Raw genomic sequence first — 56,186 nt, 5'->3', positions numbered from 1 at the left:
TGCCCGGTCGCGGGGTCGTAGAGGCGCACGGCGCCGTTGTACGTGTCGGCGACGGCGACCTGCCCGCCCGGGAGGGCGGCAACGCCGAGCGGGTGCTGGAGCAGCGCGTCGGCGGCACCACCGTCGCGGTGACCGAAGTCGAACAGGCCCTGCCCGATGGCGGTGCGCACCTTGCCGGCGGGCACGTCGACGTAGCGCAGGGCGGAGGTCTCGGCGTCGGCGAGCCAGAGGCGGCCGTCCGAGCCGACCGACAGGCCCGAGGGCTGGGCGAACCAGGCCTGGCGCAGCTCGCCGTCGACGAGGCCCTCGTTCATCGTCCCGCCCAGCCGCGCGAGGAAGCCGGCGGCGGGGTCGAAGGTCCACAGCGTGTGGTGCCCCGCCATCGCGACGACGACGGCGTTCGCGGCCGCCGACCAGGTGACGTCCCAGGGGGAGGAGAGCCGGATGCGGCGTCCCGGCCCGTAGTCCTCGGTGGCCGGCTCCTCGCCCGGTTCGACGTTGTCCGGGGCGCCGACCATGAACTGCTCACCGGTGCCGGCGAGCGTCCTCACGTGCCCGTCGGACAGCCGCACACCGCGCAGGAGGTGGTTGACGGTGTCGGCGACGACGACGTCGTAGCCCACCTGCTCCGCGACCTCACCAGGGAGGAGGCACAGGCCGTTGGGCTCGTTGAGATCGGCGACGTCGGCGGGGCCGTCGGTGCGTCCGCGGGAGCCGGAGCCGATGGCGCGCACGAGCGTCTCGCCGTCTGGCTCGAGCTCGACGAGGCGGTGGTGGCCGGCGTCGGCGACGAGGAGGTTGCCGCCGGGCAGGGTGATGGCCTTGGCAGGGAACTTGAGCAGGCCGGCCGTGGGCTCCGGCGGCACGTAGGGCCCGGACCCGCGGTGGAGGGTTCCCTTGGCCTCGTGCTCGGCGACGAGCTGGTCGATGGCGGCGGCGATGTTCGGGGTGTGCCCCTCACCGGCCATGTGCCCGACGATGTAGCCCTCGGGGTCGATGAGGACGAGCGTGGGCCACGCACGGGCGGTGTAGGCCTTCCACGTGACGAGCTCGGGGTCGTCGAGGACGGGGTGGGCGACGTCGTAGCGCTCGACGGCGGCGCCGAGCGCGTCCGGGTCGGCCTCGTGAGCGAACTTGGGGGAGTGGACGCCGATCGTCACGAGGACGTCGTGGTACTTCTCCTCGAGCTCGCGCAGCTCGTCGATGACGTGGAGGCAGTTGATGCAGCAGAAGGTCCAGAAGTCGAGCAGGACGATCTTGCCGCGCAGCTCCTGCAGGCCCAGCTCGCGGCCACCTGTGTTGAGCCAGCCGCGCCCGACGAGCTCGGAGGCGCGGACACGGGGCTGGGTGCGAGCGGCGGTCATGCCCCCATTGTCCCCGGGGCGGCTGCGACCCCGAGCACGAGGACACCGGCCGTCTCGTGGGATGGGACACGGAGCCCGGCGGTTGCACCCACCTCCTGTCGCTGCGCGTCGCCGTCGGTGAGGAGCCGGCCGGTGAGGACGTGCATGGCGACGAGGACGGCGAGCGTCAGGACGACGAGCGCGGCGCCGATGACGATGGCGCCGGCGAGCTCGGGAAGCGGGGTACGGGACCGGTCTGTGCTCACAGGACGATCCTCGCCGGCCCGGGTACCGGCCCGCGTCGGCCTCGCGGCTGACCTTGGCGGCCCAGGATCCACCCGTGGTCGGACCCTAGGGCAGGCGCAGCCCGCCGGCGTGGTGGACGTGGAACCAGCGGTAGCCGTACCCGGCGAGGGCCAGCTCGCTCGCGCCGTCGTCGTCCAGGACGAGGCGTTCGTCGCTGAGCAGGCTCTCGAGGGTGGACCCGCCAGGGGCGTCGACCCGCAGCGGGACGGTGCGCGCCTCCCCGCCGAGGTTGTGCACCGCCACGACCATCCGCCCCTCCCACGCGACGCAGTGGGCCAGGACCTCCGGGTGGGGCTGGTCGAGCACGTGGAAGGTGCCGCGCCCGAGCTCCGGGTGGGAGCGGTAGGTGTGGACGAGCCGGCGCACAAAGCTCCACAGCGAGTCCGGGTCACGCATCTGGTCCCACGCGTTGACGAACTCGGGACCGTAGCCGTCCGGCACCGGACGCGCCACGAGCTTGGCGGGCGCAGCGGTGGAGAAGGCACCGCCCGGCTCCGGTGCCCACTGCATGGGGGTGCGCACCGCCATGCGGCCGTCGGCGGCGAGGTCCTCACCCATGCCGATCTCCTCGCCGTAGAACAGCGACGGCGTGCCGGGCAGGGAGAACAGCAGGGAGTAGACGAGCCGGATGCGCCGCGGGTCCCCGTCCATCATCGGCGGCACCCGACGCTTGAGGCCGCGCCCGTAGATCTGCATCTCCTCCTCCGGCCCGAAGGCGGCGAAGACCTCCGCACGCTCGTCCTCGGAGAGCTTGTCGAGGGTGAGCTCGTCGTGGTTGCGCACGAAGGTGGCCCACTGGCAGTCCTCGGGGATCTCCGGGCGGGTGAGGAGCGCCTCGGTGAGCGGTCCGGCGTCGCCCCGGGCGAGTGAGAGGTAGAGCTTCTGCATCGTGATGAAGTCGAACATCATGTGCAGCTGGTGGCCGTCGCCGAAGTACGTCGCCTGTTCCTCGTGCGGCACGTTGACCTCGCCGAGGAGGATCGCGTCGCCCCGGCGGCGGGAGAGGAAGGCCCGGATGTCCTTGAGGTGGTCGTGCGGGTGGGCCATCGCGTCGGCGTCCGCGCCGGTCATGCCGATGTCCTCGAGGAAGAAGGGCACGGCGTCGACCCGGAAGCCGTCGATGCCGAGCTCCAGCCAGAAGCCGATGACCTTCATGATCTCGTCGCGCACCTTGGGGTTGGCGACGTTGAGATCGGGCTGGTGGGAGTAGAAGTGGTGGAGGTACCACTCCTCGGTCTTCTCGTCGAGGGTCCAGATGCCCTCCTCCCGGTCGGGGAAGACCGCCATGGCGGACGTGTCCGGCGGGGTGTCGGCGCGCCACACGTAGTAGTCCCGAAACGGGTTGTCGGTCGACCGGCGGGCGGCCTTGAACCAGGGGTGCTGGTCGGAGGTGTGGTTGATGAGGAGGTCGACGATGACCCGCATGCCGCGGTCCTTGGCGGTGCGGACGAGCTCGACGACGTCGCCCAGGCTGCCCAGGCGCGGGTCGACGCCGTAGAAGTCGGTGACGTCGTAGCCGTCGTCGCGGTCGGGGGTGGGGTAGAAGGGCATGAGCCACAGGCAGGTGACACCGAGCTGGGCGAGGTAGTCGATGCGCTCGACGAGCCCGGCGACGTCCCCCACGCCGTCGCCGTCGGAGTCGAAGAAGGTCTCGACGTCGAGGCAGTAGATGACGGCCGTCTTCCACCACTGGTCGGACGTCTCGGTGATGCGGGTCATCGGGGCGGTCTCCCTGGAGATGGGGGGCGGGTGCGCTCCTGTGTACCGGTGAGGGAGCGCCGCGGCATCCCGGGGAGTCGCGGCGGGCGCGGCTACGGCGCGCCGGGGGAGGACGTACCCGGCCGCCCCGGCGAGGAGGGCGACGGCGGCGACGAGCGCCGGGAGCGGCTCGCGGGAGGACGGGACGTGGCGCGCCAGCACGTCCCGCGGGTCGTGCGGGCCGGGCCGGTTCAGCCGCGCAGGGCCGCCAGCGCCTCGCGGCGCTGCTGCTGCTCGACCGGGTCGGGGACCGGGACCGAGGCGAGCAGCTTCTGCGTGTAGGGGTGCTGCGGCGTCTGCAGCACCTGCTCACCGGTGCCGAGCTCGACGAGGTCACCGCGGTAGAGCACCGCGATCCGGTCGGCGAGCATGCCGACCACCGCGAGGTCGTGGCTGATGAAGAGCGTGGCGAAGCCGAGACGCTCCTGGAGCTCGCTGAACACCTCGAGCACCTTCGCCTGCACCGACACGTCCAGCGCCGAGGTCGGCTCGTCCGCCACGAGCAGGTCCGGGTCCAGCGCGAGCCCGCGAGCCAGGCTGGCCCGCTGGCGCTGCCCGCCGGAGAGCTCGTGGGGGTAGCGCTCCGCGTAGTGCGTGGGCAGGTGGACGGCGTCGAGCAGCTCGTTGACCCGGGACTGCGCCGCCGCGACGTCCTTTGCCCGCCCGTGGATGAGCAGCGGCTCGGCGACCGCCTCCCCGATGGTGAGGAGCGGGTTGAAGCTCGTCGCCGGGTCCTGGAAGACGAAGCCGACCCGGGCGCGCAGCGGCCGGAACGCCTTCTCCTTGAAGCCGACCATCTCGTGGCCGAGCACCTGGAGCGAACCGCCGGTGGCGCGGGTGAGACCGGCGATGGCCCGGCCGATCGTCGTCTTGCCCGAGCCGGACTCACCGACGAGGCCGAGCACCTCACCGGGGGCGATGTCGAAGCTCACCCGGTTGACGGCCCGGAAGTCGGGCTGACGCAGCCGGCCCGGGTACACGATCTCCAGGTCGCGGGCGCGCACCACCGGCTCGGTGGCGGCCGGTGCGGTGGCCGGGGTGCCGATCGCGGCGCCGAGCCTGGGCACCGCCCGGAGCAGCTGGCGGGTGTACTCGTGCTGCGGGGCGGCGAAGAGCTCGCGCGCCGGCGCCTGCTCGACGACCTTCCCGCGGTACATGACCGCGACGCGGTCGGCGAGGTCGGCGACCACGCCCATGTTGTGAGTGATGAGGATGATCGCGCGGCCGAACTCGTCACGCACCGCTCGGAGCAGGTCGAGGATCTCGGCCTGGACGGTGACGTCCAGCGCCGTCGTCGGCTCGTCGGCAACGATGACCTTCGGGTCCAGCGCAAGGGCCATCGCGATGACGATGCGCTGCTTCTGCCCGCCGGAGAACTGGTGGGGGTAGTGGTCCACCCGCGTCGAGGGGTCGGGGATGCCGACCTTGCCGAGCATCTCCACCGCTCGCGCCCGGGCCTCCTTCTTCGAGTACTCCCCGTGGGCGCGCAGCCCTTCGGCCAGCTGCCAGCCCACCGTGTACACGGGGTTGAGCGCCGTCGAGGGCTCCTGGAACACCATGGCGACGTCGCGCCCGCGGGCCTTGCGCAGCTCGCCGGGCTTGAGCTGGACGAGGTCGCTGCCCGCGAGGACGACGGCGCCCTCGACGCTCGCGTTGTCGGGCAGCAGCCCGAGGACGCTCTTGGCCGTCACGGTCTTGCCCGAGCCGGACTCCCCGACGACGGCGAGCACCTCCCCGGGGTTGACGTGCAGGGAGACGCCGTCGACGGCGCGGACCGGCTCCCCGTCCGTGGCGAAGGTGATGTGCAGGTCCCGGATGTCGACGACGGGGCCGCCGTCGGCGTCGTGCGTGGTCATCACGCCGCTCCCTTCATGGCGGTGGCGACGCGGCGCGGCGGCCGCGGCGGCCGACGACGGATCCGCAGGCGCGGGTCGGACAGGTCGTTGAGGCTCTCTCCGACGAGGGTGATCCCCAGGACGAGCATGACGATGGCGACGCCGGGGAAGACACCGGTCCACCAGATGCCGCTCGCGACGTCGGAGATTGCCCGGTTGAGGTCGTAGCCCCACTCGGCGGCCGCGGTCGGGTTGATGCCGAAGCCGAGGAAACCGAGCCCGGCGAGGGTGAGGATCGCCTCCGAGGCGTTGAGCGTGACGATGAGCGGCAGCGAGCGGGTCGCGTTGCGCAGCACGTGTCGCGAGAGGATCCGCGAGGTCGAGGCGCCCAGCACGCGGGCAGACTCCACGAAGGCCTCGGCCTTGAGCCGCACCGTCTCGGCGCGCACCACCCGGAAGTACTGCGGCACAAAGACCACCGTGATCGAGATGGCCGCGGCGGCGATCCCGCCCAAGAAGCTCGACTGCCCGCCGGAGATGATGATCGACACGACGATCGCCAGCAGCAGGGAGGGGAAGGCGTAGATCGCGTCGGCGACCGTCACGAGGACCCGGTCCAGCCAGCCGCCGAGGTAGCCGGAGACCAGGCCCAGGGCGATGCCGAGGAAGATCGAGGCCACGACGGCGAGGACCACCGTGAGCAGCGCCGTCTGGGTGCCCCACACGACGCGCGAGAAGACGTCGTAGCCGCCCACCGTCGTGCCCCACCAGAACTCGCCCGACGGCGGTGCCTGCCGGGGGAAGGACCCGTCGGGTCCGCTGAGCTGGTTGAAGGAGTAGGGCGCGATCAGCGGTGCAAGGACAGCCAGGAGGACGAAGACGGCGCAGATGACGAGGCCGGCGATGAGCATGCCGCGCTGCAGGCCCACGCTGCGGCGCAGCTGCCACACGAGCGGAAGCTTCTTCCACCGGGCCACGTGCGCGGCGGCTCCGTGCTCGATCGGGTCGGGTGCGGTGCTCATCGTCAGTACCTCACTCTCGGGTCGATGAGGGCGGCGATGACGTCGACGACGAAGTTCGTCACCGCGACGACTACCGCGAGGAGCGCGACGATGCCCTGGACGGCGACGAAGTCGCGCGCCCCGAGGTACTGGGCCAGCTGGAAGCCCAGCCCTCGCCACTCGAAGGTCGTCTCGGTGAGGATCGCCCCGCCGAGCATGAGGGCGATCTGCATGCCCATGACCGTGATGATGGGGATGAGGGCCGGCTTGTAGGCGTGCTTGCGCAGGAGGCGCCCCTCGGGCACGCCGCGCGAGCGGGCGGCGTCGACGTAGTCCATGCCGAGGGTGCCGATGAGATTGGTGCGGACCAGGCGCAGGAAGACACCGGCAGTAAGCAGTCCCAGGGCGACGGCGGGCAGGACGGCGTGGGACAGGACGTCAACGATGAGGTCCCAGCGGCCGGTGCGCAGCGCGTCGATGATGTTGATGCCGCTGGACCCGGAGATCCGGTCCAGCGTGAGCTGGGTGCCCGGCGTGGCGCGCCCGCCCAGCGGGAACCAGCCCAGCCACACCGAGAAGACGAGCTTGAGGAGCAGTCCGGCGAAGAAGACCGGGGTGGCATAGCAGAGGATCGCGAAGACGCGGAGCACGGCGTCGGGCAGCTGATCGCGGCGGTAGGCCGCGATGCGGCCCAGCGGGATGCCGACAAGGAGCGCGACGATGAGCGAGAAGACGACGAGCTCGAGCGTCGCGGTGCCGTAGGTGAGGAGGATCTCGCTGATCGCCCGGTTGTCGGTCACCGTGCGGCCGAAGTCACCGGTGAAGATCTGGCCCAGGTACTCGACGTACTGGACGAGCACGGGCCGGTCGTAGCCCGCCGCGGCGAGCCGCTCGGCGAGCTGGTCGGGCGTGAGGCGCCCACCCACCGACGCGGAGATCGGGTCACCGACCACCCGCATGAGGAAGAACACGAGGGTGACCAGGATGAACACCGTGGGGATGATGAGCAGGAACCGCACGAGGATGTAGCGGCCCAGCCCCGATCCGCCGGACTTGTCGGCGGCGGTGGTGCTCACCACCTGTTCGTCAGCGATCGTCACGAAGAACTCCTCTCACGGACGGGACGGGGCGCCGCTGGTGCGGCACCCCGTCCCGTCGTCGTGGATGTGGCGCTGGGGCTAGCGGCCGAGCGGGGCGTAGCGGAACTTGAAGGAGGCGTCGAGGGTGACGCCGGTGATGTCGTTCTGGGCCACGGCCACCTGGGCGCCCTGGAGGTAGGGCAGGGTGGAGAGGTCCTCGGCGACGAGCTGCTGGACCTGAGCGATCTTCTCCTCACGCGCGGCCGGGTCCGGCTCGGTGGCCTGGTCCAGGATGAGGTCGTTGACCTCGGCGTTCTCGTACCCGTTGGCGAGGAAGTTCTCCGTGAGGAAGAACGGGGAGAGGTAGTTGTCCGCGTCGGAGTAGTCCGGGAACCAGCCGAGCTGGTAGGCCGGGTACGCGCTCTCGACACGCTCGGTGTTGTAGGTGTCCCACAGCGTCGACTGGAGGGTCACGTCGAACACGCCGCCGGCCTCGAGCTGGCTCTCGATCATCGCGTACTCCTCGTCGGAGGAGTTGCCGTAGTGGTCGGGGCTGTACTGGAGGTTGAGCGCGACCGGCGTCGGGACACCGGCCTCCTCAAGGGCCGCAGCGGCGGCCTCGGCGTCGGGGCCGCCCTGGCCGTCACCGTACATCTCGAGCAGCGGCTCCGCGGCGCCGCTCAGGCCCTCGGGCACGTAGGAGTACAGCGGGGTGTAGGTCCCCTGGTAGATCTCCTGGCTCAGCGCCTCGCGGTCGAGCAGGTGCGCGGCGGCCTGGCGCACGGCCAGGGCCTTGGCGGGGTCGGCGTCCGGGGTGGCCTCGCCAAAGGGCTGGGCGTTGAAGTCCCAGGTGATGTAGCGGATCTCGCCGCCAGGCCCGTCGTGGATCGTCACGCCGTCGTCGCCCTCGAGGTCGGCGAGGTCGGTGGGGGAGAGGTTGCGGAACGCGACGTCGACGTCACCCTGCTGGACGGCCAGCTTGAGGGAGGTCTCCTCGGTGAAGTACTGCGCGGTGACGACGTCCGTCTCCGGCGCGCCGAGCATGCCGCCGTAGTCGGCGAAGGCCTCGTAGCGGACGAGCTCGTTCTGGGTGTAGTCGGTGATCGCGTACTGGCCGGCGAAGGCCTTGCCCTCGACGATCTCCTCGGCGGGGGTCAGCTCGGTGGCCGAGAAGACGTCCTCGTCGACGATCGGGCCGACGGGCGAGGAGAGCACCTGCGGGAAGGTCTGGTCGTCCTCGCCCGTGAGGTGGAAGACGACGGTGAGGTCGTCCGGCGCCTCGACACTCTCGAGGTTGTACAGCAGCGAGGACGGGCCGTTCGGGTCCGCGATCGCGAGCTGGCGGTCGAAGCTGAACTTCACGTCCGAGGAGGTCAGCTCGTTGCCGTTGGCGAAGGTCAGGCCCTCCTTGAGGGTGACCGTGTACTCCGTGGGCGCGGTGAACTCCGCCGACTCGGCGATGTCCGGCTCGACGTCCGGGCTGCCGTACGGGGTGTTGAGCAGGAAGGGGAAGACCTGGTTCTGGACGAGGAAGGAGCCGTTGTCGTAGGAGCCGGCCGGGTCCAGGGAGAAGATGACGTCGGTGGTGCCGACGGTGATGCCGTCGCCGCCGGAGCCCGTGGCGTCGTCGCCGGAGCCCCCGCCGCCGCCGTCGTCGGTCTCCGCGCAGGCCGCGAGGACGAGGATGAGGGCGGTCGAGGCACCAACCAGTACCCGGCGCCGCTGGTGAGCGAGGGCCATAGTTCACTTCCTTAGGAGAAGGGGGGCCACCTGCCCCGTGCAGAGCGGACGAGCGGCAGCTGCTCTCTCGCTCCGACCGGCCGGCCGGAGCGCGGGTATGGAAACTAACACACCGCGTCTCACTCTCTGAGCAGATCGGCCCGAGATCCGGTTCGGCCACCGGGCGCGCCGGGTGCCGTGTCGGCGAGTGCTCCTCACCCGTCCGTGAGTCTGAAGGTGGCTATCCGATGTAGAGCTCGACGACGTCGTTGCGGCGGGCGGCCACCTCCTGCACCAACGCGGCGAGGAGCCCGGCGCGAACGCGGACGTGCTCCAGGTCAGGCCGGCCGGCCAGGTCCGCCCGGAGGCGGGCGAGCTCGGCACCCAGGACCGCGTCCTGGGCCCTGTCGACGACCAGCCCGTCAGCGAAGCGGGGCACGATCTCCAGTCCCGCGGCCTCGGCGAGCGGGAGCCACGTCCGGCGGAACGCGTCCTCCGTGGCGACGGGCAGGTAGGACGTGCCCTCCGACCCGGGACGGTAGGTGACGACGGCGGCGACCGACATGGCTCAGGGTCCCACGGGCTGACGGTCGCGCTCGGCGTCGGGCAGCGGAGGAAGGCGGACGCGCACCCCGAACTCGGCCGTGAAGGTCCAATCGGGGAAGGTGGAGCGGAGCGTGGCGAGCTCGGCGTGCACCGCGGCGCGGAGCGCGGGGGAGTCACCGTCGAGACGGAACAGCAGCTGGCGGATCTGCTGGATCCGAGACAGCTCGGGCACGGTCGAGGAGCCTCCGGACGTGGGCCGGGTGGCGACCGCGGTGGCCAGCGCCTGGATCCGCTTCGTCGTCTTGACGGTGATCTGCTTGTTCGCCCACTGCGCCTCTGTCTGGGCGCGCTGCCCCGTTCGCGGGTTGACGCGCTCCAGACCGGACACCGACTTGCTCTCGACGAACCGCCCTCTCCCGAGGTCGACGCCGTCGAACTCCCCGATGGGGCTCCTTCCGGCGTTGACGAGCTCGACCCCCCGGTAGTACTGGAGGGCCTCGCGGGGACCCGGGAGCGCCGCCTCGCCCGCCTGGACCCGGCGCACGCGCTCGGTCAGCCAGGTGCTGGACCGGCTCTCCCCGAAGGCGCGCCCGAGCTGCGACCCCCGGAACGCACGCAGCCCGGCGCCCAGGCCCAGGGACGCGGCGTACATGACGAGCGCCTCCAGGAGCTTGCCGAGGAGCAGGCCGACGGCCTCGGCGAGCTCACGTCCGGCGCGGTCCAGAACCTCGCGGTCACCCCGCGCGCCCCACACCGTGGCGAGGAACGTCCCGAACGCGGCACCGACGGCGGCGAGGGACTGGGCCACCCACACGATGAGCAGGCCGAGACCCAACCACTTGAGGAGCACCATGCCGACCTCGAAGCCCGCGGCCGCGCCGGGGACGGCGCCGGCCCCGCCTGCCAGGGCGCCCAGCCCGGCGCCGATCGCGGTCGACACGGCGAGGATCCCCGCGGCGCCGACGAGGGTGATGCCCAGGGAGACGAGGGCCTCGACGAACGAGTCGCCGAGGTGCCGCATGATGGCCTCACCCATGTACTGGCCGGACAGCCCGAACGCGGTGGAGAAGTCGTCGAGCAGCTCTCCGGCGCGGTCGAGCATCCCTGCCACACCGACCGCGTCCGCGATGTCGTAGGACACCGAGCCGGAGCCGACGACGCCCTTGAGGCCGCGGGCGAAGGCCACGCCCGGGACCCAAATGAGGCGTCCGGCCTCGAAGTGGACCGCTCGCCAGCCGTCGGTCGTGTCGGGCACCGTGATGCCGTTGGCCCACGCGAGCACGTTGACGTAGAAGCGCAGGTCCTGGCCCCAGTCGTCGGAGACGGCGCTGTAGTACTGCTCCGCGACGGCGATGGCCGTCCCCGCGACCCCGCTCGCGACGCGGTGCAGGTGCGCCTGGGGGTCAGGGAGCTGGGTCCACACGTACACGCGGGCCACGTAGCCGAGGTCGCCGTCGGGTGTGGCGACGAAGTACCAGTCCCCGGGGAACTGCTTGACCACCTGCACGTGGGTGTCGAAGGGCAGGCCGCGGACGACGTTGTCCGCCTCCGTGTCCGGCGTGGCCCGCAACCGGACCTCCGGCGCCTCGTCCCGGTTGACCACCCCGACCGCCCCGACGGCCTCGCCGCCGTCGGGGATGGTCGTCGGCGGGGGGATCGGGCCCGTCTCGCTCGTGGCGAGCCCGCGGCGCGCCTCCTCGTCGTGCAGGACCTGCAGGTTCGGACGGAGCAGCTGCGCGTCCGCGGGGGAGGCGGCGAGCTCGAGCTCGGCGTCCTCGATCTCTGCCCGCAGGGCCTCGTCGGTGAGGCCGCGGGCGAAGTCCGGGGTGATGCTGCTGTCGGTGGCACTGCGCTGAGCGACCAGCTGCGTCACGGCGCGGTTGCCTGCCTGCCGCTGCAGACGCAGGAGCTCCAGGCCTCCCGAGGCGGCCGCCGCGGGGGCCGGCCCCCTGCCGCGCACCTCGCCAGGTGCGCGGACAGTCCCTGTCACCTGCGCGGGAGCGGCTGCCGTCGGCCGCGCTGGCACGGTCATCCTCGGAGTGTGCGGTCCCAGCGGGGGCTGGGGAAAGCGCCTCGTGCTCGTCTCGAGGGCACGACGGACGGCCCTTTCGGGCAGCTGACCCGCGGCGCCCCGGTGGACCCACACGCGCCCGACCGGCCCACTGTGGCGCCGTGTGGCGGGCGCACAGCAGGGCCGGGCGGCGCGTGTGGCGGTGCCTCAGGACGCCGGCGCGTCCATCGGCCTGCCGGTCTCGACGAAGGTCTTGAGCCCGGACAGCGACCACGGCCAGCCGCCACCACCGCCCTCCGGGTCACCGCCGCCGTTGAGCTCCTCGGCCTGGTCGGGCGCGGCGCTCACGTCGTGGGTGAGGACGACCTTGGTCTGGCCGTTGGGGTACTCGGTCAGCTCCCAGGTGAGGCGGGTCGCCGGCGCACCCTCCCGCCACGTGGGGCTCCAGGACAGCACGAGGAGCCGGGGCGGGTCGATCTCCAGCACCTCGCCCTCGACGGCCACCGGTCCCATGCCGAAGGCGACCATGTCCGGGGTGGAGAGGTTGCGGTAGGTGCCGCCGGGGCGCGGGTCGATCTCGACCTCCCCGCCGTAGCCCCACTGCGACGTGCCCTCGGAGGTGGTGATGGCGTCCCAGATCCGCTGGGCCGGGGCGTTGATGTAGATGGTGTGGATGACGTCGGTGCTCATGACGGGTCCTTGTCCTCGAGTCGTTCCTTGAGATCGATGAGGGCGTCAGCGGTGCGCGCCCTGTCGGTGTACTTGCCGATCCAGCGGCGGTGGATCTGCTGGACCGGGACCGGGTTGAGGTAGTGCTCCTTGACCCGGCCGACCTTGCGGGTGGTCACCAGGCCTGCGGCCTCGAGGAGGCGCAGGTGCTTGGCGACGCCGAAGCGCGTCATCTCGACGTGCTCGGCGACGACGGCTTCGAGCTCCCCGAGCGCACGCCCGTCGCGCTCGAAGAGGGCGTCCAGCAGCAGCCGGCGCACAGGGTCCGCCAGTGCCTTGAACACGAGGTCCTCGTCCACACGGTCAAGCATAGGTGACTGAACAGTCACCTATCAAGACCCGACTTCTCACTGTGCGCCCGGTGGTCCACCGCGCGCCGCTTACCGGCAGCACAGTGGGATCAGGAGGCGCACAGTGCGGAGGGGCGGACGGCCAGCCGGGCGGTCAGCCGGCATCCGCGCCGAAAGTCTCGGCTGCGTACCGGTGGAGCAGTGCGGCCACCTGCTCCGGGTGGCTGAGAGCGGCGAGGTGGCCGCCGTCGACGTCGTCGGGGACGATCTCGAGGCGCTCACGGGCAAGGCGGTGCTGGAAGTCGCGGGGGAAGAGACGGTCGTCGCGGCCGGCGATGACGCGGGTGGGCACGTCGGGCCACCGGGTGAGCGGCCACGGGTCGGCGAAGGGTCGGCCGGACTGCTCGCTGTCCCGCTCGCCCTCCTCCGCGAAGAGCGCCGGCGGGACGTCGTGGCCGTAGAGCACCGCCTCGTCCTGCAGGTCCGCCTCGCTGAGCCCGATACCCAGCGCGTGCTCGACCATCGCCGCGTGCTGCCCCGTCACCTGCCACCAGTCCCCGCCGGTCTCACCCGGCGTCGGGACCATCGCGTTGTGCAGCACGAGGAGGCGGACGGGGACGCGCTCGCAGACGAGCGGCGCGGTGAGCGCGCCCATCGACAGCGCGACGACGGCGAGGTCCTCCGCGCCGGTCGGTATCGCAGCGACGCCGGCGTCGACGTACTCACCCAGCCCGGCGTCGTCGTCGCCGGAGGGGAGGTCGACGGGGACGGCTCGGTGGCCGCGAGCCGCGAGCTCGCGGGCGACAAGGTGCCAGACCCAGCCGGAGCCGCCGGCCCCGGGGAGCAGCATGAAGGTGGCCATGGAGGGACAGACCGGCGCCCGGCCCGGAAGTCGTCGGCAGCCGCGCCCTCAGGCGCGCAGGGCCGGCAGCAGCTCGTGCTCGGCGAGCTCGAGGAAGGGTGCCTGGTCCTGGCCGACGTGGTGGAGGTACACCTCGTCGAAGCCGAGCGCCTCGTACTCGCGCAGCTGCTCCACCAGCCCGGCCACGGAGTCGGTGACGATGACGGCGCCGGCGATGACGTCGTCGGGCACGTACCGGCCGATCGTGTCGAAGTCCTCGGGCGTGGCGGTGTCGTGGGCGATCGGCTCGGGGAAGGTGTTGTTCTGCCACTGGTCGCGGGCGATGTCACGTGCCTCGCTCAGCGTCGGGGCGATCGAGACGTGCATCTGGAGGGCCAGCGTGCCGTTCCCACCGGCCTGCCGGTAGGCGCCGACGATCTCGCGCACCGACTCGATGTCGGTGTTGATCGTGATGAGGCCGTCGGCCCAGTGCGCGGCGCGCGCGGCGGTGCCGGGGGACAGGGCCGGGCCGATGAGCGCCGGTGCCTCCTGCGGCAGGTCGTAGAGGCGGGCGCGCTCCACGGTCACGTGCCGTCCCCGGTAGGTGACCTCCTCGCCGGCGTGGAGGCGGCGGATGACCTCGACGCACTCCTCGAGCCGCTCCTGGCGCAGGTCCTTGCCGATCCACTTGGCACCCGTGATGTGCTCGTTCATGTTCTGCCCGCTCCCCAGCGCCACCCAGAAGCGGCCGGGGAACATCTCGGCGAGGGTGGCCGTGGCCTGCGCGACGATCGCCGGGTGGTAGCGCTGACCGGGTGCGTTGACCGTGCCCAGGCGCAGGTCCGTCGTCGCGAGCGCGGCACCGAGCCAGGACCACGTGAAGCCGGAGTGGCCCTGTCGCGCGGACCACGGGGAGAAGTGGTCGGAGCACATCGCCATGTCGAAGCCGGCGCGCTCGGCCTGCTGGACGTCACGCAGGAGCTGGGAGGGAGCGATCTGCTCTTGCGAGGCATGGAATCCGTAGCGAGGCATACGTCCTTGTGTAACGTGCGCCGCGTCGTGCGGCACCCGGAGCCTTGCCGCTCGTGGGCGCCGCCGGGAATACTCGCCCGGGTGATCCGCCGCCTCGCGCCCCTCTGTGCCCTCGCGCTGCTCCTCACCGCCTGCTCGGGACCCGAGGACGACGGCCTGGACGACGCCGCCTCCGCCCTCGCCTCCGCACTGGCCGGGCAGAGCCTCGACGGCGTGACCCTCACCGACCCGGTGGCCGCCGGGTCCTTCGCCGAGCTCGTCGAGCCGCTCGCCGAGTACGAGGTCACGGTGGAGGCGCAGGAGGTGACGCGCGCGGAGGACGACGGCGCCGCGAGCGTCGACCTCGCGTGGTCGTGGACGATCGAGGACCACGAGTGGGCCTACACGACGACGGCGGAGCTCGTCGAGCAGGAGGACGACGGCGGCTGGGCGCTCACCTGGCGCCCCGACGTCCTCGCGCCCGGCCTCACCGAGGGGGAGCGCCTGGAGGTGAGCCGCACCCTGCCCGAGCGCGCCGACGTCCTCGGCGCCGACGGCGAGGTCATCGTCACCGAGCGTCCCGTGGGCCGCTACGGCCTGGACAAGACCCTCGTCGCGGCCGAGGAGGTGGGGGAGCGCGCCGGGGAGGTGGCCGAAGCCCTCGGCATCGACCCCGCCGCCTTCCGTGAGCGCGCCGAGGCGATGGGGCCGCGGGCCTTCGTCGAGGCGCTCGTCCTGCGCCCGGAGGACGCCGAGGACGTCGACGAGGACTTCGCCGACATCCCCGGTGCTCGCGTCGTCGAGGACACCATCCCGCTGGCGCCCACCCGCGAGTTCGCCCGTGCGCTCCTCGGGAGGGTCGGCCCGGCGACGGCGGAGGTCGTCGAGGCCTCCGAGGGCCGGGTCCGGGCGGGGGACGAGGTGGGCCTGTCGGGCCTCCAGGCCGCCTTCGAAAACCAGCTGCGCGGCACGCCCGACATCGAGGTGGCCGCCGTCGACGCCGCGGACACGCGCCGCCCGCTCTTCGAGGGGGAGGGCACCGAGCCGGAGGACCTGCGCCTCACCCTGGACGTCGATGTCCAGCAAGCCGCGGAGGAGATCCTCTACGCCGGCGAGGACACCCAGGACTCCGCCAGCGCGATCGTCACGCTGCGGCCCTCCACCGGCGAGGTGCTCGCCGCCGCGAACGGGCCCGGCAACGAGGGCCTCAACGCCGCGACCGCCGGCCAGTACGCGCCCGGCTCCACCTTCAAGGTCGTCACCTCCCTCGCGCTGCTGCGCGCCGGCCTCGCGCTCGACGACGCCGTCACCTGCTTCGAGACCCTCACGGTCGACGGCCGCGAGTTCACCAACTACGACGACTACCCGGCTTCCGCGCTCGGCGAGGTGCCCTTCCGCACCGCCCTCGCGCACTCGTGCAACACCGCCCTCATGGACCAGCGCGACCTTCTCGAGGACGGCGACCTCGCCGCGGCCGCCGAGGCGCTGGGCATCGGGGTCGAGCGGGACCTCGGCTTCCCCGCCTACCTCGGTCAGGTCCCTGCGCCGGAGAGCGAGACGGAGCGTGCCGCCTCGCTCATCGGGCAGGGGCGCGTGCTCGCCAGCCCCCTGGCGATGGCGACGGTCGCCGCGTCGGTGCAGGCCGGCCACGCCGTCCTCCCGCAGCTCGTCGCCGACACCGCTCCGGAGGTCGCCGAGCCGGCCCAGCCGCTCACCGAGAAGGAGGCCGAGCAGCTGCGCGAGCTCATGCGCGGCGTCGTCACCGAGGGCTCCGGCATCGCCCTCAGCGACGTGCCCGGCGAGCCCGTCCTCGCGAAGACCGGCACCGCGGAGTACGGCAACCCGGACGGCGACGGCGCCCACGAGACGCACACGTGGATGATCGCCGCCCAGGGCGACCTCGCCGTGGCCGTCCTCGTCGAGACCGGTGTCTCCGGTGCGCAGACCGCCGGCCCGATCCTCGAGGAGCTGCTCACCGCCCTCGCGGACTGATCACACCCGCGAGCGCTCCTCCAGCGCGGCCACGAGGTCCACGCCGGCGTACCCGGCGTGGAGGAGGACGTGGAGGAGCAGCCGTGCTTTGCGCCCGGAGAGCTCACCGGCCATGAGCACCCCCGCCTCGATGAGCTGCGCCTCGGAGCCGATGTACCCGTAGGTGGCCCGGCCCGTGCCCCCGCGGGAGGTGCGCGAGGCGACCACGACGACGACACCGTCGCCCACCGCCGTCGCTAGGACCTGCGAGGTGGCTGCCGAGACGTGCCCGAGCCCGCTGCCGTCGATGACGAGGGCGCGGAAGCCCGCGGTGAGGAGGGCGCGGACGACGCGGCCGTCGTCAGCGAGCGGTGCCTCGACGAGGGCGACGTCGACCGGGCCGGCCTCGGGCGGGGGCAGCGGAGCGGGCCGCGCGGCGGGTGGTGAGGTGAAGCGGGCGTGGCGCTCCTGCACCCGCCCCACGGGGCCGAAGCCCGGTGAGGCGAAGGTGTCGAGCGCCGTCGAGCTCTCCTTGGTCACCCGCGCGGCGAGGTGGATCTCGTCGTTGAGAACGACGAGCACGCCCCGTTCCCGCGCCTCGGGGGTGAGCGCGACGCGGGCGGCGGCGAGGAGGTTGGCGGGCGCGTCGGTGCCGGTGAGGTCGGTCTGGCGCATGGCGCCGGTGACGACGAGCGGCTCGGGCCGGTCCCACAGGAGGTCGAGGAGGTAGGCCGTCTCCTCGAGGGTGTCGGTGCCGTGGGTGACGACGACGCCGCTCGCGCCGTCGTCGACCTGCGTGCGCCCCCAGGTGAGTGCCTCGAGGACGTCGCCGACTTCGACGGAGGCCGAGGGCTTGGTGCACACGGAGGTGGCGAGCACGGCGGCGAGGTCGGCCAGCTCCGGGACGCCGCGGACGAGGTCGACGGCGTCGAGGCGGGGCTGGGCGGCGGCCCCGGGGGCGGGGGCGGTCATCGCGATGGTCCCGCCCATCGCGGCCACGGCGAGGATCGGCTGCATGTGGCCAGGATGCCACCCGCGGGACCTTGGCCCCGTGACACCGCCCGGTTCGCTGCCCGACACTGGACATATGGCACGAACCTCACGCGTGGCCGCTGCGGCCGCCACCCTGCTGCTCGCCCTGTCCGCCTGCTCCGGCGCCGCTGAGGACACCGTGGCCACGCCCGAGCCCGAGGCCGCGCCGCTCCTCGAGGAGCACGGGCTCGACGGCATGAGCGGCAGGGAGATCGTCGACCACCTCGACCGGCTCGGTGGCGCCGAGCGGCCCGCCGACCTCATGGCCTCCGTCCGCCCCGCGGAGCTCATCGTGTCCGACGGCACCGAGGAGCTCGCCGTCGCACTGCCGGAGGACGAGTTCTACCTGTCCGTCGCGCCCTACGTGGACAGCAGCCACGAGTGTTTCTTCCACTCCTTGACGACGTGCCAGGGCGAGCTCGCCGAGGCAGACATCGAGGTCACCTTCACGACGGCGGACGGCGAGGTGCTGCTGGAGGAGACGACGACCACCTTTGCCAACGGCTTCGCGGGCTTCTGGCTCCCGCGCGACGTCGAGGGCGTCCTGGAGGTCACCCACGACGGCCGCAGCGGGCAGGTCCTCGTCGCCACCGGCGAGGAGGACCCCACCTGCCTCACCACGCTGCAGCTCAGCTGACTCCGCTCGCCGGGCGTCCGGCACCGTCCTAGCGTGAGCGCATGAGCGATCAGCCCAGCGACACCATCAAGGACCCCGAGGACTGGACCACCGGCGAGGAGCCCGCCACCGGCGCCCAGCTCAGCTACCTCAGCACCCTGGCCCGTGAGGCCGGGCGCGAGGTGCCCGAGAACCTCACCAAGGCACAGGCGTCCAGCCTCATCGACGAGCTGCAGCAGGGCAGCGACCGCGTCACCGGGGACTGACGGGCTCCGGCTCCGGCGCCGCGTCCAGCCCGCCGAGCACCCAGCGCAGGCTGCGCGTGGCCGCGTGGCCGGCGGCGGCGCCGAGGGTCGCGTCGCGGCGCGGGTGGTCCGGCAGGCGCAGCGGCTCGCGCGCCCACCGCGGCAGGGTCGCGACCGCCGCCCGCCCGATGAGGGCGTAGCCGGCCCGTGCCGGGCCGGTGACCGGGGGACGGTGGAGGAGGAACTGCGCCGCCTCCAGCGCCTCGGGCGTCGAGCGCAGCTCGGGGCGGTAGCGCTCGAGGGCGGCGCGGAGCTCTGCGTGCGTCGTCGGCACCGCCTCCCCTCCCAGGCGCCGCGCCACGCCCGCCGCCTGCGCGACGTAGGTGTCGGTCTCTGCCGCCGTCAGCGGCCGGGCGCCGAAGCGCTGGTGGGTGGTGAGGAAGCTGTCGATCTCGGCGATGTGCACCCACGTGATGAGGTGGGGGTCGTCGGCCCGGTAGGGGACGCCGTCGGTCGTCGTGCCGGAGATGTGCCGGTGGACGGCGCGGACGATCGCGATCGCCCGCTCCGCGTCCTCCACCTTCGCGTAGGTGGTCTCCGCGATGAAGGTGCTCGTGCGGGCCAGCCGCCCCCACGGGTCGTTGCGGTAGTCGGAGTGCTGGGCGACGGCGGCCATGGCCAGCGGGTGCAGCGACTGCAGGAGCAGGGCGCGCAGGCCGCCGACGTACATCGACGCGTCACCGTGGACGCGCTGGACGGGGTCCTGTGGGCCGAACCACCGCTCGCCCGGCTCACCGTGGATCCGGTGGCGCGCGTCGTGCGCGTCAGGTCCCGCGACTCGGGCCAGCAGGAGGTCACTCAGCCGCCTGCGGGCGGCGTGTACGGGTGTCACCTCCCCAGTCTGCGTGATTCCCGACGGCGGTGCGCACCGGGCGGCACGGGCTCAGGTGCTCGCGGTGGCGCCTGCGCCGGTGCCGGTCTCACGGATCTGGACGACGTCACCGAGGCGTGTGACGTCGAGGAGGAAGCGGACGAGGTCGGGCGGGTCGACGAAGACGGCGGTGCGGTGCCCGACCGCGAGGCGGGCGAGGCTCGTCAGTGCGAGGGAGTCCATGAAGGTGACGGAACGGGTGTCCACCTCCACCGGGAGGCCCCCTGTCCGGGCCTCGGTCACCGCATGCTCGAGGGCCTGCTCCAGGAGGGCGTCGACCTCCCCGCCCAGCTCGAGCCGGACCAGGCCGTCGCTGCGCCACAGGCGCACCCAGCCCTGGTTGTTCGCCGGTCCTCTTCTCTCCATGACGTCCCCCACGTCGTGATCGTGGGGTGATCATGGCACGGTGCGGCCCGCGCCGGAACGGTTTGCCGCCCACAGGCGGGCCTTGCCGCCCACGTGGCGGCGCTCGAGGACCGCGCCCAGCGGCACGCGCGGCTCCTCGCCCAGCGCCCAGTGTCACCCTCCCCGCGCACGACGCATGCGGCGACGCTACCCGGCGCGGCCGTGACGCGTTCATGCACAACTGGTGGACAAGGCTGTGGACAGTCGTGGCCGCCGCGCGTCGGGCCGCTGCCGCGCCTACCGTGGGCCGCACCCACCAGTACCCGGGAGGACCCATGTCAGGTACCCAGTCCGACCACCCCCTCGCCGTTGTGACCGGCGCCTCGAGCGGGATCGGCCGCGAGGTCGCCATCCTGCTGGACGAGCAGGGCTACGACCTCGTCATCTGCGCCGACGAGCCCGAGATCCACACCGTGCTGCCGGAGTCCCGGGGACTCACCGTCGAGCCGGTCCAGGCGGACCTGTCCACCTACGACGGCGTGGAGGACCTCCTCGACGCCGTGGGGGACCGCGCCGTCGATGCCCTCGTCCTCAACGCGGGCGTCGCCGTCGGCGGGGAGTTCGTCGAGACGTCCCTCGACGACGACCTCGCCCTCATCGGTCTCAACATCAGCGCCAACGTCCACCTCGCCAAGCGCCTCCTTCCCCGGATGGTCGCCGCCGGACGCGGGCGCGTCCTGCTCACCGGCTCGGTGACGAGCATGATGCCGGGGCCCTACTACGCCACTTACAGCGCCTCCAAGGCCTTCCTCCTCAACTTCGCGCAGTCGGTGAGGTATGAGCTGAAGGACACCGGCGTCACCCTCACGACGATGATGCCCGGCCCCACCGACACCGAGTTCTTCGAGCGTGCCGGCATGGAGGACACGCGGGTGGGACGGAGCGACAGCAAGGACGATCCCGTGGAGGTCGCCCGCGACGGCATCGCCGCGATGCTCGAGGGCAAGGATGACGCCGTCGTCGGCGCGACGGTGCGCAACACGCTCATGTCCCGCGCCGCCAAGCCGCTGCCCGAGCGGACCAAGGCGGCCACCCAGGCCCGGCTCACCAAGCCGCTGGAGGACGGGGAGTGAGCCCCGGGCGGGCGGGGGCTCCGCCGTCGTCCTAGCGTGAGCAGATGAGAGTCATCGGAGTCACCACGCCCGGCGGACCTGAGCAGCTTGAGGTCCTCGACCGGCCCCTTCCCCAGCCCGGGCCCGACGAGCTGCGCATCGCCGTCGTCGCCGCCGCCGTCAACCCCACCGACACCGTGCTGCGCGAGCGGGGCGGACCCGACGGCCTCGAGCCGCCGTGGGTCCCGGGCATGGACGCGGCGGGCGTCGTCGACGCCGTCGGGGAGGGGGTCGAGCTGTCCCCGGGCGACCGCGTCGTCGCGATCGTCGACCCGCGCACCCCGCGCGGCGGTGCCTACGCCGAGCTCGTCGTCGTCCCCGCCGACGGCGTTGCCCGCCTGCCCGACGACGTCGACCTCGTCGCGGCATCGTCCCTCCCGCTCAACGCGCTCACCGCCCGCCACGCCCTCCGGCGCATGCGGGTGCCGCGGGCCGGCACGGTCGCGGTGACCGGGGCCGCGGGTGCGGTCGGCGGGTACGCGATCGAGCTGGCCAAGCACGCCGGCCTGCGGGTGGTCGCGGACGCCAAGGAGGAGGACCGGGCGCTCGTCGAGTCCTTTGGCGCCGACCTCGTCCTGCCGCGCGGGGAAGGATTCCCCCAGGCGGTGCTCGAGCACGAGCCCGGCGGCGTGGACGCGTTGCTCGACGCCGCCGTCATGGGTGCCGCGGTGCTGACCGCCGTGCGGGACGGCGGGGTCGTCGCCTGCGTGCGCCCCTTCGACGGGGAGCCCGAGCGCGGCATCGACGTCTACACCGTCACGCCGGCCGACTACGTGCACGACGCCGAGGGGCTGGCCGAGCTCGTCGACCTCGCCAGCCACGAGGTGCTGTCGCTGCGCGTCGCCCGGACCTTCCCGGCCGAGGAGGCCGCCCAGGCGCACCGACAGCTCGAGGCGGGTGGCACGCGCGGGCGGCTGGTGCTCACCTTCTGACGGTCCGGCCCTTCGACGGGCACGGCGCGCGGGACGTCGGTGGCGGCTGGCACGATGGCGGCATGACCCACCCCGTGAGGATCGCCGTCCAGCTCCAGCCCCAGCACGCCGACTACGGCCAGATCCGCGACGCCCTGCTGCGCGCGGAGGACGCCGGCGCGGACGTCGTCTTCACCTGGGACCACTTCTTCCCGCTCACGGGAGAACCGGACGGCAAGCACTTCGAGTGCTGGACGATGCTCGGAGCGTGGGCCGAGCAGACGAGCCGCGTGGAGATCGGAGCGCTCGTCACGTGCAACAGCTACCGCAACGCCGACCTCCTCGCCGACATGGCCCGCACGGTCGACCACATCAGCGGCGGTCGGCTCATCCTCGGTATCGGGGCGGGCTGGTTCGAGCGCGACTACGACGAGTACGGCTACGAGTTCGGCACACCCGGGACACGGCTGGCCGACCTGTCCCAGGCGCTGCCCCGGATCAGGGAGCGCTGGACGCGGCTCAACCCGCCGCCCACCCGCGACATCCCGGTCCTCGTGGGCGGGGGAGGGGAGCGCAAGACCCTGCGCTACACCGCCGAGCATGCCGACATCTGGCACAGCTTCGCGGACCTGGAGACGCTGCGGCACAAGAGCGCCGTCCTCGACCAGCACTGCGCGGACGTCGGGCGCGACCCCGGGGAGATCGAGCGCTCGGTGGCCGTCAAGGGGGACCCGCGCGACAGCGGCGAGGCTCTCGTCGAGGCCGGCGCGACCCTCTTCACGGTCTCCGCGAGCGGTCCCGACTACGACCTCTCCTCGCTGAGCGAGTGGGTGGCCTGGCGCGATGCCCGCTGACGCCCGCACCGCCGCCGCGCCCCGCACCGGGCGCGGCCAGCCGGTGTCACAGCTCGTCCGTGGCTTCCTCATGGGAGCCGCGGACATCGTCCCCGGCGTCTCCGGCGGGACCATCGCGCTGGTCCTGGGCATCTACGAGCGCCTTGTCCACGCGATCTCCACGGCCGCCTCCGCGCTCGGCGCGCTCGTGCGCGGAGACCTGCGCGAGACCGGTCGCCGGCTGGCGGCCGTGCCGTGGGTCTGGGTCCTGTCCCTGCTCGCGGGCATTGGAGCGGCAGTCCTCCTGCTCTCCGGTCCCCTCGAGCAGCTCCTCGTCGAGCGGCCGCAGGAGATGGCCGGCCTCTTCTTCGGGCTCATCCTCGCGGCCGTCGTCGTGTCGTGGCGGCTGGTCAAGCAGCCGCGGGCCTGGCTCGGTGTCGTCGCGGGAGCAGCGGCCCTCGCCTTCTTCCTCTTCCTCGGGCTCCACGACTCCACCCATGCCGCCGGCTCCGAGGCCGTGACGAGGCCGGTGTGGGCGTTCTTCCTCGCCGGTGCCGTCGCGATCTGCGCGATGATCCTGCCCGGTATCAGCGGCTCGTTCATCCTCGTGCTCCTCGGGATGTACACCGAGGTGCTGGGGGCGGTGAACGAGCGGCAGATCGGCGTGCTCCTCGTCTTCCTGCTCGGCTGCGGCCTCGGGCTGGCGGCCTTCTCCTCACTGCTCACCTGGCTCCTCGACCGGCACCACGACCTCGTGCTCGCGGCGCTCATCGGCCTCATGCTCGGCTCCCTGCGCATCCTGTGGCCGTGGCCGCACGGCCTGGAGAGCACGTCGCTCGGCGCGCCCTCGGGTTCGGTGCTCGTCCCGGTGCTGCTCGCGCTGGGCGGGTTCGCCGTCGTCGTCGGCGTCGACCTGCTCGGACGGCGAGTGTCGAGCCGGCGGGAGGGTGGGACGCCGTAGCCGCGAGCGGTTGCCGACCCCGCCGTCAGCCCGGACCGTTGGGGGATGACGACACGCGACGAGCTGCAGGCGATCGCACGGGACCAGTTCGGGTGGGACGATCTGCGCGGCGGGCAGCTCGAGGCGATCGAGGCTGTCGTCGGCGGACGTGACGTCCTCGCCATCATGCCCACGGGCTACGGCAAGTCCGCGATCTACCAGGTGACGGGTGTCGTCCTGCCGGGGGCGACCGTCGTCGTCTCCCCGCTCATCGCCCTCCAGGGTGACCAGATCGCCGGCATCACCGACGCGCCCGAGGCGCCGGACGCCGTCGCCCTCAACTCCGCGCTGCCCGCCGCGGAGCGCAAGGAGGCGTGGCGGGCCGTGACGGCTGGGGCGGCGGAGTACTTCTTCCTCTCCCCGGAGCAGCTCGCCAAGGACGACGTCGTCGAGCGGCTGGCCGAGGTCGAGCCCTCGCTCGTCGTCGTCGACGAGGCGCACTGCGTCTCCGCCTGGGGCCACGACTTCCGCCCCGACTACCTGCGCCTGGGGCACGCGATCGACCGGCTCGGCCGGCCGCCCGTCGTCGCCCTCACGGCGACGGCGGCGCCTCCCGTCCGCGACGACATCGCCCAGCGCCTGGGCCTGCGCGACCCTCTCCTCATCACCCGTGGCTTCGACCGGCCCAACCTCGAGCTGCGGGTGGTGCGGCACGTCGATGCCGGGAGGAAGCGCCGGGCGCTGCTGGAGGACGCTGCCACGCTCGCGGGCCCGGGCCTCGTGTACGCCGGGCGGCGCAAGGACACCGAGGAGCTCGCTGCAGAGCTCCGCGAGCGCGGGCTGCGCGCAGCCGCGTACCACGCGGGGTTGCGGGCACAGGTGCGCGAGCAGGTTCACGGGGACTTCTCCGCGGGCCGGCTGGACGTCGTCGTCGCGACCTCGGCCTTCGGCATGGGCATCGACAAGGCCGACGTCCGCTTCGTCCTGCACGCCGACCCGCCCGGCTCCCTCGACAGCTACTACCAGGAGGTCGGTCGTGCCGGTCGCGACGGAGACCCCGCGCTGGCGGTGCTCCACTACCGTCCCGAGGACCTCGGGCTGCGGTCCTTCTTCGCGACGGCGAGCGTCCGCGAGGAGGACCTGCGCGCGGTGCTCGGTGCGGTCCGCCGTGCCGACCGGCCGCTCGGCGCGACGGCGCTGCGCAACGCGCTGGAGCTGCCGCCCCGGCGGGTGACCGCCGCCGTCAACCTCCTCCAGGAGGTCGGCGCCGTCCGGCAGACGCAGCGCGGGATCGTCGCGCGCGGCAAGCAGCGCGCGGGGGAGATCGTCGCCCTCGCCGAGGAGCAGACCGAGTCCCGCCAGCGGGTGGAGCGCTCGCGCGTGGAGATGATGCGCGGCTACGCCGAGACCCTGTCCTGCCGCCGCGAGTTCCTCCTCGGCTACTTCGGCGAGGACTACCCCGGCCCCTGCGAGAACTGCGACACCTGCGCGGCGGGGACCGCTCAGGAGCGGGCCGCCGAGGACGCGGCCGCCGCCGGCGACGGACCGGGCATGCAGGACGAGGTGGTCCACGAGCAGTGGGGCCGCGGCACGGTGATGACCACCGAGGACGACCGCCTCACCGTGTTCTTCCCCGACGAGGGGTACAAGACCCTGTCCAAGCAGGTGGTCGAGGAGCAGGGGTTGTTGCGCACCGCAGCCGACTGACACCGCCGACAGTTCGCCGTTCTTCCGCCGTGCTTGACTGGACGGGACGACGATGTGAGGAGGTCCCGGTGAGGGCGCGCGTACTCCTGGCCGCAGCGGTGGCTCTACTGCTCCTGAGCGGGTGCGCAGAGCGGCCGGCGCCGCAGGGCGGTGAGAACAGCTGGGCGGACCCGGTCGACCTCGTCGGACTGTGGCGGGTCAGCGGTGCGGGCGAGGCTCGAGACACGTGGCTGCGGCTCGACGGGGCTGGGCTCGTGCTGTGGCGCGGGTCGGCGGTCCTGTCGGGGAGCTGGACCGCGGACGGGCGGACGATCCTCGCGGCGGTGGACGGCTTCTCCGGCCAGCCCGTCGACGACATCTCGCCGGACTGGCTCGTCGGCGCGCACGCCTACCGGGTCACCGGGGACGGCTGGCAGCTCGAGGACGACGACGGCGCGGTGGTGGCCACCCTCGCGGTCGACGGTGCTCCCGAGCCTGTCGACACCATGGCCGAGTGGTACGCGGAGCCGCCGGCGGTCACCGACGACGTGCGGGCAGCGCTGGCCGTCCCGGAGCTCCCGGACGGCGCCCGGACGGCGAGCGCCGAGCACCTCCTCGGCCGGTGGGTGCCGGCCGGTCCCCCCGTGGAGACCGACCCGTACGTCGTCTTCGAGGACGACGGGACCTGGGGCGGCAGCGACGGGTGCAACGGGCAGGGCGGCCGCTGGACCGTCTCGGAGGGGCGACTGCTCGCGCTGTCCGGACCGATGACCCTCATCGGCTGCCCCGGCGCGCCGGTGGGCGCCTGGGTCGGTGGCGCCTCTCACGCCGTCGTCGACGGTGCCGAGCTCGTGCTCCTCGGCCCGGACGGTGCCGAGCTCGGCCGCCTCGTGCGCGGCTGACCCCCGAGCACGGCGAGCTGCGCCGTCGTAGCCTCCCCGGATGGACCCTGTAGCGGCACTCAAGCGCGTGGCCTACCTCATGGAGCGCGAGCGCGCGGACGCCCGGCGCGCCACCGCGTTCCGTAAGGCGGCGCGACGCCTGGAGGACCTCGAGCCGCAGGAGCTGGAGCGGCGCCTGGCCACCGGGACGCTCACCGAGCTGCCCGACGTGGGACAGCGGACCGCCGGCGTGGCGGTGGAGGCCGCGCGCGGGCAGGTGCCCGACTACCTCACGGCGCTGGAGGAGCGGGCGGGGACGCCACTCGCCGAGGGCGGGGAGGAGGTCCGAGGCTGGTTGCGCGGGGACCTGCACTCCCACTCCGAGTGGTCCGACGGCGGTACCCCGATCATCGACATGGCGCGCGCCGCCGTCGAGCTCGGGCACGACTACCTCGCGCTCACCGACCACTCCCCGCGGCTCACGGTCGCGCGCGGGCTGTCGGCCGAGCGGCTGCGGGAACAGCTCGACGTGGTCGACGCGCTCAACACCGAGCTCGCGCCGTTCCGGATCCTCACCGGCATCGAGGTCGACATCCTCGACGACGGCGAACTCGACCAGGAGCCGGAGCTGCTCGCCCGCCTCGACGTCGTCGTCGCCAGCGTGCACTCCAAGCTCCGGATGAACAGCCGCGCGATGACCCGGCGGATGGTCGCAGCCGTCGAGCACCCGCTCGTCGACGTCCTCGGGCACTGCACCGGGCGGCTCGTCACCGGCGGCCGCGGCACCCGGCCGGAGTCGGAGTTCGACGCGGAGGCGGTCTTCGGCGCGTGCCGGGACAACGACGTCGCCGTCGAGCTCAACTCACGCCCCGAACGGCTCGACCCGCCCATGCGGCTGCTCGAGGTCGTCGTCGACCTCGGGTGCCTGGTGGCGATCGACACCGACGCCCACGCGCCTGGCCAGCTGGAGTTCCTCGACCACGGCTGCGCGCGCGCCGCCGAGGCGCAGGTCCCGCGCGACCGCATCGTCAACGCGCTGCCCCTCGACGATCTCCTCGCCTGGACCAACCGCTGACTGACCCCGCCCCCGCCCCCCGGCTCGCGCCGAGCGCTGAGTACTTCCGGGACCTGTGGACGGAGCCGCTGCCCACAGGTGCCGCCTCAGCGGGGACGCGGCTCGTGGACGTCCGGGCGCAGGCGCTCGGGGATGCGGTCGCGCTCGAAGGTGATGGACGACTGGCCGTGGGGGGTTGGGCGGCCGTCCTCACCGAGGTTGACGAAGACGATCGAGTCGATCGTGAGGATGCTGTGGCGGGTGAAGAGGTTGCGCACCTCGGCCCGCATCGTCAGCGAGGTCCGTCCGAAGCGGGTGGCCCGCAGGCCCATCTCGACGATGTCACCCTGCGTGGCCGAGCTGAAGAAGTTGATCTCCGACATGTACTTCGTGACCACCCGCTCGTTGCCGAGCTGGATCATCGCGTAGATCGCGGCCTCCTCGTCGATCCACCGCAGCAGGCTGCCACCGAAGAGGGTGCCGTTGGCGTTGAGGTCCTCGGGCCGGATCCACTTGCGGGTGTGGAAGTTGATGTCGTCGGAGTGCATGAGTCCAGGTTAGGTCCGCAAACCGGCCCAAACCCGGCGAGGGCGGCGTGCGACCCGCCACGGCCGCGTCGCGGACCCACGGCGGAAGGGGCGTGGTCCGAGACGTGAGATTGCTCCACCAGGCGGAGCAATCTCACGTCTCTCGACACAGCTCACGCCTCCGCGGCGGTAGCGTCGGGAGCTGCTGAATGTGCACGGCGGGCGGCCGAGGCATCCATGGGAGAGACGGGGTGAGGATCCCCTCCCAGTTGCTCACGCAACGTCCTGGGACCGACGTACCTCCTCCGGATGCTCTGCAAGGATGCGGGCATGCGCGCGCTCAGGTCTGCGTCTTCGGCATTCGGCATTCGCGCCGGTGTCGTGCCCGGGGAGCGGCTGCGGCCACGCCGGTGGATTCTCCGCCTGACGGCCTTCTGGATCCTTGCGGCGATCACGGTGGCCGTTCTGCCGATGACCGTGCTCCTGACCTACTCGTTCCTGCGCTACCCCGCAGCGACTTACGGGAACCCGTTCGTCTACAGCGCGGGGATTCTCGTCTGGTTCTTCATCGTCACCGTCCCGATTGCTACCGCCGCCGGGATCCTTCTCGGTCTCACGTCAGCGGTCTCCGTCCGGGTGACCGGCCTGTGGGCGACGCCGCCGCGGAGGTGGCGATGGGTGCGCTACGTCGGTCTGCTCCTCCTCGCCTACGGCGTCCTCATCGCGGCTGTCGCGCTCCTGGCCCCGACGGCGGTGCAGCCGGTGACGTCCTACGCGGTCCGCGCGGCTCTCATCGCGGTCGGGTCGTGCCTCTACCTGCGGTGGGGGGAGCGCCGGTGGCTGAGGGGATCGGCCGCACCATGACCAGCTCAGCGGACAGCGCCCTCGCGATCGCTCGTCACGTCTGTGACGCCCTCGATCCGGTGCTGACGCCGCACGGCTTCCAGGCCGGACAGGCAGGCATCGGCCGTGACGTCGAGGTGACCTTCTGCAGCGCGGGGCACGAGTTCAGCGCCCGCTTCCCCCACCTCGCGTACTGGATGGACCTGTCCCACCCGGCCGCCTGCGTCGACCTCACCCTCCACGCACACCCCCAGCCGGCGCGGCTCAGCCGCGTGTGGCTCGAGGGCCGGGAGCTCGACGACGTCGTCCGCGACGGTCGGTACGCGGTCGGTCCGGTGGACGGCGTCGGCCTCCCGCTGGAGGCGGGACTGGACCGTCTCGCGCGCACGCTGACCGTCCTTCTTCTGCAAGGATCACCGCATGAGTGACCAGCCGGGACCGCTGCTCCTTCTCGACTCCGCCTCCATGTACTTCCGGGCGTTCTTCGCCCTGCCGGACACGATGACCGCTCCGGACGGGACGCCGATCAACGCCGTGCGCGGCTTCCTCGACGCGATCTCCCGGCTCGTGGAGGCGCACCGGCCCTCGCGCGTCATCGCCTGCTGGGACGACGACTGGCGCCCGGCCTTCCGCGTCGCGGCCATCCCCTCCTACAAGGAGCACCGGCTCTCCGACGACGGCGGCGAGGAGGTCCCCGAGCTGCTCACCGCCCAGGTGCCGATCATCGTCGACGTGCTCTCCGCCGTCGGGATCCCGCGTCTCGGCTCGCCCGGCTACGAGGCCGACGACGTCATCGGCACGCTCGTCGCCCGCGAGGTCGCGGCCACCGACCGCGCTCCCGAGGTGCTCGTCATGACGGGGGACCGCGACCTGTTCCAGCTCGTCGACGACGCCGCGGGCGTCACCGTCCTCTACCCGGTGCGCGGGCAGAAGGAGCCCCAGCGCATCGACGAGGCGTGGCTGCGGGAGAAGTACGGGGTCGAGGGCGGGCAGGCCTACGCCGACATGGCGACCCTGCGCGGGGACCCCAGCGACGGGCTGCCGGGCGTCGCGGGCATCGGGGAGAAGACGGCCGCGTCACTTCTCGCCCAGCACGGCACGCTCGCCGGGATCGTCGAGGCGGCCAACGACTCCGGCTCCTCGCTCACCGCCACCCAGCGCAAGCGCATCCTCGCCGCGGCCGACTACCTCGCCGTCGCACCGACCGTCGTCCAGGTCGCCCGTGACGCCCCCGTCGCCGACGAGCACGGGGAGCTCGGTGACGTGCCCACGGACGGGGACGCGCTCCTTGAGCTGGCCGAGCGGTGGGGGCTGGAGTCCCCGCTCAGGCGCCTCGTGGACGCCTGCGCCGCGGCGTCCTGAGCGGGCGCGGCCAGCGGGCGACCTGACCGGGGATGTCGGCCGGGAACTGTACTCTCGGCGCAGAGGGTGGCAGGAACGCGACGACGAGAGGAAGCCGCCGATGGACAGGCAGCAGGAGTACGTGCTCCGCGCGATCGAGGAACGCGACATCCGCTTCATCCGGCTGTGGTTCACCGACGTCCTCGGCGTGCTCAAGTCCGTGGCCATCGCACCTGCTGAGATCGAGGCGGCCTTCGCCGAGGGTATCGGTTTCGACGGCAGCTCCATCGAGGGCCTCACCCGCGTCTATGAGGCGGACATGCTGGCCAAGCCCGACCCGGCCACCTTCCAGCTGCTGCCCTGGCGCGGGGACGAGCACGGCGTCGCGCGGATGTTCTGCGACATCCTCACCCCCGACGGCGAGCCCGCCCGCTCCGACCCCCGCAACGTCCTCAAGCGCACGCTCGAACGCGCCAAGGACGCCGGCTTCACCTGCTACACCCACCCGGAGATCGAGTTCTACCTCTTCGAGCAGCGCCAGAGCCCCGACGCGCCCCTCGTCCCGATCGACACGGCCGGCTACTTCGACCACGTCGCCCGCGGCACCGCCCACGACTTCCGGCGCGACACCATCACGCTGCTCGAGTCCATGGGCATCTCCGTGGAGTACTCCCACCACGAGGCCGGGCCGGGGCAGAACGAGATCGACCTGCGCTACGCGGACGCCCTGTCCACCGCGGACAACATCATGACCTTCCGCACCGTGGTCAAGGAGGTCGCCCTCCAGCAGGGCATCATGGCCACCTTCATGCCCAAGCCCCTCATCGGGGCCCCCGGCTCGGGCATGCACACGCACTTCTCCCTCTTCGAGGGGGACGCCAACGCCTTCTACGACCCGGCAGGGCAGTACCAGCTGTCCTCGACCGGTCGCTCGTTCATCGCCGGGCTGCTCCACCACGCCGCCGAGATCACCGCCGTCACCAACCAGTACGTGAACTCCTACAAGCGCCTGTGGGGCGGGGGAGAGGCGCCCAGCTACGTGTGCTGGGGGCACAACAACCGGTCCGCGCTCGTCCGCGTGCCCATGCACAAGCCGGACAAGGGCCCTTCCACGCGCGCGGAGTACCGCGCGCTGGACGCCGCTGCCAACCCCTACCTCGCCTTCGCCATGCTCATCGCCGCCGGCCTCAAGGGCATCGAGGAGGGTTACGAGCTGCCCGACGGCGCCGAGGACAACGTGTGGGCGCTGTCGGACGTCGAGCGCAAGGCCATGGGCATCAAACCGCTGCCCGGCAGCCTCGAGCAGGCGTTGGAGGTCATGGAGTCCTCCGAGCTCGTCGCCGAGACCCTCGGCGAGGACGTCTTCGCGTTCTTCGTCCGCAACAAGCGCCAGGAGTGGACCGAGTACCGCTCCCAGGTCACGCCCTACGAGCTGCGTAGCCTGCTGCCCGGCATCTGACCCGCCGTGCGCGCACCCACGCCCACCCAGGAGCTGCTCCGGCTCGGCTTCACCGACCCTCGCCGGGCGGCGGGGCTCCTCGACGAGGCGGTCCTCGCCACGCCTCTCGCGCGCGCGGAGGACGCCGGCGCGCCGCTGCCCGCCGCGCTCGGGCGAGTGGCCGACCCGGACCTCGCGCTCCTCACCCTGGTCCGCCTGCTCGAGGCGGCGCAGGACGACGACGGCGCACCGGACCTCGCGGCGGTGCTCGCCTCCGACGGTGGGCACCGGCAGCGGCTCCTCGCCGTCCTCGGCTCCTCGAGCGCACTGGGCGACATGCTCGTCGCCCGCCCCGCCGACGCGACCCTCCTCGGTGACGAGCACGCCGACGGCGTCCTCGACCTCACGCCGCAGGACGAGCGGGACCGCGCGCTGCGGGCTGTCGGTGCCGACCCGTCCGACGCCGCACCCGTCGCCACGGTGACCGGCACCGCCGGGGTCGAGGCACTGCGCCGCTGCTACCGCCGCCGGCTCCTCGAGGTGGCCGCCGCGGATCTCACCAGCCCCGACCCGCTCGGCGCCTTCCCCGCGGTGGCCGCCGCCCTGTCGGACCTCGCGGCCGCTGCCCTGGAGGCCGCCCTCGCCGTCGCCCGCGCGGACCTTCCCGACCACGGCCGCGGCGCCCGCCTCGCCGTCATCGGGATGGGCAAGGCCGGTGGCCGCGAGCTCAACTACATCTCCGACGTCGACGTCGTCTACGTCGTTGCCCCTGGGGAGGGCGCCGGCGAGGACGAGGCCACCGCCGTCGCCACCCGCCTGGCCGGCGCGCTGGCGCGGAACGTGAGCGGCGCCGTCGGGACGGAGCCACCGCTGTGGCCGGTGGACGCGAACCTGCGCCCGGAGGGCAAGGACGGCCCGCTCGTGCGGACCGTCGCCTCCCACGTCGCCTACTACGACCGCTGGGCCAAGACCTGGGAGTTCCAGGCGCTGCTCAAGGCCCGACCGGTGGCCGGGGACGCCGCGCTGGGCACGGAGTACGTCGCCGCCGTCGAGCCCTTCGTGTGGTCGGCGGTGGGCCGGGAGAACTTCGTCGAGGACGCCCAGGCGATGCGCCGCCGCGTCGAGGACACCATCCCGGTCGCCGAGGCGGAGCGGCAGCTGAAGCTCGGGCGCGGCGGCCTGCGGGACGTCGAGTTCACCGTCCAGCTCCTCCAGCTCGTCCACGGCCGCACCGACGAGGCCATCAGGACCGCGGGCACGCTCGACGCCATCGCCCGCCTCGCCGAGACGGGGTACATCGGCCGCGACCCCGCCGAGCGGCTCGACGAGTGCTACCGCTACCTGCGCGTTCTCGAGCACCGGATGCAGCTGTACCGCCTGCGCCGCACGCACGTCATCCCCAGCGGCGAGGCGGACCTGCGACGCCTGGCGCGCGCGCTGCCGGGCGACGGGACGCGCAGCGCCGAGACCCTCGAGCAGCGGCTGCGCGCCGTGCGCCGTGAGGTCCGCGACCTCCACGAGGACATCTTCTACCGGCCGATGCTGCCGCTCATCGCCAGGCTCAGCCGCGAGGACGCCCACCTGCGCCCGGAGGCGGTCCGAGAGCGGCTCGCGGCGATCGGCTACCGCGACCCTGCCGGCGCCGTCCGGCACCTCGACTCGTTGACGGCGGGCGTCTCGCGCACCGCCGCGATCCAGCGCCAGGTCCTGCCCGCCATGCTCGGCATGTTCGCCCGCGGCGCGGATCCCGACGGCGGCCTGCTCGCCTTCCGTAAGGTCTCCGAGGCGCTCGGCACCACCCACTGGTACCTCCAGACGCTCCGCGACTCCGGCGTGGCCGCGCCGCGGCTCAGCTATCTCCTCGCCACCAGTCGGTACGTCGCCGAGGGGCTCGAGGCGCTGCCCGAGGCCGCGGCCTGGCTGGGGGAGGACGAGGCACTGCGCCCGCGCACCCCGGAGCAGCTGGCTCGCGAGGCGGCCGCCCTCGTGCGCCGTCGGCCCGACCCAGCGGACGCGGTGCGCGCCGTGCGCTACCTGCGCCGCCGCGAGCTGCTGCGCGGCGCCGTCGGGGACGCGCTCGACGGCGTGCGCGACGAGCGGGACCGCACCGTCCTGTCGGTGGCGGCCGACCAGGCGCTGACGACGACGCTCGAGGTCGCCGTGCGGCTCGCCCGCGAGCAGCGCGGCCTGGCGCAGCCGCCGGTCCGCTTCGGGATCATCGCGATGGGCCGGCTGGGCGGGCAGGAGATGGGGTACGGCTCGGACGCCGACGTGCTGTTCGTCCACGACCCGGTGGGCGAGGACGACGACGTCGCCCAGGAGTTCGCCGTCGCCGTCGCCGGGCACGTGCGTGCCCTCCTCGGCGACCCCGGCGTGGAGCTCGCGCTCCCCGTCGACGCCGCGCTGCGGCCCGAGGGGCGCAACGGACCGATGGTCCGCTCGCTCGCGTCCTACGCCCAGTACTACGAGCGCTGGGCCGAGCCGTGGGAGCAGCAGGCGCTGCTGCGGGCACGGCCGGTGGCCGGTGACGAAGGTCTGCTCGAGCGCTTCGGTGCGCTCATCGACCCCTACCGCTACCCGGGCGACGGTCTGGACGACCGCGCCCTGCGGGAGCTGCGGCGCGTCAAGGCCCGGGTGGAGTCCGAGCGGATGCCGCGCGGCGTCCCGGCCAGCCGGCAGCTCAAGCTCGGGCGCGGGGGGCTGGCCGACGTCGAGTGGACGGCTCAGCTGCTCCAGCTGCAGCACGCCGGCCGTGTCCCTGAGCTGCGGACGCCGCGCACGGTCGAGGCGCTCACCGCGGCGCGCGGTGCGGGGCTGCTGGGGGAGGAGGACTGCACGCTGCTCGTCACCGCGTGGACGCTCGCCTCACGGCTGCGCGCCGGGATCGCGCTGGCCACCGGCCGGGTCACCGGGGCGAAGGTCGACGTCCTGCCGCACGACCCGGGCCAGGTCACCGCCGTCGCCCGGCTTCTCGGGTACGGCCCCGGCGAGTCCGCCGAGCTCGAGGAGGACTACCTCCGCGCCACCCGCCGCGCCCGCGCCGTCGTCGAGCGCATCTTCTTCGGGTAGTCCGCGCCCGCCCTCTCGCCCTCCCCGCGCCGCCCATCGCACCCCCACTCGCGCCGCTGAGTTGTTACCGCCGCAGGCGCACGTGCCGTCCGCCCCTCAGCGCCACTCGACCAGGCGGCCGGCGTGACGAACCACCTCATCCAGCACATCGAGGTCCAGGACGTCGGCGGAGGCGAAGGAGACGCTCGCCGCACCGACCTTCGTGCGCCCCAGGCGCGGGCCGTAGAGCTTCGCCAGGTACTGCTTCCCTTCGGCGGCGTGCACGTAGAGGCTGACGGACGCGGACTGGCGGGCGAGGCCGACGAGGAACCACTCGACGTCCGCACCCCGCGGGCGGGACTGCACGGTGGCGCCGTAGCCGATGATCGACTGGTCGGTCCCGCCCCAGAACACGCCCTGCCACAGCACGCGGGTGGCTCCGGGCAGCGCGGCCGTGATGACGCCGTCGAGGATGGCGAGGGAGCCGTCCGGCTCGTTCGCCGCGATGAACCCGTCGACGGACGTGTCGGTGGGGCGCATGGACCGGCTCATGGCGCCAACCTACGCGGCCGTGGGCCCGCCCGGGTCCAGGTCGTCTCCCGTTCGCCCGGCTGGGTCATGATGGGAGGCATGCGACTCATCCTCATCCGCCACGGCCAGACCAGCTCGAACGTCGCCGACCTGCTCGACACGGCGGAACCCGGCGCCGACCTCACCGAGCTCGGCCGGCAGCAGGCCGCCGCCGTCCCTCGCAGCCTGGCCGGCGAGGACATCGACGTCGTCTACGCCTCCACCCTGGTCCGCACCCAGCAGACCGCCGCGCCGCTCCTCGCCGAGCGTGGCCTGGAGCTGCGGGTGCGCGACGGCATCCGCGAGATCAAGGCGGGCGAGCTCGAGATGCGCGGCGACGAGGCGTCGATCCGCGCCTACGTCGGCACGATCTTCAGCTGGGCGGACGACCCGGACCGCCGTGTCCCGGGCGCGGAGAACGGGTTCGAGGTGTGGCAGCGCTATGACGAGGTCGTCGCCGAGGCGTACGCCGACGGGGTCCGCACAGCCGTGATGTTCAGCCACGGCGCCGTCATCCGCTCGTGGACGGCTGCGCGGGCGGAGAACGTCACCGGCGAGCACGCCGCCTACCACCCGATCAGCAACACCGGCGCCGTCGTTCTCGAGGGCAGTCCGCGCGAGGGCTGGTGGGCCGAGCTGTGGGAGGGCGAGCCGCTCGGCGGCGAGCGCGTGAGCGACGCCGCCCACGACGGCCCCGCCGCCGACCCGGCACCTGCCGAGGCGGTCCCCTCCGAGTCCTGACGGACGACGACGGCGTCCCCGCGCGCGCCGGCACGTCACCGTGGCACGGTGGTCGCCATGCGCGTCCTCCTCCTCGCCGACACCCACGTCCCCACGCGCGCCCGGCAGCTGCCGGAGCAGGTGTGGCGGGAGGTCGAGGCGGCGGACCTCGTCGTCCACGCGGGGGACTGGGTCGTCCCCGAGCTGCTCGACGAGCTCGAGGGCCGCTCTGCCGCCCTCCTCGCGTGCTGGGGCAACAACGACGGCGCCGAGCTGCGACGTCGGCTCCCCGAGGTCGCGCGAGCCGAGGTCGAGGGGGTCCGCATCGCCGTCGTCCACGAGACCGGCCAGTCCCGCGGCCGCGACGCGCGGATGCGGGCCGCCTACCCGGACACCGACCTGCTCGTCTTCGGCCACAGCCACATCCCGTGGGACGGGGCGGCCGACGGGCTGCGCCTGCTCAACCCCGGCTCGCCCACCGACCGGCGCCGTCAGCCGCACCGCACGTACCTGACGCTCACCGTGTCCGCCGGCGAGGTGACCGACGTCGACCTCCACCGGTTGCCGCCGCGCGGGAACACGGGCTGAGCGACCCCCCGGCCCCCGTCTCGTCGACGTGAGCGAGTGGCTCACGAGCCGCCCGACGGATCTGCCCCCGCCAAGGCGGCAACCGCCCGGTGAACGCCGCAGCCCCCGCTACCGAGAACGGCGGCGTGGGCTGCGGGGAACGGTCTAGATGTCGAAGTACAGCTCGAACTCGTGCGGGTGGGGACGCAGCCGCAGCGGGTCGATCTCCTGGGTGCGCTTGTACTCGATCCAGGTCGAGATGAGGTCAGGGGTGAACACGTCGCCCTCGGTGAGGAAGTCGTGGTCCGCCTCGAGGGCGAGGAGCGCGCCCTGCAGCGAGTCGGGGACCTGCTCGATCTGAGCGTGCTCCTCCGGGGGGAGCTCGTAGAGGTCCTTGTCGATCGGCTCCGGCGGCTCGATGCGGTTCCTGATGCCGTCCAGGCCGGCCATGAGCATCGCGGAGAAGGCGAGGTAGGGGTTGGCCGACGGGTCCGGCACCCGGAACTCCACCCGCTTGGCCTTGGGGGAGGTGCCCGTCACCGGGATGCGGATGCACGCGGAGCGGTTGCGCGCCGAGTAGACGAGGTTGACCGGCGCCTCGTAGCCCGGGACCAGGCGGTGGAAGGAGTTCACCGAGGGGTTGGTGAAGGCGAGTAGCGCCGGCGCGTGCTTGAGCAGGCCGCCGATGTACCAGCGGGCCAGGTCGGACAGGCCACCGTAGCCGCGCTCGTCGAAGAAGAGCGGCTTGCCGTCCTTCCACAGGCTCTGGTGGGAGTGCATGCCCGAGCCGTTGTCACCGAAGATCGGCTTCGGCATGAAGGTCGCCGTCTTGCCGTTGACCCACGCCGTGTTCTTGATGACGTACTTGAACTTCATGACGTCGTCGGCGGCGGCGCGCAGCGTGTCGAAGCGGTAGTTGATCTCCTGCTGGCCGGCGGTGCCGACCTCGTGGTGGGCGCGCTCGACCTCGAGCCCCACCTGCTGGAGGACGGTGACCATCTCGTCGCGCAGGTCGGCCATCTGGTCGTTGGGAGAGACGGGGAAGTAGCCGCCCTTGTAGCGCGTCTTGTACCCGAGGTTCCCGCCCTCCTCCTCGCGGCCGGTGTTCCACGCGGCCTCGCCGGAGTTGAGGTGGTAGAAGCTCGAGTGCTGGTTGGTCGCGAACCGCACGTCGTCGAAGATGTAGAACTCGGCCTCGGCACCGAAGTAGACGGTGTCGGCGATGCCCGTGCTCCGCAGGTAGGCCTCGGCCTTCGCGGCGATGTTGCGCGGGTCGCGGGAGTAGGCCTCGTCGGTGAAGGGGTCGACGATGGAGAAGTTGACGACGAGCGTCTTCTCCTTGCGGAACGGGTCGACGAAGGCGGTCGTCACGTCCGGGATGAGCTTCATGTCGGACTCGTGGATCGCCTGGAACCCGCGGATCGAGGAGCCGTCGAACATGAGGCCGTCGGTGAACGCGTCAGCCGCGAAGGACTCGACGGGGATGTTGAAGTGCTGCATCACGCCCGGCAGGTCGCAGAAGCGGACGTCGACGAACTTGACGCCCTCCTCCCGGGTGAAGGCGATGGCCTCCTCGGCATTGCTGAACATGTACCGCTCCTCTGGCGTGGGAATTCCGGGGGACCATCACGGCCCCGACGGCGACGACGTTATCTGTGTCGCGTTTCGTCGTCGTCACCCCGATGTGTCCGGCATGTTACGTGGACGACGACGGCGCTGCGTCGGTCAGGCACGCACGATCCGCGTGCCGGCCCACACGTCGTGCAGCCCGCGTCCGTCCAGCCCCCACACCACGGCCGGGACGACGAGACACAGGCTGACGGTGCGGATGAGGACCTGGACCGGCCGCGCCGCTCCGCCGTCGGCGGCGCGCACCCGCAGCCCGAGCAGGGTGTGGCCGATGGTGGCTCCCCGGGTGGCGACGAGGAGGAAGGTCACGACGGCGAACACGCCGAGCGTGGCGAGCGGGTGGTTGTCGAGGAAGCCCGCGGAGATCGCGGTCGCAACCGCCCAGTCGACGGCGAGGGCGATGACGCGACGGCCCAGCGGCGCGGGGGTGCTGCGCGCCCCGGCGGTCACGGACTGCTCCTGGCTCACGCTCAGCGCCCGCGCATGCCCTTGCGGTCCGGTCGGGCCCGCAGCGGGTCCACGCCCTTGGGGATCGGCGGGCGCGAGGACTGCAGGGCGCGCAGACGCTTGGCCACGGCCGCGACCTCGGCCTTGGTGAGGGTGGGCCGGAGCTTCTGGATGGTGCGCACGAGCTTGGGCAGCGGGGTCTGGCCCTCGTCGCGCCCGACCTCGACGAGGTGGACCGTGACGTTCGGGGCTACGCGCGTGACCTTCTTGCGCTCACCCTCGAGGAGACGCTTGACGCGGTGGCTGGGGCCCTCGCCGATGAGGACGACGCCCGGGCGGCCGACGGCGCGGAAGACGACGTCCTGGGTGCGCGGGTCGATGGCGACCGGCTGCTCCTCGATGTTCCAGCCGCGTCGGATGGTCCCCAGGGCGGATGCGGAGGCGCCGGGGGTGCCCTCGATGCGCGAGTAGGCGGCGCGCTCGGCGCGACGCGAGAGCAGGAGCATGACGACGATGAGCGCCACGGGCAGGCTCAGGAGCGTCACGTACACCGGGTGGCCGGCAGCCAGGCCGACGACGAGCCCGAGGGCGAGGATCCCGACGAAGGCACCGAGGAGCCACCAGGTGATCGAGGGCTGCGCCTCGCGGGTCATCTGGAAGACTTCCCACAGCTGGTGGTACCAGCGCTTCTTCTTCTGCTTCGGCGCGGCGCCCTCGGCGGCGTCCTTCTTCTTCTTCAGGGCCATGATCGCCAATCCTACCGGCCCACGGACGTGCTCCTGCTGACCGCGAGCCTGTGGATGACGCCAGCGGGCCGCGCCGCCGTGCGCTTGGCTTGGGTCATGGCACGACGACGGCGCAGCGCCAGGGTGGCGGGTGGCACGCGCCCTCCTCAGCTGCCCGGCCACGAGATCGTCGGCACGGCCGGCTTCGGTGCGAACGGGGCGCTGTGGTCGGCACGTGACGGGGCCGGACGCGACGTCGTCGTCAGTGTGCTCGCGTTGCCGCGCGGGGAGGCGGGGACGGCGCAGCTACGGCGCCTGGCCGCGCTGCGCCACGGCACCCACCCTCACCTCCCGTGCATCCGGCAGGTTCTCACCCTCGACGGCGGACGCTGCGCGGTCGTCAGCGACCACGTCCCCGGCCCGACCCTCGCCACGGTGCTGGTCGCACGCGGTGCGCTCGGGCCGCCGGAGCTCGCCGGCCTGCTCGGTGCGCTCGGCAGTGCGCTCGGCCACCTCCACGAACGCGGCGTCGTCCACGGCGACGTCTCGCCCGCGAACGTCGTCGTCACCGGGGACGGCGTGCCCGTGCTGGTGGACCTCGCCGGCCAGGGCGCCCACGAGCTCGGCACCCCCGGCTTCGTGCCGCCCGAGCGGGAGCGCGGCAGCGCGGCCGGCGCGCCCGGCGACGTGTGGGCGCTGGCGCGGCTCGTCGCCTGGGCGGCCGGACCGGCGCCGGACACGCACCTGCTCCGGCTGCTCGGTCCCGCGCTCGACGTCGCGGCGGAGCGGCGCCCCTCCGCCCGCGACCTCGCCAGCCGGGCCCCGGGCATCGGCGCCGCAGGCCCGGTAGCCGTCCCGCCGGCCGCGGCGCTGGCCCAGGCCCGCATGCGCGACGACGTCGCCCCCACGCGGCGGCGCACGTCGACCCGTCGCGGCAGGCAGGCCGAGCGGGGCGCAGGCCGCCTCGGAGTGGACGGCCGTGAGGTCGCCGTGGGGGCTGCTGCCGTGGGGACGGGACCCACGGTCACGGCGGCGTCCTCGCGTGCACCGGCGGCTGCCGCGCGAGCGGCTCCTACGGTTGCCACGGCGACCCCGCGTGCACCGGCGCCTGCCGCCGGGGCGGGTCCTGCGGCGACCCCGGCACCCTCGCGTGCACGGTCGCCCGGCGCCGGGGCGGGTCTTGCGGCGACCGCGCGTGCACCGGCCCGCGCGGTTCCCACGGTCTCCGCGGCGCGCGCACATGCACCGGCTGCCGCCGTCCGGGTGCCCCGTCATGTCCGCCAGCAGCCACTGCCCACGCCGTGGCTCGGCGGCGCCCTCACGCTGGGCGTGGCGGCGGTCCTCACCGGCCTCATCGTCTGGTCGGGCCCGGGTGAGCGAGCCGGCGGCTACGGGCACGGCCCGGCGGCCGCGACGGGTACCGAGCAGTACGCGGAGGTGGTGGCGAGCCTCCTGGCCCGGCGGGACGGCGCCCTCGTGGCCGGTGACGCCGCCGCCCTCGCGGCCACGACGGTGCCGGGCGGGCCGGCGGCGCGAGAGGACGTCGTCCTCCGCGACCGCCTCACGGCCACCGGGACAGCTCTGGAGGACCTACGCACGGAGGTGAGTGCGGTGGAGGGGGTCGTGGCGGTGGACGAGGGCGTCGCCGTCGACGTCGTGATCGTGCAGGACGCGCACGAGCGCGTCGTGGACGGCCGGCGGACCACCGTGCCGGCGCAGGACCCGGCGTGCGCGCGGCTCGTGCTCGTCGCCGGGCCGGGTGACACGTGGCGCCTGCTGGGCAGCGAGCCGTGCCCCTGACAACGGCGACGGGGCCCGCACCCGAAGGTGCGGGCCCCGTCACGGGGGAGGTGCTCAGAGGCCGAGCTCGGCCTCGAAGGCACCCTCCTCGAGGCGCTTCTTGATGGTCTGCATGAAGCGACCGGCGTCCGCACCGTCGACCAGGCGGTGGTCGTAGGTGAGGGGCAGGTAGACCATCGAGCGGATGCCGATCGTCTCGTTGCCGTCCGCGTCGCTGACCACGACCGGCCGCTTGACGATGGCGCCCAGGCCGAGGATCGCGACCTCGGGCTGGTTGATGATGGGGGTGTCGAACAGGGCCCCGTTCGAGCCGAGGTTGGTGATCGTGAAGGTCGAGCCACCGAGCTCGTCCGGCTTGACCTTGTTGTCGCGGGTGCGGGCCGCGAGGTCCGCCACGCGCTTGGCGATGCCGGCGATGGTGAGGTCACCGGCCTCCTTGATCACCGGGACGAGCAGGCCGCGCTCGGTGTCGACGGCGATGCCGACGTTCTCCTCGCCGTGGTAGACGATCTGGTCCCCGTCGATCGACGCGTTGAGGCCCGGGTGGGCCTTGAGCGCCTCGGTCGCCGCCTTGATGAAGAACGGCAGGTAGGTGAGCTTGACGCCCTCCCTCTCCTGGAAGGTGTTCTTCGCACGGGCGCGCAGCTTGGCGATGCGCGTGACGTCGACCTCGATGACCGTGGTCAGCTGCGCCGACGTGTCCAGCGACTCCACCATGCGTTTGGCGATGACCTTGCGCAGGCGTGACATCTTCTCCGTCGTCCCGCGCAGCGGGGAGACCTCGGGGACCGAGGGAGCCTTGGCGGCGGCGGCGGGCGCGGCGGCCGGAGCCGGGGCAGCCTGCTGCTCAGCCTTCTCCGCGGCGGCGAGGACGTCCTCCTTGCGGATCCGTCCGCCGACTCCCGTGCCCTGGAGGGAATCGAGGTCGACGCCCTTCTCCTTGGCGAGCTTGCGCACGATCGGGGTGACGTAGGAGGTCTTGGCCGTCTCGGCAGCGCTCGGGCGCTGGGGAGCCGGGGTGGTCGAGGCCTCCTGCGGCGGGGTCTGCTGCTGGTGCTCGGCCTTGGGCTGCTCATGCTTGGGCTGCTCGGCCTGCTTCGGCTCGCTCGGCGCGGGCGCGGCCTCCTCGGAGGGGACCGTGCTCGTCGCCGCACCCTGGTGCTGCTCGGCGCGCTGCTCGGAGGGCTGCTCCTCCTCCTTGGCCTGCTCCTCGGCGTCCTGCGGAGCCTCCTCGGATGCGGACGCGGAAGAGCCGCCGCCGCTCTCGCCGCCGATGACGGCGAGGTCGGTGCCGACCTCCACGGTCTCGTCCTCCTGGACGAGGATCTTGCTCAGCACACCGGCGTAGGGGGAGGGGACCTCGGTGTCGACCTTGTCGGTCGAGACCTCGAGCAGCGGCTCGTCGACCTCGACCTGATCGCCCTCGCTCTTGAGCCAGCGGGTGACGGTGCCCTCGGTGACGGACTCACCGAGTGCCGGCATCTGGACCTTCTCGCCCTCACCGGAGCCGGAGGACCCGGACGAGGCCTGCTGCTTGGCCTCCTGGGCCACCTCCTGCTCGGAGGGCTGCTCCTGCTCGGCAGGCTGCTCCTCCTGGGCGGGCTCGGGAGCCTGCTCCTGCTCGGCGGGCTGCTCGTCCTGCGCGGGCGCGGAGTCGCCGCCGCCCTCACCGGAGCCGATGACGGCGAGCTCGGCGCCGACCTCGACGGTCTCGTCCTCCTGGACGAGGATCTTCTCGAGCACGCCGGCGTAGGGGGAGGGGACCTCGGTGTCGACCTTGTCGGTCGAGACCTCGAGCAAGGGCTCGTCGACCTCGACCCGGTCCCCCTCGTTCTTCAGCCAGCGGGTGACGGTTCCCTCGGTGACGGACTCGCCCAGGGCGGGCATCTGCACGGAGTCGGACATGACCTGGTGTCTCCTTCGATCGAGGGTCAGTTGTGGGAGTGCAGCGGCTTGCCCGCGAGGGCGAGAGCTGCCTCGCCAAGGGCTTCGTTCTGCGTCGGGTGGGCGTGGATGAGCGAGGCGACGTCGTCGGGGTACGCCTCCCAGTTGACGATGAGCTGGCCCTCGCCGATGAGCTCACCGACGCGGGAGCCGATCATGTGGACGCCTACGATCGGGCCGTCCTTCTGGCGCACGAGCTTGACGAAGCCGGTGGTCTGCAGGATCTGGCTCTTGCCGTTGCCGGCGAGGTTGAAGTCGACGGTCTCGACGCCGTCCTCGCCGTGCGCCTCCTTGGCCTGCGCCTCGGTGAGGCCGACGGAGGCGACCTCGGGCTCGCAGTAGGTGACGCGCGGGATGCCGGACTCGACGATCGTCGCCGGGTCGAGCCCGGCGATCTCCTCGGCCACGAAGACGCCCTGCTGGAAGCCGCGGTGGGCGAGCTGCAGGCCGGGGACGATGTCGCCGACGGCGTAGATGTTGGCGACCCCCGTGTGGAGGCGGTCGTTGGTCAGGACGAAGCCGCGCTCCATGGGGACGCCCTGCTCCTCGTAGCCGAGGTTCGCCGTCGCCGGCCCGCGGCCGACGGCGACGAGCAGGAGCTCGGCCTCGTAGGTCTTGCCGTCCTCGGTGGACACCACGACGCCGGAGTCGTTCTGCTCGACGCCGGAGAAGCGGGTACCGGTCGCGAAGTTGATCTTGCGCTTGCGGTAGGCGCGCTCGAGCGCCTTGGACAGCGAGATGTCCTCGTTCGGGACGAGGTTAGGCAGCGCCTCGATGATCGTGACGTCGACCCCGAAAGACTTCCACACGGAGGCGAACTCGACGCCGATGACGCCGCCGCCGAGGACGATCGCGCTCTTGGGCACGTAGTCGAGGGTGAGGGCCTGCTCGCTCGTGATGACCCGGCCGCCGATCTCGAGGCCGGGCAGAGAGCGGGCGTAGGAGCCGGTCGCGAGGATGATGTTGCGGCCGCGGTAGGTGGTGCCGTCGACCTCGACGGTGTCCTTGCCAGTGAGCCGTCCCCAGCCCGTGACGTAGTCGATCTTGCCGGCCTTGATGAGGCCCTGCAGGCCCTTGTACAGGCGGCCGACGACGCCGTCCTTGTACGAGTTGACCGTCGGCATGTCGATGCCCTCGAAGGAGCTGTTGACGCCGACGGCGTGGCTGTGCTGGATCTCGTCAGCGACGGCGGCGCTGTGGAGGAGGGCCTTGGTGGGGATGCACCCGCGGTGCAGGCAGGTGCCGCCGACCTTGTCGGCTTCGATCAGGGCGATGGACAGCCCGAGCTGGGCGGCGCGCAGTGCTGCTGCGTAGCCTCCGCTCCCGGCTCCCAGGATGACCAGGTCGTAGACATTTCCTTCAGGGCTGTCGGTCACAAACCTCTCCTCGAGCGCACGTCGATCCCGGGCCGCAGCCGGGGCTTCGGTCCATCTTGTCACCGTCCACGCTGCGGGGACCACCCGACGCGGTGTCCGTCGGGTCACAACCGGAGCCGTACGCTAGGGCGCATGCGGCTGTTCTCCCGACGCAGGAACCAGGGCTCTACGAGCAGCGAGGTTCCCACCGCGCAGCGACGCGCGGAGGTCATCGCCCACTTCCGTGACTTCGTCGCGACCCGTGTTGGGGTGGAGGCGTACATCGAGCCGCCGACCCCGAACGACCCGACGACGATGGTCCTCGTGGCCCGGACGGGGGAGTGGACGCGCCGCCGGATCCCGGACCAGAAGGCGGCCTGGGCGCTGGCCCGCGAGCTGGAGATCCCCGTCTACGACGTCAACCTCACCGGCTACCCCAGCAGCATGCGCCGCTGGAGCGCCGCCCAGCGCCGAAAGTAGCCCCCCTCCCCTCCCCCCCACCCCCCTCCCCTCGCATATGTGGGAAAAGCGCAGCCTTCCGACGCGGAGGACTGCGCTTTTCCCACATATGCGGAGTGTGTGGGGGGAGGGGCGGTGGGTTAGCGGGTGGCTGCTTGCTCGAGGACCGTCAGGAGGGTGCGGACGCCCACTCCCGTTCCGCCTTCCGGCGTGTAGCCGCGGGGGCTGCCCTCGTTGTAGGCGGGACCGGCGATGTCGAGGTGCGCCCACGGGGTGTCCCCGACGAACTCCTTGAGGAACAGACCGGCGACGAGCATCCCGCCGAAGCGGTCGCCCATGTTGGCGATGTCGGCCACCTGGGACTTCATCGAGTCGGCGAGCTCGGCGGGCAGCGGCATCGGCCAGAACTGCTCACCGGCGGTTCCGGCAGCGGCCACGACCTGCTCGCGGACGCCGTCGGTGCCCATGACGGCGCCGACCTGCGAGCCGAGCGCGACCATCTGCGCCCCGGTGAGCGTCGCGATGTCGATGAGGAGGTCGGGGTTCTCCTCCCCGGCGGCGACGAGCGCGTCGGCCATGACGAGGCGGCCCTCGGCGTCGGTGTTGAGCACCTCGACGGTCTTGCCGCCGCGGATGGTGATGACGTCGGAGGGTCGCTGCGCGGTGCCCGAGGGCATGTTCTCGGCGAGGGCGAGCCAGCCGGTCACCCGGACGGGCAGCTCGAGGGCCGCGGCGGCGAGGACGGTGTGGAGCACGGTTGCGGCACCGGCCATGTCCATCTTCATCGTCTCCATGCCCTTGGCGGGCTTGATGGACAGGCCGCCGGAGTCGAAGGTGATGCCCTTGCCCACGAGGCCCACGTGCGCCTTGGCGCGCGCGGGGGAGTAGGTGACCTTGACGAGGCGCGGGGGCCGGGCCGAGCCCATGCCGACGCCGATGAGGCCGCCGAAGCCACCGGCCGCGAGCTCCTTCTCGTCGAGGACGGTGACCTTGACCTTCGTGCCCTTGGCGCCGGCCGTCGCCTCCTCGGCAAAGGACTCCGGGTACAGGTCGGCGGGGGAGGCGTTGACGAGGTCGCGGACCCCGGCGACGGCGTCGGCGACGACGACGGCGCGGGCGTGTGCTGCCTTGGCCTCCTTGGTCTTCGCGACGTCGGACACGAGCTCGAGGCGGGCGACCGGCGCGGTGCGCGTGGTGCGGTAGCGGTTGAAGCTGTAGGCGCCGAGGAGCGCGCCCTCGGAGACGGCGCCGACCTGCTCGGCCGTCACGGCCGGCAGGGCGAGCGCGACGTCGGCGGTCCCGGCGAGGGAGCGCACGGCCGCACCGGCGGCGCGGCGCAGTGCCTCGAGGTCCGGTCCCTCGTCGCCCACGGGGCCCACGCCGGTGAGGACGACGACGTCGGCGGCGAGCTCCTTGCCCGCGGCCACGCGCAGCACCTCGTCGGCCTTGCCGGAGACCCCGAGGGCCGGGAGCAGAGAGGTCAGCGTCTTGACGGTCGCGGCGGGGAGGTCGGCGCCCGGGACGAGGACGGCGTCCTCACCGCGCCGGCCGACGGCGACGACGACGGCGTCGGCCTGGATACGAGCAACGTTCTTCGTGGTCAGCGTCAGTTCAGTCACGCACCCGACTCTATCCGGCCCGTGTGGGGCTCGGCGCCGTGCGGGGCGGCCGCGGGCGCCCCGTTAGGATGACGCGATGCTCCCCGTCATCCTCGTCGCCTCGGTCCTTGCGGCCGCGCTCGGTGCGTGGGCTCTCGTCTTCGCGGTGGCGGGCCGTGCGGTCGTGCTCCGCCAGCTCATCGCGGGGGGCGTGGTCGAGGGGGCGCTCGTCGTGCAGGGCCTCGTCCTCGCGGTGGAGCAGGTGACCGGCTCGTTCACGGGCGACCCGATCCTCCTGTGGGGCTACCTGCTCGTCGCGATGATGCTCCTTCCCGCAGCGGCACTGGCGGCCTTCGTCGAGCGGACCCGCTGGAGCTCTGTCGTCCTGGTCGTCGCGACCTTCACCATCATCGTCATGGAGCTTCGGATGTGGCAGCTGTGGCAGGCATGAGCAAGCAGCCGGTGCACACCGCACCGGCGACCGACGACCGCCCGCCCGCCCGCGGTGCCGGGCTCCTCGTCGTCGCCGTCTACGTCGTCTTCGCGCTGGCGGCCTCCGCCCGCGCCGGCGTCCAGCTCGTGCGTGGCGCGGCCGAGGCACCGCTCGCCTACGGGCTGTCGGGCCTCGCGGCCGTCGTCTACGTCCTCGCCGCGGTCGCCCTGGCCCACAACGGCCGCCGCATGCGCCGCCTGGCCTGGACGGCCGTCACCATCGAGCTCCTCGGTGTCCTGGCCGTCGGCGTCCTCAGCGTCGCACAGCCCGACCTCTTCCCGCGCGACACCGTGTGGTCGCACTTTGGGGGCGGCTACGGCTACGTCCCGCTGGTTCTGCCCGTCCTGGGACTGTTCTGGCTGTGGCGCTCGAGCCCGGGCCGGGTGGCGCGCGCCAGCGAGAGCCGCTGACTCAGCGGCGGGCCAGCGCCCGGTTCACCGAGCCCGGCCACGTCGGGCCCTGGTAGACGAAGGCCGTGTAGGCCTGGAGCAGGTCCGCACCGGCGTCGAGCATCCGGCGGGCGGAGGCGACGTCGTCGATGCCGCCGACGCCGATGACGAGCGCGTCCGCCGCGAGACGCCCGCGTAGCAACCGCACGACCTCCAGGGCCCGGGCCTGCAGCGGGCGGCCCGACAGGCCGCCGGGGCCGTGGTCGTGGGCGATGGTCGTGTTCGTCGCGACGACCCCGGCGAGCGACAGTTCGGTGACGAGGTCCGCGACGGCCGTGACGTCGTCGTCGTCGAGGTCGGGGGCCACCTTGACGAGCACCGGGACGCGGCGGCCGGCGGCGGTGTCCGCCTCCCGCTGCACGGCGCTGAGGATGGGGCGCAGCGCGTCGACGGACTGCAGGTCGCGCAGGCCGGGGGTGTTGGGGGAGGAGACGTTGACCGTGAGGTAGTCCGCCCAGCGCGCAAGGAGGCGGGCGCTCGTCGCGTAGTCACCCACGGCGTCGTCCACGGGCGTCACCCGCGACTTGCCGATGTTGACGCCGACGACGACGGACCGTCCCCGGCGGGTGCTGCGCAGCGCCCGCAGCCGCTCGGCCGCCGCCTCCGCGCCCGCGTTGTTGAACCCCATCCGGTTGCGCAGCGCCCCCTCCTCGGGGTGGCGCCACAGCCGCGGGCGGTCGTTGCCCGGCTGCGGGTGGGCGGTGATCGTCCCGACCTCGACGTGCCCGAAGCCGAGCATGTCCATGCCGAGCACCGAGCGGGCGTCCTTGTCCATGCCCGCAGCGAGCCCGACGACGCCGGGGACGGGCCGGCCGAGCGCCGTCGTCACGCGCGTGGCGGGCCGGCGCCCGAGGGTGCCGCGGACGGCGCCGGCAACGACGGGAGTGGCCGCGACCCCGCGGATGAGCCGCAGCGCGAGCTCGTGCGCTCGTTCGGGGTCGGTACGGAGGAGGAGGGACCGGAAGACCAGGCGGTACAGGCTCACCCGGTCAGGGTAGCCACCGCCGGAGGTCAGTCCCGCCGCTCGCCCCGCTTCACCTGGGGCTTGGGTGCGCGCAGGAAGCGCGGCTGGAAGAGCCGGCTGAAGGCGTAGATGCCGGTGAAGCGGGGGATCTGCTCCTCGCCGAAGCGCGCCGCGAGCTTGCGCTTGATGACGAGGGTCAGGCCGATCGCAAAGGCGAGGGAGATCGCGAAGGCGGCGTACATGACGACCATGCCGATGACGGCGACCTCGGGGACGATGTTCGCGAAGAAGAGCAGGACGATCGAGGCCATCGCCAGCGGGAGGAAGTACTCACTGGGGCTGAAGCGCGCGTCGACGTAGTCACGCACCCAGCGGCGGACCGGGCCCTTGTCCCGCACGGGCAGGTAGCGCTCGTCGCCGGTGCGCATGGCCTCCTGCTGCTTGGCGTACATCTCGTTGCGCTGCCGGCGCGCGTCCGCCTTGGCGACCTTGCGGTCGGTCGGGACCAGCGGACGCTGGTTGCGCGCCTGGGCCTCCTTGCGCGTGGGCGTGGGGCGGCCCTTGCCCGCGAGCGTCGCCTCCGGCGCTGGGGCGGGCGCCGGGGTCTCCTTCTTGCTCCGTCCGATCACCCCTCGAGCGTAGTCGACGGCGGGTGCTGCTCGGCATCGCGCCCGGGTGCGGGTCCCCGTGGCGCGGGCGATAGTGGACGGCGCGGCGGGTCCGGCCACACCGCCGCGAGCCGACCGACGAAGGGGAGCTTCCATGAGTGCCACCGTCCGCGAGGTCGCACCCGGCGTGCACCTCGTCGCCCACGCCCACGTCAACTGCTACCTCGTCGAGGACGACGACGGCGTCACGCTCGTCGACGCCGGCCTCCCCGCCGTCTGGCGCCCGCTGGGCGAGGCGGTCCGCGCGATCGGGCGCCGTCCCCGGGACCTGCGGGCACTCGTGCTCACCCACGCCCACTTCGACCACGTCGGCGTGGTCCGTAAGATCCAGGGGATCGGCGTGCCCGTGTGGGCCGCCGCCGCGGAGCACCACCTCGTGGCCCACCCCTTCTCCTACGCCCACGAGAACCCGCGGGCGCTCTACCCGGTCCGGCACCCCGCGGCGCTGCCGATCCTCACCTCGATGCTCCTCGCCGGGCTGCCGCTCGTGCGCGGCACGACCGGTGTGCGCACCCTGCAGACCGGCGGGATCCTCGACGTGCCCGGCCGCCCGCACGTCATCGCCACCCCCGGCCACACCTACGGGCACGTCGCCCTGCACCTGCCCGACCGTGACGTCGTCATCTCCGGTGACGCCCTCGTCACGCTCGACCCCTACACCGCCCGGACCGGCCCGCGCATCGTCGCCGGGGCCGCGACGGCGGACTTCGCGCTCAGCTTCGCCTCCCTCGACGCCATCGCGGACACCGGCGCCGGCACGGTGCTCCCGGGCCACGGTGAGCCGTGGACGGAGGGCGCCCGCTCCGCCGTCGAGCACGCCCGCGCCGCCGGGGCCGCCTGACCCGACGCGGCGGCCGCCGTTAGGCTGCCGGGGTGACCATCGAGGACCTGACCACCCGCACCGCCGCCGAGTTCCCCCGCATCCGCAGCGACCTCGAGTCGCTCGTGCGCATCCCCAGCGTCTCGGCGCCCGCCTTCGACCCCCAGCACCTGGAGGACAGCGCCGCCGCCGTCGCGCAGCTGTTCCGCGACGCCGGGCTGCCCGAGGTCGAGGTCGTGCGCGTCACCGGCCCCGACGGCCGCCCCGGTGCGCCCGCCGTGCTCGCCCACAGGCCCGCGCCGGCCGGTGCCCCCACCGTCCTCCTCTACGCCCACCACGACGTCCAGCCCCCGGGCGACCCCGCGGGTTGGACCTCCCCGCCCTTCGAGCCCACCGAGCGCGACGGGCGGCTCTACGGCCGCGGCGCGGCCGACGACAAGGCCGGGATCATGGCCCACGTCGGGGCGCTGCGCGTGCTTGGTGACGAGCTCGGCGTCGGCGTCACCGTCTTCAGCGAGGGCGAGGAGGAGATCGGCTCCCCGACCTTCCGCGCCTTCCTCGAGACCTACCGCGACCGCCTGGCCGCCGACGTCATCGTCGTCGCGGACTCCTCCAACTGGAAGGTCGGGGTCCCCGGCCTCACCACCTCCCTGCGCGGGCTCGTCGACTGCACCGTCGAGCTCTCCGTCCTCGACCACGCCGTCCACTCCGGCATGTTCGGCGGCCCCGTCCTCGACGCGCTCACGCTCATGTCGCGCCTCGTCGCCACCCTCCACGACGACGACGGGAACGTCGCCGTCCCCGGGCTCGTCGCGACCGACCACGCGGACGTCGACTACCCGGAGGCCGACTTCCGAGCCGACGCCGGTGTGCTCGACGGCGTCCGCCTCGCCGGCACCGGCCCGCTCGCCGCGCGGCTGTGGACCAAGCCGGCGATCTCGGTCATCGGCCTGGACGCGACGAGCGTGGACCACGCCTCCAACACCGTCATCCCCTCGGCGCGGGCGAAGCTCTCCATGCGCATCGCCCCAGGGCAGGACCCGGCCGCCGCGGAGCGCGCCCTGCACGACCACCTCGTGGCCGGCGCCCCCTTCGGCGCGCGCGTCACCGTGACGCCGGGGGACACCGGGCAGGCCTTCCAGGCGCCGGAGGACTCCGCCGCCATGCAGGCAGCGCGCTGGGCCTTCACCACCGCGTGGGGCACCGAGCCGGTCGACCTCGGGGTGGGCGGCTCGATCCCGTTCATCGCCGACCTCGCCGAGGTGTACCCGCAGGCCGCGATCCTGGTCACCGGCGTGGAGGACCCTGACTCCCGGGCGCACTCGGAGAACGAGTCGGTCCACCTCGGGGAGCTGGAGAAGGTCGTCCTCGCCGAGGCGCTCCTCCTCGCCCGCCTCGCTGACCGCCTGTGACGGCGCCCCGCCGTGGAGCGGAGGCACCGTGCGCCTGCTCCTGAGCCCCGGACGCCTGTCCGGCGCCCTCAGTGCCGCCCAGGTGGCCGCCGCCGTGCGCCGCGGCTGGCTGCAGACCGCCCCCGGCACCGAGGTCCGCGCCCTGCCGATGTCCGACGGCGCGGCGGGCCTGCTCGACGCCGTCCACACCGCCCGCGGTGGGCAGCTCGTCTCGGTCACCGCCCGCGGGCCCCTCGGTGAGCCGGTGCCGGCCACCCTCCTCCACATCCCCGGTGCCGGGGGCGGCACCGCCTACGTCGAGGCGGGGCAGGTCCTCGGGCGCCAGCTCGTCGCGCCCGGCCAGGAGCTGCGGCACGCCGAGCAGGGCAGCAGCGCGGGCCTCGGTGAGGTCCTCCTCGCCGCCCGCGAGCTCGGGGCCGGGCGCGTCGTCGTCGGCCTGGGGGAGGCGGCTACGCACGACGGCGGTGCCGGCCTGGTCCGGGCCCTCGCCGGCGCGGACACCGGGCACGACATCGACGCCGACGTGCTGGCGGCCGCCCACGGCGTGCTCGACGGGGCCGAGGTCATCGTCGCCGCGGCCACGCAGGTACCCCTCCTCGGGCTGCACGGCGCCGGCGCGCTCCTGTCCGACCGTCTCGGTCCGGCCGAGGCGCAGCGGCTGGACACCCGCGCCGGCGAGCTCGCCGCGCACCTGGATCGCCTCGGGCGCGCCCTGCCCGCCCGCACGGCGCTGCTGCCCGCGCCGGGCGGGCACGGCGCCGCGGCGCGTCCCGGGCGCGCCGACGGGTCCGGCGCCGGGGGAGGGGTGGCCCACGCCCTCACGGTGCTGGGCGGGCGGCTGCTCCACGGACCCGACGTCGTCGCCGCCGCCATCGGCCTTCCCGAGGCGGTGGGGAGTGCTGACGTCGTCCTCACCGCGACCGCGCTCCTGGACGCCCCCGCGGTCGACGCCTCCGTCGTCGCCACGGTGGGGCGAGCCGCGATGGAGCTCGGCCTGCCCGTCGTCGTCCTTGCCGAGGAGGTCCACACCTCCCGGCGCGAGGTCGCCCGCGCGGGGATCAGCGCGACGTACGCCACGGGCACCACCGGCGTCGAGGGGCTCGAGGCCTGGGCCGTACGTCTTGCGCGCACCTGGGCGCTCGAGGCGTAGGCTGGACGGGAACAACTGCGGCCGCGCCGTGGTTGGCCCGGTTGTACTGCCCCAAAGACAGCGGAGATGTGAGCATGAGCGAGACGACGGCTACGACGCCCACCGAGGTCCCGACGCACGAGATCGAACTCACCGACGTCGCCGCCCAGAAGGTCACGACCCTTCTCGCGCAGGAGGGCCGTGACGACCTGCGGCTGCGGATCGCCGTGCAGCCCGGCGGCTGCTCCGGCCTGATCTACCAGCTCTACTTCGACGAGCGCCTCCTCGACGGTGACGCCGTGCGCAACTTCGGTGGCGTCGAGGTCATCGTCGACCGGATGAGCGTGCCCTACCTCGCCGGCGCGACGATCGACTTCGCCGACACCATCGAGAAGCAGGGCTTCACGATCGACAACCCGAACGCGGGCGGCTCCTGCGCGTGCGGCGACTCCTTCCACTGAGACACGCGGATCCCACACGGCCCGTTGGGACCAGGGTTACACCCCTGGCCCAGCGGGCCGTTTCGCGTACCAGGGCAGTGTTAGCGGTAAGGTGGGTAGAGGGACGTAGGTCCTGTCTGAAATGCCCTGAACGCGTCATGTCGGAAGGTCTTGAAGTGCGATCACCGTCCTCCGGTCACCGCTCGCCCCGCGGTTGGCGACTGGTAGTCCTGGGCCTTGCGGCGGCCCTCACCCTCGCCGGCTGCGCCGAGCTCGGCGCCCCGCGGAACGGCTTCCTGCCGTCCGAGCCGGGCGTCACCGACAAGACCGAGATGATCATCAACCACTGGAGCGGCGCCTGGGTCGCCGCCCTGGCGGTCGGCGTCCTCGTGTGGGGCCTGACGATCTGGTGCGTCATCGCGTACCGCAAGCGCAAGAACGACAACGCGCTTCCGGTGCAGCTGCGCTACCACGTCCCGCTGGAGCTCATGTACGTCGTCGTCCCGATCCTCATGATCGGGGTGCTGTACTTCTACTCCACCCAGGTCACCCGTGAGCTCACGGACACGAGCGAGGAGCCCGATCTCACGATCCAGGCCTACGGCAAGCAGTGGAGCTGGGACTTCAACTACATCGACGACGGCGTCTTCTCCGAGGGCGGCCGGGTCCAGCTCACCGGTGAGGAGGGCGTCGAGGAGACCCTCCCGACCCTCTACCTGCCGGTCGGGGAGACCGTCGAGTTCATCGTCGACTCCCGCGACGTCCAGCACTCGTTCTGGATCCCCGCCTTCCTCTTCAAGATCGACATGGTCCCCGGGCACACCAACGTCTTCCAGGTGACGCCGCAGGAGGAGGGCCACTACCAGGGCAAGTGCGCCGAGCTGTGCGGTGAGTTCCACTCGGAGATGCTCTTCAACGTCGAGGTCGTCGATCGTGCGACCTACGACGCCCAGATGGATGCGCTGCGGGAGGCCGGCAACGTCGGTGTCCGCGGCGAGGAGTACAACCGCGTGTACGACCAGCGCGGCTACCTGCAGGACGGGACGGTAAACAACTGATGGCCACCACCGAAGAGGCACGCCCCCAGCTCGTTCCCGGGCTGCGACCGGAGCGTCAGAGCCTGGGCCGCACGGTCGTCAGCTGGGTGACGTCGACCGACCACAAGGTCATCGGCTACCTCTACCTCATCACCGCCTTCCTCTTCTTCCTCATCGGCGGCGTGCTCGCCATGGCGATGCGCCTGGAGCTCTTCGACCCCGGCATGACGCTGTTCCAGTCCAAGGAGCAGTACAACCAGTTCTTCACCATGCACGGCACGATCATGCTGTTCCTCTTCGCGACGCCGCTGTTCACCGGCTTCGGGAACGTCTTCGTGCCCCTGCAGATCGGCGCCCCCGACGTCGCTTTCCCGCGGCTCAACATGTTCAGCTACTGGCTGTTCCTCTTCGGTGGACTCACCGCGCTAGCCGGCTTCCTCACCCCCAAGGGCGCGGCAAGCTTCGGCTGGACGGCCTACACGCCACTGTCGCTCGAGCCGTTCTCGCCGGGTCTCGGGGGCAACCTGTGGGTCCTCGGTATCGCGCTGACCGGTTTCGGCACGATCTTCGGCTCGGTCAACTTCGTCGCCACGATCATCACGATGCGCATGCCCGGCATGACGATGTTCCGGATGCCGATCTTCACCTGGAACATCCTCATCACGTCACTTCTCGTGCTCATGGCCTTCCCGGTCCTCGCGGCCGCGCTCTTCGGCCTGGCCTACGACCGCGTCCTCGGCGGCCAGATCTACAACCCGGAGAGCGGCGGCGCGCTGCTGTGGCAGCACCTCTTCTGGTTCTTCGGTCACCCCGAGGTGTACGTGATCGCGCTGCCGTTCTTCGGCATCGTCAGCGAGATCTTCCCGGTCTTCGCCCGCAAGCCGATCTTCGGCTACAAGGGCATCGTCTTCGCGACGATCGCGATCGCCGCCCTGTCGATGACCGTGTGGGCGCACCACATGTACACGACCGGCGGAGCGCTGCTCGACTTCTTCGCCCTCATGACGATGCTCATCGCGGTGCCCACCGGGGTGAAGTTCTTCAACTGGGTCGGCACACTGTGGCGAGGCAAGCTCACCTTCGAGACGCCGATGCTGTGGTCGCTCGGCTTCCTCGTCACCTTCCTCTTCGGCGGTGTCACCGGCATCATCCTCGCCAGCCCGGCGATGGACTTCCAGGTCCACGACTCCTACTTCGTCGTCGCGCACTTCCACTACACCGTCTTCGGCACCGTGGTCTTTGCGATGTTCGCCGGCTTCTACTTCTGGTGGCCCAAGATGACCGGCCGGATGCTCAACGAGCGTCTGGGCAAGGTCCACTTCTGGATGCTGTTCTTCGGCTTCCACGGCACCTTCCTCATCCAGCACTGGCTCGGCGCGCAGGGCATGCCCCGCCGCTACCCCGACTACATGGTCGAGGACGGCTTCCAGCTGATGAACCAGGTCTCCACCGCCGGCGCCGCTCTGCTCACGCTGTCGACGCTGCCGTTCCTGTGGAACGTCTACATCACCTCGCGCGGCCCGCGCACCGTGTTCGTCGACGACCCGTGGGGCTTCGCCAACTCCCTCGAGTGGGCCACGAGCTGCCCGCCGCCGCGGCACAACTTCACCTCCCTGCCCCGGATCCGCTCCGAGCGTCCCGCCTTCGACCTGCACCACCCCGAGGTCGCGGCCATGGACCAGGCGGCGGTGCCGGACCAGGGTGTGCTCGAGCAGGCGCTAGGCGACGCCCAGCGCACCGGTGGCGGGGACGCCGCGTCCCAGCCGCAGCCGGGACGCACGTCCACGGCCACGCTCGAGCGTGAGGACGACGACGAGAAGAAGGGCAAGGCCTGATGGCACGCGAGCACCACCGCGCACCCGGCGAGCAGTCCGCCGAGCACCCCAAGCCGCTGGGCGTCGAGAAGTGGCTGTTCATCGCCGGCGTCGCCTTCTTCCTGATCGTGGGCCTGGTCTACGGCTTCTGGACCGGCTGGGAGCCCATCGGGACCGTCGCGCTGCTCCTCCTCGTCGGCCTGTACGGCCTGTCCGGCTTCTACCTGGCGCTGGTGGCCCGTCGCGTCGACCCGCGTCCGGAGGACAACCCGGTCAGCGACGTCGACGAGCACGCCGGTGAGATCGGGGTCTACGCGCCGCACTCCTGGTGGCCGCTGATCCTCGGCGTCGCCGCAGCGCTCGTGTTCGCCGGCGTGGCGGTCGGCTGGTGGATCTTCGGGATCGGCATCGCCGTCGGCGTCGTCGGCCTCGTGGGTCAGACCTACGAGTTCTCGCGCGGCCCGCACGCGCACTGAGCCGGCCTCCCGCACGTCCTGGAACGGGCGGCACTCCATGGGGAGTGCCGCCCGTTCGGCGTTCCCGTGGCAAGCAGTGCCTGGGGACGTACATCCGGCACGGGGTGAGGAGCCGTGACGTACGTCGAGGTGACCGCACACGCGGCAGGCGCGCCGTGGGGTGGGGAACGGCGGAGGGTGGCTGCTGGGCGCGGCCGGGAGCGGAGAGCTGCGTGTCGAGGACGCCCCGCCGTGACCCCAGGGGTGTACGGCAGTCGCGTCTGTCAAGGGACAGCGGGACCTCCCCGTGGGCGGACAGGAGACCTCCCTGTAGGCGGACAGTTCATCTCCCTGTCCGCGGACGGCTGATCTCCCTGTAGTCGTCAGTTCAAGGGGACCACCCCGCGT

Annotated in this window: 54 protein-coding genes (1 of these 54 running past the window's edge); 28 read left to right on the top strand and 26 right to left on the bottom strand. The window is 72.7% G+C overall.

The genetic code is table 11. From position 1 onward, the window contains the following. The 13 genes from M3148_RS14385 to M3148_RS14325 form a co-directional block, all read right to left on the bottom strand. Positions 1-1,364, bottom strand: partial view of an NHL domain-containing thioredoxin family protein gene (locus M3148_RS14385; protein WP_251305399.1) — the 5' portion only. Its footprint begins 523 nt before the window's first position; only the first 1,364 of its 1,887 coding nucleotides appear in the window; the start codon lies at positions 1,362-1,364; its stop codon lies beyond the left edge, outside the window. Beyond that, complete coding sequence (locus M3148_RS14380) at positions 1,361-1,609, bottom strand: hypothetical protein (RefSeq protein ID WP_251305398.1); 249 nt, start codon at positions 1,607-1,609, stop codon at positions 1,361-1,363. The genes M3148_RS14385 and M3148_RS14380 overlap by 4 nt, the downstream gene beginning before the upstream one ends. 85 nt (positions 1,610-1,694) lie before the next feature. Continuing rightward, on the bottom strand, positions 1,695-3,368 hold the full coding sequence (locus M3148_RS14375) for an alpha-amylase family protein (protein WP_251305431.1): 1,674 nt from the start codon (positions 3,366-3,368) through the stop codon (positions 1,695-1,697). A gap of 230 nt (positions 3,369-3,598) precedes the next feature. After that, positions 3,599-5,263 carry an ABC transporter ATP-binding protein gene (locus M3148_RS14370; RefSeq protein ID WP_251305397.1) on the bottom strand — a complete coding sequence of 555 codons (1,665 nt, stop codon included), beginning with the start codon at positions 5,261-5,263 and terminating at the stop codon, positions 3,599-3,601. Next, positions 5,263-6,264, bottom strand: a complete 1,002-nt coding sequence (locus M3148_RS14365; RefSeq protein WP_251305396.1) for an ABC transporter permease — start codon at positions 6,262-6,264, stop codon at positions 5,263-5,265. The genes M3148_RS14370 and M3148_RS14365 overlap by 1 nt, the downstream gene beginning before the upstream one ends. Before the next feature lie 2 nt (positions 6,265-6,266). Then, positions 6,267-7,343, bottom strand: coding sequence for an ABC transporter permease (locus M3148_RS14360; RefSeq protein WP_251305395.1), 1,077 nt, complete (start codon positions 7,341-7,343; stop codon positions 6,267-6,269). A 78-nt stretch (positions 7,344-7,421) separates the two neighbouring features. Beyond that, complete coding sequence (locus M3148_RS14355; RefSeq protein ID WP_251305394.1) at positions 7,422-9,062, bottom strand: ABC transporter substrate-binding protein; 1,641 nt, start codon at positions 9,060-9,062, stop codon at positions 7,422-7,424. A gap of 220 nt (positions 9,063-9,282) precedes the next feature. Beyond that, on the bottom strand, positions 9,283-9,606 hold the full coding sequence (locus M3148_RS14350; RefSeq protein ID WP_251305393.1) for a hypothetical protein: 324 nt from the start codon (positions 9,604-9,606) through the stop codon (positions 9,283-9,285). A gap of 3 nt (positions 9,607-9,609) precedes the next feature. Continuing rightward, positions 9,610-11,619: an SH3 domain-containing protein gene (locus M3148_RS14345; protein ID WP_251305392.1), complete on the bottom strand. Its 2,010-nt coding sequence runs from the start codon at positions 11,617-11,619 to the stop codon at positions 9,610-9,612. Positions 11,620-11,805: 186 nt separating this feature from the next. Continuing rightward, on the bottom strand, positions 11,806-12,288 hold the full coding sequence (locus M3148_RS14340; protein WP_251305391.1) for an SRPBCC domain-containing protein: 483 nt from the start codon (positions 12,286-12,288) through the stop codon (positions 11,806-11,808). Next, on the bottom strand, positions 12,285-12,626 hold the full coding sequence (locus M3148_RS14335) for an ArsR/SmtB family transcription factor (RefSeq protein WP_251305390.1): 342 nt from the start codon (positions 12,624-12,626) through the stop codon (positions 12,285-12,287). Before M3148_RS14335 ends, M3148_RS14340 begins: the two co-directional genes overlap by 4 nt. Positions 12,627-12,771: 145 nt before the next feature. After that, positions 12,772-13,479, bottom strand: coding sequence for an alpha/beta fold hydrolase (locus tag M3148_RS14330; RefSeq protein WP_251305389.1), 708 nt, complete (start codon positions 13,477-13,479; stop codon positions 12,772-12,774). Positions 13,480-13,527: 48 nt separating this feature from the next. Continuing rightward, positions 13,528-14,490 (bottom strand): TIGR03885 family FMN-dependent LLM class oxidoreductase, encoded by a 963-nt coding sequence (locus M3148_RS14325; protein WP_251305388.1) that lies wholly within the window; start codon positions 14,488-14,490, stop codon positions 13,528-13,530. 81 nt (positions 14,491-14,571) lie between these two features. Here M3148_RS14325 and M3148_RS14320 point away from each other — a divergent pair, with 81 nt between their 5' ends. After that, positions 14,572-16,461, top strand: coding sequence for a penicillin-binding transpeptidase domain-containing protein (locus M3148_RS14320; RefSeq protein WP_251305387.1), 1,890 nt, complete (start codon positions 14,572-14,574; stop codon positions 16,459-16,461). Here M3148_RS14320 and M3148_RS14315 read toward each other — a convergent pair whose 3' ends face one another. Next, positions 16,462-17,457, bottom strand: a complete 996-nt coding sequence (locus M3148_RS14315) for an asparaginase (RefSeq protein WP_251305386.1) — start codon at positions 17,455-17,457, stop codon at positions 16,462-16,464. Positions 17,458-17,527: 70 nt separating this feature from the next. Here M3148_RS14315 and M3148_RS14310 point away from each other — a divergent pair, with 70 nt between their 5' ends. Then, the gene (locus M3148_RS14310) at positions 17,528-18,109 is read left to right on the top strand and encodes a CueP family metal-binding protein (RefSeq protein ID WP_251305385.1); all 582 of its coding nucleotides are present in this window, start codon (positions 17,528-17,530) and stop codon (positions 18,107-18,109) included. 41 nt (positions 18,110-18,150) lie between these two features. Beyond that, on the top strand, positions 18,151-18,354 hold the full coding sequence (locus M3148_RS14305; protein WP_251305384.1) for a DUF3072 domain-containing protein: 204 nt from the start codon (positions 18,151-18,153) through the stop codon (positions 18,352-18,354). Here M3148_RS14305 and M3148_RS14300 read toward each other — a convergent pair. After that, positions 18,341-19,225, bottom strand: a complete 885-nt coding sequence (locus tag M3148_RS14300) for an oxygenase MpaB family protein (protein WP_251305383.1) — start codon at positions 19,223-19,225, stop codon at positions 18,341-18,343. The two genes, M3148_RS14305 and M3148_RS14300, sit on opposite strands and share 14 nt — an antisense overlap. Before the next feature lie 51 nt (positions 19,226-19,276). Beyond that, positions 19,277-19,642 (bottom strand): STAS domain-containing protein, encoded by a 366-nt coding sequence (locus M3148_RS14295; RefSeq protein ID WP_251305382.1) that lies wholly within the window; start codon positions 19,640-19,642, stop codon positions 19,277-19,279. A gap of 302 nt (positions 19,643-19,944) precedes the next feature. On the opposite strand from M3148_RS14295, the gene M3148_RS14290 reads away from it, so the two are divergent. From M3148_RS14290 to M3148_RS14260, 7 genes are all read left to right on the top strand, one after another. Next, positions 19,945-20,742, top strand: coding sequence for an SDR family NAD(P)-dependent oxidoreductase (locus M3148_RS14290; protein WP_251305381.1), 798 nt, complete (start codon positions 19,945-19,947; stop codon positions 20,740-20,742). 44 nt (positions 20,743-20,786) lie between these two features. Then, the gene (locus M3148_RS14285; RefSeq protein WP_251305380.1) at positions 20,787-21,713 is read left to right on the top strand and encodes a quinone oxidoreductase family protein; all 927 of its coding nucleotides are present in this window, start codon (positions 20,787-20,789) and stop codon (positions 21,711-21,713) included. Positions 21,714-21,775: 62 nt separating this feature from the next. Beyond that, a complete protein-coding gene (locus M3148_RS14280; protein WP_251305379.1) occupies positions 21,776-22,546 on the top strand; it encodes an LLM class F420-dependent oxidoreductase in 771 nt (256 codons plus the stop codon). After that, positions 22,536-23,486: a DUF368 domain-containing protein gene (locus tag M3148_RS14275; protein ID WP_251305378.1), complete on the top strand. Its 951-nt coding sequence runs from the start codon at positions 22,536-22,538 to the stop codon at positions 23,484-23,486. The genes M3148_RS14280 and M3148_RS14275 overlap by 11 nt, the downstream gene beginning before the upstream one ends. Before the next feature lie 45 nt (positions 23,487-23,531). Further along, positions 23,532-25,172 carry a RecQ family ATP-dependent DNA helicase gene (locus M3148_RS14270; protein WP_251305377.1) on the top strand — a complete coding sequence of 547 codons (1,641 nt, stop codon included), beginning with the start codon at positions 23,532-23,534 and terminating at the stop codon, positions 25,170-25,172. Between the two features lie 68 nt (positions 25,173-25,240). After that, positions 25,241-26,053, top strand: a complete 813-nt coding sequence (locus tag M3148_RS14265) for an META domain-containing protein (protein WP_251305376.1) — start codon at positions 25,241-25,243, stop codon at positions 26,051-26,053. Between the two features lie 40 nt (positions 26,054-26,093). Next, positions 26,094-27,107 carry a PHP domain-containing protein gene (locus M3148_RS14260; protein ID WP_251305375.1) on the top strand — a complete coding sequence of 338 codons (1,014 nt, stop codon included), beginning with the start codon at positions 26,094-26,096 and terminating at the stop codon, positions 27,105-27,107. 86 nt (positions 27,108-27,193) lie between these two features. On the opposite strand, the gene M3148_RS14255 is transcribed toward M3148_RS14260, so the two are convergent. Continuing rightward, positions 27,194-27,634, bottom strand: a complete 441-nt coding sequence (locus M3148_RS14255; protein WP_251305374.1) for an acyl-CoA thioesterase — start codon at positions 27,632-27,634, stop codon at positions 27,194-27,196. Between the two features lie 450 nt (positions 27,635-28,084). On the opposite strand from M3148_RS14255, the gene M3148_RS14250 reads away from it, so the two are divergent. The 5 genes from M3148_RS14250 (at position 28,085) to M3148_RS14230 (ending at position 34,304) form a co-directional block, all read left to right on the top strand. Beyond that, on the top strand, positions 28,085-28,477 hold the full coding sequence (locus tag M3148_RS14250) for a hypothetical protein (protein WP_251305373.1): 393 nt from the start codon (positions 28,085-28,087) through the stop codon (positions 28,475-28,477). Further along, positions 28,474-28,884, top strand: a complete 411-nt coding sequence (locus M3148_RS14245) for a hypothetical protein (protein ID WP_251305372.1) — start codon at positions 28,474-28,476, stop codon at positions 28,882-28,884. Before M3148_RS14250 ends, M3148_RS14245 begins: the two co-directional genes overlap by 4 nt. Further along, positions 28,877-29,818 (top strand): 5'-3' exonuclease, encoded by a 942-nt coding sequence (locus M3148_RS14240; protein WP_251305371.1) that lies wholly within the window; start codon positions 28,877-28,879, stop codon positions 29,816-29,818. The genes M3148_RS14245 and M3148_RS14240 overlap by 8 nt, the downstream gene beginning before the upstream one ends. A gap of 100 nt (positions 29,819-29,918) precedes the next feature. Next, positions 29,919-31,256 carry a type I glutamate--ammonia ligase gene (glnA, locus tag M3148_RS14235; RefSeq protein WP_251305370.1) on the top strand — a complete coding sequence of 446 codons (1,338 nt, stop codon included), beginning with the start codon at positions 29,919-29,921 and terminating at the stop codon, positions 31,254-31,256. A 6-nt stretch (positions 31,257-31,262) separates the two neighbouring features. Beyond that, positions 31,263-34,304, top strand: coding sequence for a bifunctional [glutamine synthetase] adenylyltransferase/[glutamine synthetase]-adenylyl-L-tyrosine phosphorylase (locus M3148_RS14230; RefSeq protein ID WP_251305369.1), 3,042 nt, complete (start codon positions 31,263-31,265; stop codon positions 34,302-34,304). Between the two features lie 96 nt (positions 34,305-34,400). Here the strand turns inward: M3148_RS14230 and M3148_RS14225 are convergent, their stop codons facing one another. Beyond that, positions 34,401-34,835, bottom strand: coding sequence for a hypothetical protein (locus tag M3148_RS14225; protein ID WP_251305368.1), 435 nt, complete (start codon positions 34,833-34,835; stop codon positions 34,401-34,403). Between the two features lie 78 nt (positions 34,836-34,913). Here M3148_RS14225 and M3148_RS14220 point away from each other — a divergent pair, with 78 nt between their 5' ends. Both M3148_RS14220 and M3148_RS14215 read left to right on the top strand, forming a co-directional pair. Continuing rightward, positions 34,914-35,594, top strand: coding sequence for a histidine phosphatase family protein (locus tag M3148_RS14220; RefSeq protein ID WP_251305367.1), 681 nt, complete (start codon positions 34,914-34,916; stop codon positions 35,592-35,594). A 57-nt stretch (positions 35,595-35,651) separates the two neighbouring features. Further along, positions 35,652-36,161 (top strand): metallophosphoesterase family protein, encoded by a 510-nt coding sequence (locus M3148_RS14215; RefSeq protein ID WP_251305430.1) that lies wholly within the window; start codon positions 35,652-35,654, stop codon positions 36,159-36,161. A 144-nt stretch (positions 36,162-36,305) separates the two neighbouring features. Here the strand turns inward: M3148_RS14215 and glnA (M3148_RS14210) are convergent, their stop codons facing one another. From glnA (M3148_RS14210) to M3148_RS14200, 3 genes are all read right to left on the bottom strand, one after another. Next, complete coding sequence (gene glnA / locus M3148_RS14210; protein WP_251305366.1) at positions 36,306-37,730, bottom strand: type I glutamate--ammonia ligase; 1,425 nt, start codon at positions 37,728-37,730, stop codon at positions 36,306-36,308. Positions 37,731-37,865: 135 nt separating this feature from the next. Continuing rightward, entirely contained in the window at positions 37,866-38,237 is a 372-nt protein-coding gene (locus M3148_RS14205; RefSeq protein WP_251305365.1) for an RDD family protein, read from the bottom strand. A gap of 2 nt (positions 38,238-38,239) precedes the next feature. Next, the gene (locus M3148_RS14200) at positions 38,240-38,962 is read right to left on the bottom strand and encodes a DUF4191 domain-containing protein (protein WP_251305364.1); all 723 of its coding nucleotides are present in this window, start codon (positions 38,960-38,962) and stop codon (positions 38,240-38,242) included. A 96-nt stretch (positions 38,963-39,058) separates the two neighbouring features. Here M3148_RS14200 and M3148_RS14195 point away from each other — a divergent pair, with 96 nt between their 5' ends. Then, complete coding sequence (locus tag M3148_RS14195) at positions 39,059-40,741, top strand: protein kinase domain-containing protein (protein WP_251305363.1); 1,683 nt, start codon at positions 39,059-39,061, stop codon at positions 40,739-40,741. Positions 40,742-40,795: 54 nt separating this feature from the next. Here the strand turns inward: M3148_RS14195 and sucB are convergent, their stop codons facing one another. Both sucB and lpdA read right to left on the bottom strand, forming a co-directional pair. Further along, positions 40,796-42,646, bottom strand: a complete 1,851-nt coding sequence (gene sucB / locus M3148_RS14190; protein WP_251305362.1) for a 2-oxoglutarate dehydrogenase, E2 component, dihydrolipoamide succinyltransferase — start codon at positions 42,644-42,646, stop codon at positions 40,796-40,798. Between the two features lie 26 nt (positions 42,647-42,672). Next, entirely contained in the window at positions 42,673-44,061 is a 1,389-nt protein-coding gene (lpdA, locus tag M3148_RS14185; RefSeq protein ID WP_251305361.1) for a dihydrolipoyl dehydrogenase, read from the bottom strand. Positions 44,062-44,193: 132 nt separating this feature from the next. On the opposite strand from lpdA, the gene M3148_RS14180 reads away from it, so the two are divergent. Continuing rightward, positions 44,194-44,520 (top strand): oxidoreductase, encoded by a 327-nt coding sequence (locus tag M3148_RS14180; RefSeq protein ID WP_251305360.1) that lies wholly within the window; start codon positions 44,194-44,196, stop codon positions 44,518-44,520. A gap of 119 nt (positions 44,521-44,639) precedes the next feature. Here the strand turns inward: M3148_RS14180 and M3148_RS14175 are convergent, their stop codons facing one another. Further along, positions 44,640-46,118 (bottom strand): leucyl aminopeptidase, encoded by a 1,479-nt coding sequence (locus M3148_RS14175; protein ID WP_251305359.1) that lies wholly within the window; start codon positions 46,116-46,118, stop codon positions 44,640-44,642. Between the two features lie 76 nt (positions 46,119-46,194). Here M3148_RS14175 and M3148_RS14170 point away from each other — a divergent pair, with 76 nt between their 5' ends. Together M3148_RS14170 and M3148_RS14165 are read left to right on the top strand one after the other, a co-directional pair. Next, positions 46,195-46,548 carry a hypothetical protein gene (locus tag M3148_RS14170; RefSeq protein WP_251305358.1) on the top strand — a complete coding sequence of 118 codons (354 nt, stop codon included), beginning with the start codon at positions 46,195-46,197 and terminating at the stop codon, positions 46,546-46,548. Further along, positions 46,545-47,000 carry a hypothetical protein gene (locus tag M3148_RS14165; RefSeq protein WP_251305357.1) on the top strand — a complete coding sequence of 152 codons (456 nt, stop codon included), beginning with the start codon at positions 46,545-46,547 and terminating at the stop codon, positions 46,998-47,000. The genes M3148_RS14170 and M3148_RS14165 overlap by 4 nt, the downstream gene beginning before the upstream one ends. Position 47,001: 1 nt before the next feature. Here the strand turns inward: M3148_RS14165 and M3148_RS14160 are convergent, their stop codons facing one another. Then, a complete protein-coding gene (locus M3148_RS14160; protein WP_251305429.1) occupies positions 47,002-48,018 on the bottom strand; it encodes a quinone-dependent dihydroorotate dehydrogenase in 1,017 nt (338 codons plus the stop codon). Positions 48,019-48,050: 32 nt separating this feature from the next. Next, entirely contained in the window at positions 48,051-48,632 is a 582-nt protein-coding gene (locus tag M3148_RS14155; RefSeq protein ID WP_251305356.1) for a DUF3043 domain-containing protein, read from the bottom strand. 133 nt (positions 48,633-48,765) lie between these two features. Between M3148_RS14155 and M3148_RS14150 the strand changes: the two genes are divergently transcribed. The 7 genes from M3148_RS14150 to M3148_RS14120 all read left to right on the top strand — a co-directional run bounded on the left by M3148_RS14150 (position 48,766) and on the right by M3148_RS14120 (position 55,799). Continuing rightward, complete coding sequence (locus M3148_RS14150) at positions 48,766-49,512, top strand: MBL fold metallo-hydrolase (RefSeq protein WP_251305355.1); 747 nt, start codon at positions 48,766-48,768, stop codon at positions 49,510-49,512. Positions 49,513-49,544: 32 nt separating this feature from the next. Beyond that, positions 49,545-50,903: a dipeptidase gene (locus tag M3148_RS14145; RefSeq protein WP_251305354.1), complete on the top strand. Its 1,359-nt coding sequence runs from the start codon at positions 49,545-49,547 to the stop codon at positions 50,901-50,903. 28 nt (positions 50,904-50,931) lie between these two features. Further along, positions 50,932-52,053 carry a glycerate kinase gene (locus tag M3148_RS14140; RefSeq protein WP_251305353.1) on the top strand — a complete coding sequence of 374 codons (1,122 nt, stop codon included), beginning with the start codon at positions 50,932-50,934 and terminating at the stop codon, positions 52,051-52,053. A gap of 74 nt (positions 52,054-52,127) precedes the next feature. Continuing rightward, the gene (locus M3148_RS14135) at positions 52,128-52,493 is read left to right on the top strand and encodes a HesB/IscA family protein (RefSeq protein WP_251305352.1); all 366 of its coding nucleotides are present in this window, start codon (positions 52,128-52,130) and stop codon (positions 52,491-52,493) included. A 155-nt stretch (positions 52,494-52,648) separates the two neighbouring features. After that, positions 52,649-53,530: an aa3-type cytochrome oxidase subunit II gene (gene ctaC / locus M3148_RS14130; protein WP_251305351.1), complete on the top strand. Its 882-nt coding sequence runs from the start codon at positions 52,649-52,651 to the stop codon at positions 53,528-53,530. Beyond that, the gene (gene ctaD / locus M3148_RS14125) at positions 53,530-55,344 is read left to right on the top strand and encodes an aa3-type cytochrome oxidase subunit I (protein ID WP_251305350.1); all 1,815 of its coding nucleotides are present in this window, start codon (positions 53,530-53,532) and stop codon (positions 55,342-55,344) included. The genes ctaC and ctaD overlap by 1 nt, the downstream gene beginning before the upstream one ends. After that, positions 55,344-55,799 (top strand): cytochrome c oxidase subunit 4, encoded by a 456-nt coding sequence (locus tag M3148_RS14120; protein ID WP_251305349.1) that lies wholly within the window; start codon positions 55,344-55,346, stop codon positions 55,797-55,799. The genes ctaD and M3148_RS14120 overlap by 1 nt, the downstream gene beginning before the upstream one ends. Positions 55,800-56,186 lie beyond the last annotated feature (387 nt).

The sequence above is a fragment of the Georgenia satyanarayanai genome (assembly GCF_023715365.1).
Taxonomy (GTDB): domain Bacteria; phylum Actinomycetota; class Actinomycetes; order Actinomycetales; family Actinomycetaceae; genus Oceanitalea; species Oceanitalea satyanarayanai_B.
The sequence above is the reverse complement of the archived record's forward strand: the minus strand, read 5'-3'. Positions and strand labels throughout refer to the sequence as shown.

What these genes read in the sequence shown, in the direction of transcription:
- M3148_RS14375 (WP_251305431.1), bottom strand. Translation starts at nt 3,368, where the DNA reads ATGACCCGCATCACCGAGACGTCCGACCAGTGGTGGAAGACGGCCGTC.
- M3148_RS14370 (WP_251305397.1), bottom strand. Translation starts at nt 5,263, where the DNA reads ATGACCACGCACGACGCCGACGGCGGCCCCGTCGTCGACATCCGGGAC.
- M3148_RS14365 (WP_251305396.1), bottom strand. Translation starts at nt 6,264, where the DNA reads ATGAGCACCGCACCCGACCCGATCGAGCACGGAGCCGCCGCGCACGTG.
- M3148_RS14355 (WP_251305394.1), bottom strand. Translation starts at nt 9,062, where the DNA reads ATGGCCCTCGCTCACCAGCGGCGCCGGGTACTGGTTGGTGCCTCGACC.
- M3148_RS14350 (WP_251305393.1), bottom strand. Translation starts at nt 9,606, where the DNA reads ATGTCGGTCGCCGCCGTCGTCACCTACCGTCCCGGGTCGGAGGGCACG.
- M3148_RS14345 (WP_251305392.1), bottom strand. Translation starts at nt 11,619, where the DNA reads ATGACCGTGCCAGCGCGGCCGACGGCAGCCGCTCCCGCGCAGGTGACA.
- M3148_RS14340 (WP_251305391.1), bottom strand. Translation starts at nt 12,288, where the DNA reads ATGAGCACCGACGTCATCCACACCATCTACATCAACGCCCCGGCCCAG.
- M3148_RS14330 (WP_251305389.1), bottom strand. Translation starts at nt 13,479, where the DNA reads ATGGCCACCTTCATGCTGCTCCCCGGGGCCGGCGGCTCCGGCTGGGTC.
- M3148_RS14325 (WP_251305388.1), bottom strand. Translation starts at nt 14,490, where the DNA reads ATGCCTCGCTACGGATTCCATGCCTCGCAAGAGCAGATCGCTCCCTCC.
- M3148_RS14315 (WP_251305386.1), bottom strand. Translation starts at nt 17,457, where the DNA reads ATGCAGCCGATCCTCGCCGTGGCCGCGATGGGCGGGACCATCGCGATG.
- M3148_RS14310 (WP_251305385.1), top strand. Translation starts at nt 17,528, where the DNA reads ATGGCACGAACCTCACGCGTGGCCGCTGCGGCCGCCACCCTGCTGCTC.
- M3148_RS14305 (WP_251305384.1), top strand. Translation starts at nt 18,151, where the DNA reads ATGAGCGATCAGCCCAGCGACACCATCAAGGACCCCGAGGACTGGACC.
- M3148_RS14290 (WP_251305381.1), top strand. Translation starts at nt 19,945, where the DNA reads ATGTCAGGTACCCAGTCCGACCACCCCCTCGCCGTTGTGACCGGCGCC.
- M3148_RS14285 (WP_251305380.1), top strand. Translation starts at nt 20,787, where the DNA reads ATGAGAGTCATCGGAGTCACCACGCCCGGCGGACCTGAGCAGCTTGAG.
- M3148_RS14280 (WP_251305379.1), top strand. Translation starts at nt 21,776, where the DNA reads ATGACCCACCCCGTGAGGATCGCCGTCCAGCTCCAGCCCCAGCACGCC.
- M3148_RS14275 (WP_251305378.1), top strand. Translation starts at nt 22,536, where the DNA reads ATGCCCGCTGACGCCCGCACCGCCGCCGCGCCCCGCACCGGGCGCGGC.
- M3148_RS14270 (WP_251305377.1), top strand. Translation starts at nt 23,532, where the DNA reads ATGACGACACGCGACGAGCTGCAGGCGATCGCACGGGACCAGTTCGGG.
- M3148_RS14260 (WP_251305375.1), top strand. Translation starts at nt 26,094, where the DNA reads ATGGACCCTGTAGCGGCACTCAAGCGCGTGGCCTACCTCATGGAGCGC.
- M3148_RS14255 (WP_251305374.1), bottom strand. Translation starts at nt 27,634, where the DNA reads ATGCACTCCGACGACATCAACTTCCACACCCGCAAGTGGATCCGGCCC.
- M3148_RS14250 (WP_251305373.1), top strand. Translation starts at nt 28,085, where the DNA reads ATGACCGTGCTCCTGACCTACTCGTTCCTGCGCTACCCCGCAGCGACT.
- M3148_RS14245 (WP_251305372.1), top strand. Translation starts at nt 28,474, where the DNA reads ATGACCAGCTCAGCGGACAGCGCCCTCGCGATCGCTCGTCACGTCTGT.
- M3148_RS14240 (WP_251305371.1), top strand. Translation starts at nt 28,877, where the DNA reads ATGAGTGACCAGCCGGGACCGCTGCTCCTTCTCGACTCCGCCTCCATG.
- glnA (WP_251305370.1), top strand. Translation starts at nt 29,919, where the DNA reads ATGGACAGGCAGCAGGAGTACGTGCTCCGCGCGATCGAGGAACGCGAC.
- M3148_RS14225 (WP_251305368.1), bottom strand. Translation starts at nt 34,835, where the DNA reads ATGAGCCGGTCCATGCGCCCCACCGACACGTCCGTCGACGGGTTCATC.
- M3148_RS14220 (WP_251305367.1), top strand. Translation starts at nt 34,914, where the DNA reads ATGCGACTCATCCTCATCCGCCACGGCCAGACCAGCTCGAACGTCGCC.
- M3148_RS14215 (WP_251305430.1), top strand. Translation starts at nt 35,652, where the DNA reads ATGCGCGTCCTCCTCCTCGCCGACACCCACGTCCCCACGCGCGCCCGG.
- glnA (WP_251305366.1), bottom strand. Translation starts at nt 37,730, where the DNA reads ATGTTCAGCAATGCCGAGGAGGCCATCGCCTTCACCCGGGAGGAGGGC.
- M3148_RS14200 (WP_251305364.1), bottom strand. Translation starts at nt 38,962, where the DNA reads ATGGCCCTGAAGAAGAAGAAGGACGCCGCCGAGGGCGCCGCGCCGAAG.
- M3148_RS14195 (WP_251305363.1), top strand. Translation starts at nt 39,059, where the DNA reads ATGGCACGACGACGGCGCAGCGCCAGGGTGGCGGGTGGCACGCGCCCT.
- sucB (WP_251305362.1), bottom strand. Translation starts at nt 42,646, where the DNA reads ATGTCCGACTCCGTGCAGATGCCCGCCCTGGGCGAGTCCGTCACCGAG.
- M3148_RS14180 (WP_251305360.1), top strand. Translation starts at nt 44,194, where the DNA reads ATGCGGCTGTTCTCCCGACGCAGGAACCAGGGCTCTACGAGCAGCGAG.
- M3148_RS14170 (WP_251305358.1), top strand. Translation starts at nt 46,195, where the DNA reads ATGCTCCCCGTCATCCTCGTCGCCTCGGTCCTTGCGGCCGCGCTCGGT.
- M3148_RS14165 (WP_251305357.1), top strand. Translation starts at nt 46,545, where the DNA reads ATGAGCAAGCAGCCGGTGCACACCGCACCGGCGACCGACGACCGCCCG.
- M3148_RS14150 (WP_251305355.1), top strand. Translation starts at nt 48,766, where the DNA reads ATGAGTGCCACCGTCCGCGAGGTCGCACCCGGCGTGCACCTCGTCGCC.
- M3148_RS14135 (WP_251305352.1), top strand. Translation starts at nt 52,128, where the DNA reads ATGAGCGAGACGACGGCTACGACGCCCACCGAGGTCCCGACGCACGAG.
- ctaD (WP_251305350.1), top strand. Translation starts at nt 53,530, where the DNA reads ATGGCCACCACCGAAGAGGCACGCCCCCAGCTCGTTCCCGGGCTGCGA.
- M3148_RS14120 (WP_251305349.1), top strand. Translation starts at nt 55,344, where the DNA reads ATGGCACGCGAGCACCACCGCGCACCCGGCGAGCAGTCCGCCGAGCAC.